Origin of the sequence: Streptomyces mutomycini, from assembly GCF_001700505.1 — a bacterium.
GTDB lineage: Bacteria > Actinomycetota > Actinomycetes > Streptomycetales > Streptomycetaceae > Streptomyces > Streptomyces mutomycini.
In genome coordinates, this window is the sequence record NZ_MAPV01000037.1 from 1 (window position 1) to 57,671 (window position 57,671).

A 57,671-nucleotide genomic window follows, 5' to 3' on the forward strand; every position below is an offset into this window, starting at 1 on the left:
CCCCGAGCTCCCCGCCACCGAGCCCCCCCGCTCCGGCCCCGGACGCGTCGGTCCCCTCGGGTCATACCAGCGGTCACGGAACCTCGTCGGCCCGACACTCTCCGTCCTCTTCACACGACCACCGGGCAAGGGCCACCGCCTGGGCGGGGGCGCGCGCTCTGGCCGAGCGTCTCGGCCGTGCCGCTCCCCTCGCCGCCCACCGGCTCCCTCTCGACCGGGCTCTCGGGCATGTCCTGTCCGAGGCCGTTGTCGCGCTCACTGATCTGCCGTCGTTCGACACCTCGGCGATGGACGGCTGGGCCGTCGCGGGGCCGGGCCCCTGGAGCGTGCGGGAGGGCGAAGGGCTGCTCGCCGGACGCGGAGCGGCAGAGCCGCTCCCGGACGGGCAGGCCCTCCGGATCGCCACCGGCGCACGTCTTCCGGCGGACGCCACTGCCGTCATCCGCAGCGAGCATGCACACTGCGACGAGGCCAAGGGGCTGCTGCACGCCACCCGCGAAGTCGTCCCTGGCCAGGACATCCGGCCCCGGGGGCAGGAATGCAGGTCCGGTGACGAGCTCCTTCCCGTCGGAACCGTGGTGACCCCGCCGGTTCTCGGCCTGGCGGCTGCCGCGGGTTACGACGCCCTTGTAGCCGTACCCCGACCCCGTGTGGACGTCTTCGTCCTCGGTGACGAGCTACTCACCGCGGGGCTCCCGCGGGACGGGCTGATCCGGGACGCGCTCGGCCCCATGCTGGCCCCTTGGCTCCGCTCTTTGGGGGCCGAGGTCGCCGAGCCCAGGCGCCTCGACGATGACGCCGAGGCGCTTCGTCATGCTCTCGTCTCGTCCGATGCCGATCTGATCCTCACCACGGGCGGGACAGCGTCCGGCCCGGTGGACCACGTCCACCCGGTCCTGGCCGACATCGGGGCCGAGCTACTGGTCGACGGAGTGGCTGTGCGTCCTGGCCATCCGATGCTGCTGGCGCGGCTCGCAGAGGGCGGCCCTTGCCTGGTGGGCCTGCCCGGCAACCCCCTCGCCGCGGTGTCCGGGCTGCTGACGCTGGCCGAGCCTCTGCTCCGGGCAATCGCAGGCAGGTCCGCTCCGGACCGCTACAGCGCACCCGTCCACGAAGAGGTGCACGGGCACCCGCATGACACCCGGCTGATCCCTGTGGTCCATCGCGACGAAAGCGTCGTGGCCCTCCATTACAACGGCCCCGCCATGCTCCGGGGGATCGCCGCCGCGGACGGGCTGGCCGTGGTGCCGCCCGGCGGGGTACGGTCCGGCACCGAGGTGGAGATCCTCGATCTACCGTGGGCCTCGGCGTCGCCGTGGACGGAAGGGTGTTTCACGTGAAACTTCCCGGCCACGACGCAATGGCCAGGCGCGCAGACGAACATGTCGTCCCGACCCGGGTGCTTCTGCCCCGGAGGGTGGTCGACAGGCCGCTGCGTCAGGTGGCGAAGCGACTGGCGATGGCTCTCACGGTGCTGGCCACCACGGTCTTCATCGTCTGGGCCGACCGTGACGGATACCACGACAACGCGGACGACAAGGTCGACTTCCTCGACGCCGTCTACTACGCGACAGTGACGCTGTCGACGACCGGCTACGGCGACATCGTCCCGTACAGCGACCCGGCCCGGCTCGTGAACGTGGTGCTGGTGACGCCGTTGCGCGTGCTCTTCCTGATCATCCTGGTCGGCACCACCCTTGAGGTCCTGACGGAACGGACCCGGGAGGACTTTCGCCTGAACCGTTGGAGAACCAACTTGCGTGAACACACAGTGGTCGTCGGCTTCGGCACGAAGGGCCGATCGGCGATCCAGACGCTCTGTGCCACCGGTCTCAAGAAGGACCAGATCGTCATTGTCGATCCGGCCGGAAAGGTGATCGAAGCCGCCAACGCCGAAGGCTTCGTCGGTGTGCTGGGCGATGCGACACGCAGCGATGTGCTGTTGCGAGCCGAACTTCAGAAGGCTCGTCAGATCATCATCGCCACCCAGCGCGATGACACCGCCGTACTGGTCGCCTTGACCGCGCGTCAGCTCAACCGGGGCGCCAAGATCGTGGCTGCTGTGCGCGAGGAGGAGAACGCGCCACTGCTCCGGCAGTCCGGCGCCGACGCCGTGATCACCAGCGCGAGCGCTGCGGGCCGTCTGCTCGGGCTGTCAGTCCTCAGTCCCAGCGCGGGCACGGTGATGGAGGATCTGATCCAGCAGGGCAGCGGGCTCGATCTGGTCGAACGGCCGGTCATAAAGGCCGAGGTGGGCAAGAGCGTCCGGGAGACCGACGACCTGGTGGTCAGTGTCCTGCGTGGCCACCGGCTTCTCGGCTACGACGACCCGGCGGCCAGTCCGCTGCAGCTGACGGACCGGCTGATCACGATCGTGCGGGCCTCTCCGCTCCACACCTCGTCGGCGAACCATCCCCAGCAGCCCAACCAGCGGCCGTAGCGCGCAGGATCAGGGTGTGACGCCTCGGGATCCGGGCGCGACGCAGCCAGGTCCGCCCGCGTCCGGGACGCTGTACGGAGTAGCCTCGCGGCCATGCATGCGATCACGATCCCCGAACCCGGCGGCCCCGAAGCGCTCGTATGGGCCGAGGTCCCCGATCCCGTACCAGGCGAGGGCGAGGTACTCGTCGAGGTCGTGTCCAGCGCGGTCAACCGGGCCGACGTTCTGCAGCGGCAGGGTTTCTACAATCCTCCGCCCGGCGCCTCGCCCTACCCCGGCCTCGAGTGCGCGGGCCGCATCGCGGCACTCGGCCCCGGGGTGACCGGGTGGTCCGTGGGCGACGAGGTCTGCGGACTGCTCGCGGGCGGCGGATACGCGCAGAAGGTCGCCGTGCCGGCCGGGCAGCTGCTGCCCGTGCCCGACGGCGTGGACCTGACGCAGGCCGCCGCGCTGCCCGAGGTGGCGGCCACCGTCTGGTCCAACGTCTTCATGGTGGCCCACCTGCGCCCCGGTGAGACGCTTCTGGTGCACGGCGGGTCCAGCGGGATCGGCACTATGGCGATCCAGCTCGCAAAGGCAGTCGGCGCGCGCGTCGCGGTGACTGCGGGGAGTCCCGGGAAGCTGGCGCGTTGTCAGGAACTCGGCGCCGACATCCTCATCGACTACCGCGAGCAGGACTTCGTCGAGGAACTGCGCAAGGCGACGGACGGTGCGGGAGCGGATGTGATCCTCGACATCGTCGGGGCGAAGTATCTGGACCGGAACGTGCGGGCACTGGCGGTGAACGGCCGTCTCGCCATCATCGGCCTCCAGGGCGGAGCGAAGGGCGAGCTGAACCTCAGCGCCCTGCTGAGCAAGCGGGCCGCCGTCACGGCGACCTCGCTGCGCGCGCGGCCGCTCGCGGAGAAGGCCGCGATCATCGCGGCGGTACGCGAACATGTGTGGCCGCTGCTCGCCGATGGCGTCGTCCGGCCCGTCGTGGACCGCACGGTGCCGATGGCGGAGGCAGCGGAGGCACACCGGCTGATGGAGTCCAGCAGCCACGTCGGCAAGATCCTCCTCGCGGCGCCGGCGGTCTGACCGGCGCAGGCCTGACCGGCGCACGCCTGACGTCGAACGGCCCGAGGCGCGGAAACGCGACGCACCACGACGCCCACCACAGGCTGGCAAACGCCGGGGCCCGGCACACATCGCGACATCGCGAGTGCCGGGCCCCGGTGCGTACCGCGGTCGGTGGAGGACTGGTGCTACAGATAAGGGCCGGAGCGTGCCGGACCGTGCGGATCGACGCCGCCTTCCTCGTCCTCATGCCCGACACCCGGAGGAAGGGCACGGCGCATGGACTCCAGTTGCGCACGGGCCGCCATCTGCTGGGCGAACAGTGCCGTCTGAATACCGTGGAAGAGCCCCTCCAGCCACCCGACCAGCTGGGCCTGCGCGATCCGCAGCTCGGCTTCGGAAGGAACGGACTCCTCGGTGAACGGCAGCGAGAGGCGTTCCAGCTCCTCCACGAGCTCCGGCGCCAGACCGTCCTCGAGCTCCTTCACCGAGCTCGCGTGGATCTCCTTCAGCCTGACCCGGCTCGCCTCGTCGAGAGGAGCCGCCCTGACCTCCTCCAGAAGCTGCTTGATCATGCTGCCGATGCGCATGACCTTCGCGGGCTGCTCGACCATCTCCGTCACCGGTACCTCGCGCGACTCGTCGTCACCGCCACCGCCGCCGATGGCCATTCCGTCCTGCCCCACCACGAGGACTTGGGGGTGCTCCTGCGACCGTTCATTCCTCGGCATCTCCATGACGCCATTGTCTCGCACACAGACCTCGCACCATGGTGGTGCCCCCGGAAATGGATGATCACCCTCTTCCAGGGTGCCGGGGCACAGAGGGCGCCGGGACCCCTATGGCGCTGAGGCATCTATGACACTGAGGCACCTATGGCACCGAGGCGACCGAGGGTGCCGGCACCGAGGGCGTCGGCGCATCGAGCCATCCGCAGCGGGCAGGGTCAGTTCGCGCGGCGCATGCGGAACGCCAGGAACGCCAGCCCCAGCCCGACCAGTGCGATTCCGCTGCCCAGCGACACGTCTCGCACATGCGGCAGGGCGGGCTCGTCCAGTGCCTGCCGCTGCCGTGGCGACTCACCCGGCTGCGGGAACGCCTCGGGCGGCGGTGTGAACGCGGGTACGTCCACGGGGTCCGGATCCGGTGGCATCTCGTCCGCCGTGGCCTCGGAGTCCGCGGTCTCCATGGGAGAGAGCGACCGCCCGGGCCGAGCCCTGCCCTCCCCGGCCTGTCGGCCGGCCAGAGGCGGCTCCTCGGCGGAGGAGCTCACGGTGGGAGAAGGGGAGCCCGAGGGCTTCGCCGGTGCCAGGTGCCCCGGGCCGGCGGACGCCGTCGGTCCGTTGTCCCCGTATGCCCAGGCGGTGGGGCCGAGTGCCACGCAGACCACCGTCACCAGGCAGGCGACGCACCGTGACGACCGCGAAGCCGGGAGTCCTGGGGGCATGAGATCAGCGTCACATGCCTTGATGTCTCCAGCATCCCGGAGACGCCCGTAAGCCGCATCTCACCCGCGGGCCGGAACAGCCCGGCCGAAGGCGGCGGGAGCGGACGGTGGAGAAGGGAAGGGCCGGTCAGGCCGGGTCCCCCGTAGCGATCCGCAGTTCGAAGTGCGCGCCCCGCTCCGGCACGGCCGTGCCCGTGGTCGGGAACTGGTCGGTGACCTGGTCCTCGGCGTAGGTGTTGCCCTCCACCTCGATGACCTTGACCGTCCAGCCGGCCGCGTCCGCACAGGACCTTGCGGAGATGATGTCCTTGTAGACGAAGTTCGGGGCCTGGACCTTCGCCGGGTCGTTCGAGTCCTCGGTGGCGTCGGTGCAGTCCTCCTCGTCCATCGTCCGGTTCCGCTCCGGGGGCTTGTGCTCCCCGGCGGCGGTGGACTCGCTGGAACTCGGGTCGCCGCCCTTGGCGTTCTCCGATTCGCCGCCCATGTTCAGGTAGGCGACCAGGCCGCCGATCGCGACCAGGGCGACCACGATCGACCCCAGGACGACCGGCATGTTGCGCTTGGATCCGCTGCTGCCGCCGGAGCCGGTCGCCGTCTGCGGCGACATGGCGTGCGGGGGCGGGGAATGCTGTCCCAGGTGCGCCGGAGTCCCGTAAGGCTGAGCCGCCTGCGGGTAGCCGTAGCCCGGCGTGGGAGCGGGGGTCGGAACGCCGTAAGGACCCGGCTGGTGCTGCGGGTGGGTTTGCGGCTGGTACGGCGTCTGCACGCCCTGCGGCGGCGCGGTGGCCTGGTCGACGGGCGGGAAGACCGCCGAGCCGACGCCCGAGCCGCTGTTCGCCGGGGTGACGCCGCCGATGATCGCGGGGGCGCCCGCGGGGCCGTTCGCGCTCAGCACGCGCGCGACCTCGTCCTGCATCGCCGCGGCGCTCGGGAAGCGCTCGTTCGGGTTCTTCTTCAGCGCGCGGGCGACCAGGGCGTCCATCGCGGGGGTGACCGACCGGTTGATGCTCGACGGGGCGACCGGCTCCTCCTGCACATGCGCGTAAGCGATGGCGAGCGGGGAGTCCGCATCGAACGGGATGCGCCCCGTGAGCAGCTGGAAGAGCATGATGCCGACCGAGTAGAGGTCGGAGCGCGCGTCGACGCCGCGGCCGAGCGCCTGCTCGGGGGAGAGGTACTGAGGGGTGCCGACGACCATTCCGGTCTGCGTCATCGACGTGACGCCCGACTGCATGGCCCGGGCGATACCGAAGTCCATCACCTTGACGACGCCGCGCTTGGTCATCATGACGTTGCCGGGCTTGATGTCGCGGTGGACGAGGCCCATCTCGTGGCTGGTCTCCAGGGCGGCCAGCACATCGGCCGTCACCTTGAGCGCCTTGTCGGCGGGCATCGCGCCGTACTGCTGGATGTCCGACTGGAGCACGGAGCCGAGGGGCTGCCCCTCGACGTACTCCATGACGATGTACGGCATCAGTGCGCCGCCGAGCTCGTCCTCGCCCGTGTCGAACACCGAGACGATGTTGGTGTGCTGCAGCTTGGCGACGGCCTGCGCCTCGCGCCGGAACCGCTCGCGGAAGGACTGCTCGCGCCCCAGTTCCGTGTGCAGCGTCTTGATGGCGACCTGCCGGTCCAGTGCGGAGTCGTACGCGAGGTAGACGGACGCCATGCCGCCCTCGCCGAGAAGATCGCGCAGCTGGTAGCGGCCGCCGGCCACGGAACCGCCCGCGTAGCGCCCCTGTGCGCCGTCGTGGCTCATGACTTGCATCCCCCTCGGCGCCCGACGGACGCGATCATCCCTGTTACCGGCCAAGTCTGCCCGAGGGGTACGACACGTCAAGCCGGGTGCCCGTTCCGTGACCCTACGCACAAGAAGCGTCTCGGAAGCGTTACAGGAAGCGCATGGAATTTGCGCGGACGGCGCGCGAGCCGATTGGATGGCCCGTCACTCTGAAAACGGGTGGGTGGCACAGAGGCTGTAGCGTGACGTGGCAATGCAGCAAAGCACCGTGAGAACCCGCGGACGCGCGGACAGAAACGACGGCGAGGACTGATGGCACCCGATTCCGAAGCAAACGGCGGCGGAGTTTCGGATGGCACCGACTCCTGGGGTGTCGGCGGTGTGGTCGGAGACGGCCGTTACCGCATGACCCACCGGCTCGGCCGCGGCGGCATGGCCGAGGTCTACGCCGCGGAGGACGTCCGTCTGGGACGCACGGTGGCAGTGAAGCTGCTCCGTTCCGACCTCGCCGAGGACCCGGTCTCCAAGGCCCGCTTCACGCGTGAGGCGCAGTCGGTCGCGGGGCTCAACCACCACGCGATCGTCGCCGTGTACGACTCCGGCGAGGACGTCGTGGGCGGGGCGACCGTGCCCTACATCGTCATGGAGCTCGTCGAGGGCAACACCATCCGTGACCTGCTGCTTCAGGCCGAGGCCCCGCCGCCCGAGCAGGCACTGATCATCGTGTCGGGGGTCCTGGAAGCCCTGGCGTACTCCCACCAGCACGGCATCGTGCACCGTGACATCAAGCCGGCGAACGTGATCATCACGCACTCCGGCGCGGTCAAGGTGATGGACTTCGGTATCGCCCGCGCGCTGCACGGCGCCCAGTCGACGATGACCCAGACCGGCATGGTCATGGGCACGCCGCAGTACCTCTCCCCCGAGCAGGCGCTCGGCAAGGCGGTCGACCACCGCTCCGACCTGTACGCCACCGGCTGTCTGCTCTACGAGCTGCTGGCTCTGCGGCCCCCGTTCACGGGCGAGACCCCGCTCTCCGTCGTCTATCAGCACGTCCAGGACATGCCGGTCCCGCCCTCCCAGACCGAAGGCTCGGTCCCGCCGGAGCTGGACGGGCTCGTCATGCGCTCCCTCGCGAAGGATCCGGACGACCGGTTCCAGAGCGCCGAGGAGATGCGCGGCCTCGTCCAGTACAGCCTGCAGATGCTTCAGGTCCAGGGCGGTCACACGGGCACGTGGAACACCGGCCCGGTCAACGCGAACGACGGCGGTCACACCGCTGCGATGAACATGGGCGGCAGTACGGCGGCCATGGGGCGCCCGATGCACGGGGACACCTCGCAGGGCCCGATCCTGCCTCCCATGAACCCCGACGACGGGGCGTACGCCGGCGGTCATCACAACGGCGGTGGCCGCGGCAAGATGTGGCTGTTCGTCCTGCTCGCGCTGATCGCGATCGGTGCGGGTGTCGCCTTCGCGCTCCAGGCGGCCGGCGGTGGCGACACCAAGAAGCCCCCGGCCAAGCCCTCCACCTCGTCCTCCCCGTCGTCGACCCCGTCCTCTTCGGAGCCGACGGACGAGGAGACTGAGGAGACGGAGGAGACGGACGACTCCACCGGCGGCCAGTCGTGGCCCACCGAGGAGCCCACGTACACGCCGTCGGACGAACCGACCGAGCCGACGGAGGAGCCCTCGGAGACGCCCTCGTCGCCGGACCCGGCCACGGGCGGAACGTCCGACGGCGGTACGACGACGGACGGCGGCACCGGTGACGACGGTGGGACCACCGACGGCGGCACCGACGAGGGCACCACCGGCGACGACTCGGGAGGGACGACGGACGGATCCACGGCCGGCGGCACCCCGGCGGGCACCGCGGCAGGCGCCGCCGCGGGTGCCACGGGCACGACCACCGGGTAGTGACGCCGGGCGCCGCGGGCAGTGGGGGCGGAGGCCCTCACCCCGTGAAGGCCTCGCCGACCGCCTCGTAGTGGCGCGTCCACCACACCGCCAGGGCCGACACCGCAGGGAACTGCGGGTCGGCCCTGCGGTCGTTGAGGCGGTAACGCCAGCGCAGTATCCAGAAGTCGTTGAGGCGCTCCCACCAGACCCGGTGCACCGCGGCCGCCAGCTCGGCCGCTCCGGCGCCCGCCGACCGGCGGTAGGCGCGGGCGTACGCCCGCACCTTCTCCAGCGCCAGCTCCCCGTCCGGCCGGACGAAGAAGATCGCCGCAGCCCGTACGGCCTCCTCCGCGCGCGGCTGTACACCGAGGCGGTCCCAGTCCACGATCGCGACGGGGTCGGCGCCCCGGTAGAGCAGATTGAGCGGGTGGAAGTCGCCGTGCACCCATCCCCTCGCAGAGCTTTCGGGTGTGGGCGGGCGGCGGTGCGCGTGCTGCTCCAGCAGGGCTCGCCGTTCGACGAGACGATGCACGGCGAGCTCGTCGAACGCGTCCCGGGGGCCCAGCCGCCGCGCCGCCGTGAGCAGCTCGTCGATCAGTGTGAACGTATCGGCGGGGTCGGGACTGCGGCCTCGGGCCGGAGGTGGCGGGTCCGCTTCCATGACCTGCTCCAGACCTGTGTGCACGGCTCCGAGGAGGGCCCCGAGCCGGCGTGACTGGGCGGTCGTCAGCTGGGTGCCGTCCCGGTGGAGGCCGTCCACCCAGCGGTGGAGGGCGTAACGCTGCCCGTCGATCACCGTGACCGTGTCACCCTGCGTGTCCGCGAGGGGAGGGGCGACCGGCACACCGAGCGAGTGCAGCCGCTGGGTCGCCCTGTGCTGCCGGACGATCGTGGCGTGGTCACCGCTGGCATCGTCCAGGTGGTGCTTGTCGAGGTGGTGCTTGAGGAAGTACGAACCGCGGGTGGTGGACACGCGATAACCGTGGTTGAGCAGGCCCTTGCTGAGGGGTTCGCAGGCGAGGAGTTCGCCGGCGTCCGGGTGCCGGCGCAGGACCTCGCCGACCGGAGGGACAGGTGGGAAGGTCACAGATGAGCACAGCACTCGACACATGTTAGGTGACGCTACGTGTCTGCCCTTACGGGCTTGCGTCGAAAGCCAGAGTGTGCATATGGGCGAGGTGTGGATCGAGCCTCAGATACACGGGATCGAACAGTTCGCCGTTGACCTCGGTCGGACCGGTCCCGAAGCGTTCACGCTGGTCGGAGGGTGGATGCACGATCTCGACCGGGCCGGTGAACTGCACCGACCAGAGGTCTCCCGCGCCACCACCGGACGCGGGGAGGCTGAAGTTGTCCGCCCCGTACGCGACGACGCTTCCGTCGCAGGACTCGTGGAAGCCGACCCCTCTGTGCATCCGCAGCACCACACGGCCCTCGATCACCAGGTGCCTGGCCACCGCGAGGAACGGCAGGGCGCGCATGCTCATGGCCATACGGCCGTGACGGACGCTGCCGAGCAGCTCGACGGCGCGGAGCCTGTCCGTGACGGAGGTACCGGAGGAACCCGCAGTGCCGGACGAGCCGGAACCAGTCACGGTTCCGGCGGTGTCGGAAGGGCGGCAAGAAAACATGCCACCACTCTCCGGGACGGGTAGGAGCGGTGTAAGGGTCCGCGGCCCCGGCGGGCGGGGACCAAAGTCCCTGGCCGGGCCGGGGAGGTCCCTGGCGCCCCGGCGAGGCGGGGGCCAAGGTTCCGGCACCGTGTCCGCCCTCTCAGCGCTTCTCGGCCTGCAGCCTCGCCACGTACGCCGCCGCCTGGGACCGCCGCTCCATGCCCAGCTTGGAGAGCAGGCTGGAGACGTAGTTCTTGATGGTCTTCTCGGCCAGGTGCAGCCGCTCCCCGATCACCCGGTTCGTCAGCCCCTCGCCGATCAGGTCGAGAATCCGGCGCTCCTGGTCGGTGAGCCCGGCGAGCCGGTCGTCGGCCTTGCCGTCCTTGCCCTCGCGCAGCCGTTCCAGCACGCGTGCGGTGGCCGCCGGGTCCAGCAGGGATTTGCCGGCTGCCACGTCGCGCACGGCGCTGAGCAGCTCGTTGCCGCGGATGGCCTTCAGTACGTAACCCGAGGCGCCCGCCATGATCGCGTCGAAGAGGGCCTCGTCATCGGCGTACGAAGTGAGCATCAGGCACCTGATGTTCTCGTCCCGGGAGCGGACCTCGCGGCAGACCTCCACCCCGCTGCCGTCCGGCAGCCGCACGTCCAGGACGGCGACGTCGGGCCGGGTCGCGGGAATCCGGGCGAGCGCGTCCGCGGCTGTGCCGGCTTCGCCGACGACCTCGATGTCCTCCTCGGCGGTCAGCAGCTCATGGACGCCGCGCCGGACGACTTCGTGATCATCGAGCAGAAATACCCTGATTTTTCCTTCTTCGCGCACATTCGCAGTCTCACACACTCCCCTGCCGTTTGCTCTTCCCTGGGGCTGCCGGCCGGGATAACGTGCCGTTGTTCCGGCCGCCTGCCAGGGTGTTACCAGTGCTGTGACCAGCGAGAGTTCGCGGTTTTCGCGATTTACTTGGAAATCCAAGCAAAAACGCAGGTCACAAGGTGTTTCGCAGTTGTGCGGTGCACTGGGTAACGTGCTTATGACAGGCGCTCGCCGGGGCACCTGTCACGCCTGTTCCCGGCCGAGCGGCACCCACCCCGTGCACGGGCCCGGACCACAGGCGAGCCGCACTGGCTTCCCGGCCATCCCGGGGGCCGGACCGACGGAGGAGCACGCACGTGACCGTGGAGAGCACTGCCGCGCGCAAACCGCGACGCAGCAGCAAGCGGACCAGCGCCGCGAAGACGCCCGCGAAGACGCCGGAGGGTTCCGGCCCCCAGCTGGTACAGCTCCTGACGCCCGAGGGCGAGCGGGTCGAGCACCCGGACTTCGAGATCGACCTGAGCGCGGACGAGCTCCGCGGTCTTTACCGGGACATGGTCCTGACCCGGCGCTTCGACGCCGAGGCCACGGCGCTGCAGCGCCAGGGCGAGCTGGGCCTGTGGGCCTCGCTGCTGGGCCAGGAGGCCGCGCAGATCGGCTCCGGCCGGGCGCTGCGCGACGACGACTACGTCTTCCCGACCTACCGGGAGCACGGCGTCGCCTGGTGCCGGGGCGTCGACCCCACCAATCTGCTCGGGATGTTCCGGGGTGTGAACCACGGTGGCTGGGACCCGACCACCAACAACTTCCACCTGTACACGATCGTCATCGGCTCGCAGACGCTGCACGCCACCGGCTACGCCATGGGCGTCGCCAAGGACGGCGCGGACTCCGCCGTGATCGCGTACTTCGGTGACGGCGCCTCCAGCCAGGGCGATGTCGCGGAGGCGTTCACCTTCTCCGCCGTCTACAACGCCCCCGTCGTCTTCTTCTGCCAGAACAACCAGTGGGCGATCTCCGAGCCCACCGAGAAGCAGATGCGTGTGCCGCTCTACCAGCGCGCGCAGGGCTTCGGTTTCCCCGGCGTCCGGGTCGACGGCAACGACGTACTGGCGTGCCTGGCCGTCACCAGGTCGGCGCTGGAGCGTGCGCGACGGGGTGAGGGACCGACCCTCGTCGAGGCGTTCACCTACCGGATGGGCGCCCACACCACCTCCGACGACCCGACCAAGTACCGGGCGGACGAGGAGCGGGCGGCCTGGGAGGCGAAGGACCCGATCCTGCGGCTGCGCACCTACATGGAGAAGCAGGACCTCGCCGACGCGGCGTACTTCACCGCGCTGGAGGAGGAGAGCGTGGCCCTCGGCAAGCGGGTGCGCGAAGTGGTGCGGGCCATGCCCGAACCGGACCGGCTGGCGATCTTCGACCACACCTATGCCGACGGCAATCCGCTCGTCGACGAGGAGCGCGCCCAGTTCGCCGCCTACCAGGCATCGTTCGCCGAGGAGGGCAACTAGCCATGGCCGCTGAGAAGATGTCCATCGCGAAGGCGCTCAACGAGTCGCTGCGCAAGGCTCTCGAGACCGACCCCAAGGTCCTCATCATGGGTGAGGACGTCGGCAAGCTCGGCGGGGTCTTCCGGATCACGGACGGGCTGCAGAAGGACTTCGGCGAGGACCGGGTCATCGACACCCCGCTCGCAGAGTCCGGCATCGTCGGCACGGCGATCGGCCTGGCCCTGCGCGGCTACCGCCCGGTGGTCGAGATCCAGTTCGACGGCTTCGTGTTTCCCGCGTACGACCAGATCGTCACGCAGCTCGCCAAGATGCACGCCCGTTCGCTCGGCAAGATCAAGCTGCCGGTCGTCGTCCGCATCCCGTACGGAGGCGGCATCGGTGCCGTCGAGCACCACAGTGAGTCGCCCGAAGCGCTGTTCGCACACGTGGCGGGCCTGAAGGTCGTCTCGCCGTCGAACGCGAGCGACGCCTACTGGATGATGCAGCAGGCCGTCCAGAGTGACGATCCGATCATCTTCTTCGAGCCCAAGCGGCGGTACTGGGACAAGAGCGAGATCGACACCGAGTCCATCCCCGGCCCGCTCCACAAGGCCGCCGTGGCCCGGGAGGGCAGCGACCTCACGCTCGTCGCTTACGGCCCCATGGTGAAGGTCTGCCTGGAGGCGGCCGCCGCCGCGCAGGAGGAGGGCAAGTCGATCGAGGTCCTGGACCTGCGGTCGATGTCCCCGATCGACTTCGACGCCGTGCAGACCTCGGTCGAGAAGACGGGCCGGCTCGTGGTGGTCCACGAGGCGCCGGTGTTCTACGGCTCGGGGGCCGAGATCGCGGCCCGCATCACGGAGCGCTGCTTCTATCATCTCGAAGCGCCGGTGCTGAGGGTCGGCGGCTATCACGCCCCCTATCCGCCGGCCAGGCTCGAGGACGAGTACCTTCCGGGTCTCGACCGGGTGCTCGACGCCGTCGACCGCTCGCTGGCGTACTGAGGAGAGGGGTCGTGACGACGATGACCGAAACGTCTGCTCGTTTCCGCGAGTTCAAGATGCCCGATGTGGGCGAAGGGCTGACCGAGGCGGAAATCCTCAAGTGGTTCGTCCAGCCCGGCGACACCGTCACCGACGGCCAGGTGGTGTGCGAGGTCGAGACGGCCAAGGCCGCTGTGGAACTGCCGATCCCGTTCGACGGGGTGGTGCACGAGCTGCGCTTCCCCGAGGGCACGACCGTCGACGTCGGCGAGGTGATCATCGCGGTGGACGTGGCACCGGGCAGTGATGACGCCCCGGCCGCGGAGACCGCCCCGGCAGTGGTCCAGCAGCCCGTGGAGGAGGCCGAGCCGGAGGCACCCAAGGGCCGCCAGCCGGTACTCGTCGGCTACGGCGTGGCCGAGTCCTCCACCAAGCGCCGTGCCCGCAGGGGCGCCGGGGTCCCGGGCCCGGCCGCCGCCGCGGTCCAGGCCGAGATCAACGGCCACGGTGCGAAGGCCGCGGAGAGCCGTCCGCTCGCCAAGCCGCCGGTACGCAAGCTGGCGAAGGACCTCGGCATCGACCTGGCGACGGTGACCCCGACCGGCGAGGGCGGCGTCATCACGCGCGAGGACGTGCACGCGGCCGCCGCGCCGGCTCCCGCCGAGGCCCCTGTACGGACCGAGGTGAGCGCCGAGGTCCCCGCGCCGGCGGTGGCTTCTTCACCGGCCCCGGCGGGCCGGGAGACCCGCATCCCGGTCAAGGGCGTGCGCAAGGCCATCGCGCAGGCCATGGTCGGCAGCGCCTTCACCGCGCCGCACGTCACCGAGTTCGTGACCGTCGACGTGACGCGCACGATGAAGCTCGTGGCGGAGCTCAAGGAAGACAAGGACATGGCGGGAGTCCGGGTCAATCCGCTCCTGATCATCGCCAAGGCGCTCCTGGTCGCGATCAGGCGCAACCCGGCGGTCAACGCCGCCTGGGACGAGGCCAGCCAGGAGATCGTCCAGAAGCACTACGTCAATCTGGGCATCGCCGCCGCGACCCCGCGTGGTCTGATCGTGCCGAACATCAAGGACGCCCACGACATGACCCTGCCCCAGCTGGGCGAGGCGCTGGGTGAGCTGGTCTCCACGGCGCGCGAGGGCAGGACGTCCCCGGCGGCCATGGCGGGCGGCACGGTGACCATCACCAACGTCGGCGTCTTCGGCGTCGACACGGGTACGCCGATCCTCAACTCGGGCGAGTCCGCGATCCTCGCGATCGGGACGATCAAGCCCCAGCCCTGGGTCCACAAGGGCAAGGTGAAGCCCCGTCAGGTGACCACGCTGGCGCTCTCCTTCGACCACCGGCTGGTCGACGGCGAGCTCGGTTCCAAGGTGCTCGCGGACGTCGCGGCGATCCTGGAGCAGCCGAAGCGGCTGATCACCTGGGGCTAGGAAGCCACGCAGAGGGGCCCGCCGCGCGGATGCGGCGGGCCCCTCTGCGTGTGTGCGTTCCCGCTTGCGCGATTTCGCCTGCGTGTCTCAGCCCGGGCGGGCCGGGTTACTTCTTGAAGCCGTAGTCCAGGAGCTTCTTCGCGTCGGCCGTCCGGGTGGTCGCCGACGTCGAGGTGAGGACGGTCCCGATGACCGTCTTTCCACTGCGGGTCGCGGCGAAGACCAGGCAGTACTTGGCCGTCGGGCCCGAGCCGGTCTTCACACCGATCATGCCGGTGTAGCTGCCCAGCATGGCGTTGGAGTTGGACCACGACATGTAGCGGTAGCCACCGGACTTGGTCGTGACCTTCTGCTTCGTCGACTTCGTCTTCACGATCGTGCGGAACGTGGAGTTCTTCATCGCGCTACTGGCGATCTTCGTGAGGTCGCGCGGCGTGGAGTAGTTCGAGCCACTGCCGATGCCGTCGAACGAGTCGAAGTGGGTGTTCTTCAGGCCCAGGCTCTGCGCCGAGGCGTTCATCTTGCCGATGAAGGACTTCACCCGGGCGGCACGCGTGGAACCGGAGCCGAACTTGTCGGCGAGTGCGTACGCGGCGTCACAGCCCGACGGCAGCATCAGGCCGTACAGGAGCTGGCGGACCGTGACCTTGTCTCCGACGATCAGCCGGGCGGACGAGGCGGTCTTCGAGACGATGTAGTCGCTGTACGCCTTCTGGACGGTGACCTTGGCGTCGAGGTTCAGGTTCTTCTGCGCCAGCACCACCTTGGCGGTCATGATCTTCGTCGTCGAGCCGGTGGAGCGGCGGGTGTCCGCGGCTTTCCCGTAGAGCGTCTTCGCGGTGCCGTTGTTCATCACGAAGCCGCCCTTGGCGGTGATCGTGGGTGTCGGCGGTGTCGCCGCCTGCGCCGAGGAGGCGAACGCGCTGCCCGCGAGGACCGCACCCGCGGTGAGAGCCACGGTTGCCGCAACGGTGGTGCGGTTCATTGCCTTAAGGCCGATGTTCAAGTCGAACGCTCCAAATACACCCGGAATGCGGCCACATGGGGTGCCGCTCGGTGGTGAGACTCGCGAGGTGGCCGGATGGATGTACTCCCGTACGGGTGAATCATTTCCGGGCGGACGGATCATACGAAGCGGAGCCGGGGCCGGGGTGCGGCGGGGTGCCGGAAGGTGCACGGGCCCGCGCCGCGGGGCTGTCCGCATCGCGCACCGGCGCGGGTCGCGGGGGGCCGGGCCGCGCCCCGGTCCGGATCGCGGACGCGAGGGCGGACGTACCCATCTTGTATCTATGCTGTGTGCATGCCCGTCGCCCCCATCGCGTCACCCCCTGCCCCTGCCCGCAAGGCGGACCCGAAGCCGCCGCCGGCGGCGGAGCGCGTCTACACCCACATCAAGGAAGCGGTCCTCGACCGCCGCTACGAGGGCGGTACGTTCCTCACGGAGGGCGACCTGGCCGAGACCGTGGGCGTGTCCCGGACCCCGGTGCGGGAGGCGCTGCTGCGCCTTGAGGTCGAAGGGCTGATCAGGCTCTACCCGAAGAAGGGCGCGCTGGTGCTCGCGGTCTCCGCGCAGGAGATCTCCGACGTGGTGGAGACCCGGCTGCTCGTGGAGGAGTTCGCCGCACGCAAGGCCGTGCCCGCACCGCCACAGCTGATAGCCAGGCTCGAACAGCTACTGGAGGAGCAGCGGGAGCTCGCCGAGGCGGGCGATCTGGCCGCCGTGTCCGTCAAGGACCGCTGCTTCCACGCCGAGATCGTGAAGAACGCGGGAAACGAGATCCTCTCGCGTCTCTACGACCAGCTCAGGGACCGGCAGTTGCGGATGGGCGTCGCCGTGATGGAGGCGCACCCCGGCCGGATCGCCGCCAACATCACCGAGCACGCCGAACTGCTGGAGGCCATCAGGGCCGGAGATGCCGAGGGCGCCGCACAGGTCGTACGGCGCCACGTCGGCCGCGTCAGGGTGCTGGTCCGGGGTGAGGACCGATGACCTCCGCGGCCCCCACCCTCTCCCTGCCGGGTGACCCGCCCGGCGGCCGGCGTGCCGCCTGGGTCTGGGGTATCGGCGTCGCGGTCTACTTCGTCGCCATCATCTTCCGGACGAGTCTGGGCGTGGCCGGACTCGACGCCGCCGACCGCTTCGACGTCAACGCCTCGGCCCTGTCGACGTTCTCCATCCTTCAGCTCCTCGTCTATGCCGGCATGCAGATACCCGTGGGTCTCATGGTCGACCGGCTCGGCACCAAGAAGGTCCTCACCATCGGGGTGGTGCTCTTCACCCTCGGGCAGCTGGGCTTCGCGCTCTCCCCCTCGTACGGCATGGCGCTCGCCTCCCGCGCGCTGCTCGGCTGCGGTGACGCGATGACGTTCATCAGCGTGCTGCGGCTCGGCGCCCGGTGGTTCCCGGCCCGCCGCGGGCCGCTGATCGGGCAGGTGGCCGCCCTCTTCGGGATGGCGGGCAACCTCGTCTCGACCCTCTTCATCGCCCGCGCGCTGCACGGGTTCGGGTGGACCGCGACCTTCGTCGGCAGCTCGCTGGCGGGCGTGCTGGTGCTGGGCCTGCTGCTGCTCTTCCTCAAGGACCACCCCGAGGGCCACGAGCCGCCCCCCGCCGAGCACGCCGGAGCGGCGTACGTGCGGAAGCAGATCGCCGCTTCCTGGCGGGAGCCCGGCACCCGCCTGGGCATGTGGGTGCACTTCACCACGCAGTTCCCCGCCATGGTCTTCCTGCTGCTGTGGGGCATGCCGTTCCTGGTCGAGGCGCAGGGGCTCAGCAGGGGTACCGCCGGTGAGCTGCTCACCCTGGTGGTGCTCTCCAACATGGTGGTGGGGCTCGTCTACGGGCAGATCATCGCCCGCCACCACGCGGCGCGCGCCCCGCTGGCCCTGGGTACGGTCGCGATGACCGCGCTGCTCTGGGCGTCCACGATCTTCTATCCCGGCGGCCACGCGCCGATGTGGTTGCTGATCACCCTGTGCGTGGTGCTCGGATCGTGCGGCCCGGCCTCGATGATCGGCTTCGACTTCGGCCGGCCGGCCAATCCGCCGGAACGCCAGGGCACCGCTTCGGGCATCGTCAACATGGGCGGATTCATCGCCTCGATGACGACGCTGTTCGCTGTCGGTGTACTGCTGGACGCGACCGGCGACAACTACCGCGTCGCGTTCGCCTCGGTCTTCGTCCTGGAGGCACTCGGAGTCGTGCAGATCCTGCGGCTGCACGCCCGCGCCACGTACAGGGAGCGCGACCACCACGTCGTCAGCCGGGTCGAAGCCGTACACGTGCCCGTCTGACGGTGTCCCGGCGGCGCGCCCGTCCCGGTCCGCCGGCGGGACGGGCGCGCCGGGTCCCCGTTACGGGGTCACGGCGAAGTGGCGCAGGATCTCGGCAGCCAGGTCCTGGTCGCCGTCGATCTTGATCCGGTCCTCCACGGCCTGCGCCCGTACGCGGCCGCAGGCCAGCCGGTAGTACGTCTCCCAGTCCATCGCCAGGGTCGCCGCGGGGCCCAGGGACGGCGCACCGTCGACCGTGCCGCGGCCCTCGCCGTCGACCCTGACCGTCCGCAGGAACTCCAGCGGGCCGTGCACGTCGAAGACGACGGCCGAATTGGGAGGCGCGCCCGCGTCCTTGGCGACCACCTTCGCCAGGCCGATGAGCAGCGTGTCCCGGACGATCAGGGCGCCGGGGGAATCCAGATTGCCGGGCTGTCCCAGCGTCGTGCGCAGGTCCTGCTCGTGCACCCAGACGTCGAAGGCCCGCATGCGCAGTGCCAGTTCCAGCGTCTGCTCGGCGCCGAGCGGTGCCCGCACCATCGTCTCGGGGGCGCGTGACTCGTTGCGCAGCTGACGCATGCGCCGGATGAGCGTGTACTCCAGCTCCGAGGTCATCTCCGGCGCGGTGTGGTGGCGCCGTACGTCGACCTGCATCTCCATGTAGCGCTGGTTGTCGTTCTGCACGTGGTACAGATCCCGCGGCAGCGTGTGGATCGGGCGGGGGTCGCCGAGCTGTTCGCACTCCATGCCGATGACGTGCGAGACGATGTCGCGCACCGACCACCCCGGGCAGGGCGTCCGACGGTTCCACTCCGCCTCGGCGAGCGGCTTGACAAGCTCGGATATCGACTCGACGGAGTGGGTCCAGGCATCGGCGTAGGTCTGGAGGCTGGGATGGACGGTCACGGGACCCCTCGTGCGGTTCTGCGGTGCATGGGCTGGAGAGCAGGGAGTGCCGACGGGGGCCGGCACCGACGGTGCTGTCTGCGGGCTGCGTGGGAGGTTCGCTCGCTAAGTTACGCTGCGAGCAGGCACCCCGGCAGTGCTTTCGTGTGACGATCGTAGGCCCGCGTTGACGGCTTCCATGCCAGGACGGTGGTAGTGTGCACGCCTCCCTCATCCAGATAGCAGTAAACCCGGACGAATCGATCAATTCCCGTAGAGAGCACGCGGCTTCGCTGGTCGTCGCACAGCGGGGTGCGGACCTCGTGGTCCTCCCGGAGCTCTGGCCGGTCGGTGCGTTCGCCTATACCGCGTTCGCCGACGAGGCCGAACCGCTGCACGGACCCACGCACGACATCATGGCGAAGGCGGCGGCGGAGGCCGGGGTCTGGCTGCACGCCGGATCGTTCGTCGAGCGCGCCGAGGACGGCGTCCTCTACAACACCTCGCTGGTGTTCTCGCCCGAGGGTGAGCGGGCCGCCGCGTACCGCAAGATTCACCGCTTCGGCTTCGACAAGGGCGAGGCCGTGCTGATGGGGGCCGGCGACGAACTCGTCACCGTCGCCCTGCCGGAGACCTGCCTCGGCCTCGCCACCTGCTACGACCTGCGCTTCCCCGAGCAGTTCCGGGGCCTCGTCGACGCGGGGGCCGAAACCCTGGTCGTCTCGGCCGGCTGGCCAGAGCGCCGTCGTTCGCACTGGACGCTGCTGGCGCAGGCCCGCGCCGTCGAGAACCAGGCGTACGTCCTGGCGGTCGGGTCGGCGGGCACCAACGGGGGCGTCGAGCAGGCGGGTCACAGCATCGTCGTCGACCCGTGGGGCGAGGTGCTCGCCGAGGCCGGGGCGGGCGAGGAGGTGCTCACCGTGGAATTCGACCCGGCGAGGGTCGGTACCACCCGCGAGCAGTTCCCGGCTCTCAAGGACCGCCGCCTGGGCCTTGCACGGCGCCGCCTGTCCTGAGCCGCACGGACGCGTCCCGGTGGCCCGGTTTCACGTGAAACCGGGCCACCGGCCTGTCCGGTCCGTTCTCAGTCGTCGTCGCGTTCCTTGTCCGCGAGGACGATCACGCACACTGCCACCGCGAGGAGCAGGGGCACGTCGGCGTCCTCGCGCACGATGTCGACGCCGTAGGTGTCGCGAACGGTCAGCCAGCGCCGCGAAACCTGGGCGAGCAGCTCACCGTCGTAGTCGATGGCGAATTCCCGGTCCAGGATCTTGCCGCTGACGTCCAGTTCGGTGCCGTCCAACAGGGTGACCCGGTAGTGGTTGCGCAGCAGCGAGAGGCGCTTCCGCTTGATCTTGGCGAGCTCGTCGCCGTCCCGTTCGATGAGCATGGTGTCGCGGAGGCTGATCAGCTTCTGGCGGATCTCCACCAGGACGCGGCCGTTCGTGTCCTTCAGCTCGAAGGTGTCACGGAGCCGCATGGCCTTGCCGTCGACGAGGAAGAGCTTCCGCCCGTCCGCGTCCTCGATCCAGTAGTCGTCGCCGACGCCGAACAGTCGCTCACGTACGAGAAGTCTCATGGATCACAGGTTCCCCGACGCCCTGCCGGAATGCGCGCAGGCCACGGTGCTGTTGACTGTTGTCATGACAGCACGTGCACGTGTCCGCGCCCCCGAACTGATCGGCAAGGGCGGCTGGCTCAATACAGGCGACCGGCAGTACACCCTTGCTGACCTGCGAGGACGCATTGTCATTCTGGATTTCTGGACATTCTGCTGCGTGAACTGTCTGCATGTGCTCGACGAGCTGCGCGAGCTGGAGGAGAAGCACCGCGACACCGTGGTGATCATCGGTGTCCACTCCCCGAAGTTCGTGCATGAGGCGGAACACCAGGCCGTGGTCGACGCCGTCGAGCGGTACGAGGTGCACCACCCCGTCCTCGACGACCCCGAACTCGCCACCTGGAAGCAGTACGCCGTCCGGGCCTGGCCCACGCTCGTCGTCGTGGACCCCGAGGGCTACGTCGTGGCCCAGCACGCCGGCGAGGGGCACGCGCACGCCATCGAGAAGCTCGTCGAGGAGCTGGAGGCCGAGCACGCCGCGAAGGGCACGCTGCGCCGCGGTGACGGCCCGTACGTCGCTCCGGAGCCGGTCGCCACACACCTGCGGTTCCCCGGCAAGGCGCTCGCCCTCCCCGACGGAGGCTTCCTGGTCACGGACACCACACGGCACCGCCTGGTCGAGCTGGACGCCGACGGCGAGACCGTACGGGGTCACTTCGGCGCCGGTGAGCGCGGGTTCGCGGACGGCGGCCGCGACGGGGCCCGGTTCAGCGAACCGCAGGGTCTCGCCGTCCTGCCCGACGGCCGGATCGCCGTCGCGGACACGGTCAACCACGCGATCAGGGCGCTCGACCTGGCGACGGGCGAGACGACCACACTCGCCGGGACGGGGCGCCAGTGGTGGCAGGGCTCGGCCACCAGCGGCCCGGCCACGGAGGTGGACCTGTCGTCGCCGTGGGACATCGCCTGGTTCGGCGGCCGGCTGTGGATCGCGATGGCCGGGGTGCACCAGCTGTGGACATACGACCCCGATCGGGGAACGGTGCGGGTCGCCGCGGGGACGACCAACGAGGGCCTGGTCGACGGGCCCGGGGACGAGGCGTGGTTCGCGCAGCCGTCCGGTCTGGCCGCCGCGGGCGACCGGCTCTGGGTCGCCGACTCCGAGACCTCCGCACTGCGCTACGTGGATCTGGAGGGCGCGGTCCACACGGTCGTCGGTACCGGTCTCTTCGACTTCGGCCACCGCGACGGCCCCGCCGGCCAGGCGCTCCTCCAGCATCCGCTGGGCGTCACCGCGCTTCCGGACGGCTCCGTCGCCGTGAGCGACACCTACAACCACGCGCTGCGGCGCTACGACCCGGAGAGCGGCCAGGTCACCACGCTGGCCACGGACCTGCGGGAGCCCAGCGACGCGGTGCTGGCGGACGGCGATCTGGTCGTCGTCGAGTCCGCACGCCACCGGCTGACCAGGCTCCGGCTTCCCGAGGAGGCCGTGCGGGTGGCGGACCGGGCCCACCGCACCCGGCGGGCGGCCACCGAGGTCGCCGCCGGCACCCTGCGACTGGACGTGGTCTTCCAGGCGCCGGCCGGTCAGAAGCTGGACACCCGGTACGGCCCCTCGACCCGGCTGCTCGTCTCCTCGACCCCGCCGGAGCTGCTGGCCGGGGGATCGGGGCCGGGCACGGACCTGAGCCGTGACCTGGTCCTGGCGGACGACGTCACCGAGGGCGTCCTGCACGTGTCCGCGATGGCGGCCTCCTGCGACGACGACCCGGCGAACGAGTACCCGGCCTGCCATGTGCACCAGCAGGACTGGGGCGTCCCCGTCAGCGTCACCGCCGGAGGGGCTTCCAGGCTCCCGCTGGTGCTGGCCGGGATGGACGAGCAGGGCTGACGAAGCAGGGCCCGCCGGCGCCGTTCGCGCCGGCCGGGCGGCTGCCCGTCAGGTCACTGGTAGCGGCGCTCGTCCTCCGTTACGACGGTGGTTGTGGGCGGCACGACCATGCGGCGGCGACGCGCGATGCTCACGTAGACGAAGACCCCGACGAGGCCGACGAGCATCATGATCCAGCCGACCAGGTCGACGTTGACGGTATCCATCTCCCAGTCGGTGGCGAAAGCCAGAATCGCCCCGGCACCTATCAGGAGAATGCATCCTCCGAGTCCCATGATTTCCGCCTCCTCGACGGCCCGGTGACTCCGGGCCGGTGTACGGGTCGCGTACCCGGCCCGGCAACAACCATGTCCGTGCGGGCGGCCGGGACGGTGCGGGGGTCAGCCGGCGAGGAACGCCACGAGCGCGTTGGCCAGGAGATACGGGTCGTCGGCGCCGCAGAGTTCGCGTGCGCTGTGCATCGAAAGGATCGCCACACCGATGTCGACGGTCCGGATACCGTGCCGTGCCGCGGTGATCGGGCCGATCGTCGTGCCGCACGGCATCGAGTTGTTGGAGACGAACGTCTGCCAGGGGACGCCCGCCTTCTCGCAGGCCTCGGCGAACACGGCGCGGCCGCCGCCGTCGGTCGCGTAGCGCATGTTGACGTTGACCTTGAGGATCGGCCCTCCGTTGGCCACCGGGTGGTGCGTCGGGTCGTGCCGCTCGGCGTAGTTGGGGTGGACGGCGTGGCCGGTGTCCGAGGAGAGGCAGACGGTCCCGGCGAAGGCCCGGGCGCGGTCCTCGTACGAACCGCCACGGGCGAAGACGGAACGCTCCAGGACCGTGCCGAGCAGCGGGCCGTCGGCGCCGGTGTCGGACTGGGAGCCGTTCTCCTCGTGGTCGAAGGCGGCCAGCACGGGGATGTAGGGGATCTCGGCGTCCGGCTGCGTGGTCACGGCTGCGAGAGCGGCCGTCGCGGCGTGCACGGAGAGCAGGTTGTCCATGCGCGGTCCCGCGAGCAGCTCACGGTCGCGGCCCAGGTAGGCGGGCGGCTCGACGGGGTGCGGCATGAGGTCCCAGCCGGTGATCTCCGCGGGGTCGACACCCGCCTCCCCGGCGACGAAGCGGATGAGGTCGCCCTCCTCGACCTCACCGAGCCCCCAGATCGGCTGCATGTGCTTCTGACGGTCGAGCTTCAGGCCGTCGGGGTTTGCGGACCGGTCCAGGTGCACGGCCAGCTGGGGAACCCTCAGCAGCGGCCGGTCGATGTCGACCAGCCGGTGGGTGCCGTCACGCAGGGACAGGCGGCCTGCGAGACCGAGGTCCCGGTCCAGCCAGGTGTTCAGGAGCGTCCCGCCGTAGATCTCGACGGCGATCTGGCGCCAGCCGTACGCGCCCGTGTCGGGCAGCGGCTTGACCCGCAGGTTGGGGGAGTCGGTGTGGGCACCCACGATCCGGAACGGGGTGTGGGCGCCGGCACCCTCCGGCACGTACCAGGCCACGATCGCACCGCCCCGCAGGACGTACTTCCCGCCCGTGGACCCGTCCCACGCATCCGTCTCCTCGACCTGCCGGAATCCGGCCTTCTCCAGGCGCGCGGCTGCTGCGGCGACGGCGTGGTACGGGGAAGGGGAGGCCATCAGGAAGGCCATCAGATCGTCGGTGTGCCCGCGGTCGAAGCGGAGGGGAGAGCTCATGTTCCTCACTGTAACGACGGCCCACAGAGGCGGTTCACTGCGTACGGCGGCTGCCATCGGTCCGTGTCCGAAAGTTGACCCCGAACACGACGACGCCGCCGTCCGGTGGAATCGGGACGGCGGCGTCGTCGTGCTCGGGCCGGGAGGGGCTAGAACGCGGCCTCGTCCAGCTCCATCAGCGAGTTGTCGACGTTCTCGGCCAGAGCGCGCTCGCCGGAGACACCCGGCAGGATGTTCGTGGCGAAGAACTTCGCCGCGGCGATCTTGCCCCGGTAGAAGGCGGCGTCCTTGGCGGAGGCGTTGCGCAGCTTCTCGGAGGCCACGACCGCGCCCTTGAGCAGCAGGTAGCCGACGACGACATCGCCGGAGACCATCAGGAGGCGGGTGGTGTTGAGGCCCACCTTGTAGATGTTCTTGACGTCCTCGCCGGTCGCGGTGAGGTCGGTGATCATCGTGCCGACGATCGCCTCCAGGTCCACCGCGGCCTTGGCGAGGTTGTCCAGCGGGCCGGACAGCTCCTCGTTGCCCTGGGCGCCCGCGAGGAACTTCTTGATCTCCTCGGAGAGGGCGTTCAGCGAGGCGCCCTGGTCACGGACGATCTTCCGGAAGAAGAAGTCCTGCCCCTGGATCGCCGTCGTGCCCTCGTAAAGGGTGTCGATCTTGGCGTCACGGATGTACTGCTCGACCGGGTACTCCTGGAGGTACCCGGAGCCGCCGAAGGTCTGGAGCGACTGCGCGAGCTGCTCGTAGGACTTCTCGGAGCCGTAGCCCTTCACGATGGGGAGCAGCAGGTCGTTGAGGCCGTTGAGCGCCTTGGCGTCCCCGCCCGCGGCCTCCTCCGCCTGGATCGCGTCCTGGACCGAGGCCGTGTACAGCACGAGCGAGCGCATGCCCTCGGCGTACGCCTTCTGCGTCATGAGGGAGCGGCGGACGTCGGGGTGGTGCGTGATGGTGACCTTGGGGGCCGTCTTGTCCATGAACTGCGACAGGTCGGTGCCCTGGACGCGCTCCTTGGCGTACTCCAGCGCGTTGAGGTAGCCCGTGGACAGGGCCGCGATGGCCTTCGTGCCGACCATCATGCGGGCGAACTCGATGATGCGGAACATCTGGCGGATGCCGTCGTGCTTGTCGCCGATGAGCCAGCCCTTGGCGGGGTGCTGGTCGCCGAAGGTCATCTCGCAGGTGTTCGACGCCTTGAGGCCCATCTTGTGCTCGACGTTCGTCGCGTACACGCCGTTGCGCTCGGCGAGCTCGCCCGTGGTCCAGTCGAAGTGGAACTTCGGGACCATGAAGAGCGAGAGGCCCTTCGTGCCGGGTCCGGCCCCCTCGGGGCGGGCCAGCACGTAGTGGATGATGTTCTCGGACATGTCGTGCTCGCCCGAGGTGATGAAGCGCTTCACACCCTCGATGTGCCAGGAGCCGTCCTCCTGCTCGACCGCCTTCGTGCGGCCGGCGCCGACGTCCGAACCGGCGTCCGGCTCGGTCAGCACCATGGTCGAGCCCCACTGCTTCTCGACGGCGATCTCGGCGATCTTCTTCTGCGCCTCGTTGCCCTCGTCGAAGAGGATGCCGGCGAAGGCCGGGCCGGAGGAGTACATCCAGACGGCCGGGTTGGCGCCCAGCAGAAGCTCCGCGTAGCCCCAGATCAGGGAGCGCGGGGAGGTCGTGCCGCCGATCTCCTCGGGGAGGCCCAGGCGCCAGTACTCGGAGTCCATGAACGCCTGGTACGACTTCTTGAAGGAAGCCGGGACCGGCGCGGTGTTGGTCTCGGGGTCGAAGACCGGCGGGTTGCGGTCGGCGTCGGCGTACGAGTCGGCGAGCTCGTTCTCCGCGAGGCGGGTGACCTCGTCGAGGATGCTCTTCGCGGTCTCGACGTCCATCTCCGCGAACGGACCGGTGCCGTACAGCTTGTCGCGCCCGAGGACCTCGAAGAGGTTGAACTCGATGTCGCGGAGATTCGACTTGTAGTGCCCCATGGGAAGGCTCCGTAATCAATAGCAGCGGCGCGCAGCGCCCCGTGGAGGAGTGAGGTTCGGGCGGCGGACGGCCTGGCGTGGGTATATCACCTGACCCCTCCGATGATGCTACCCGTCAGTAATAAGACGCAACCCCTCAAGGCACAGATGTGTCCGATTACTCTTTGCCGCATGTATGGCTACGACCAGCACCAGGGTGCACAGCAGCAGATGGGCGGCGGCTACGGCGAGCAGCCGTTGTACCCCGAGCCCTCGCCGCCGTCCCTGGCCGACGCGGTACGGGCCTTCACGACCGGTTCGCTGTCCGCGGAGGACTTCCAGCAGATCTTCGCCACGGCCAAGGTCTACTGCCCGCGCGGCGACAATCCCGGCTTCCTGGCCCTCCACAACACCCAGCAGCCGGTGATCCCCATGTTCACGACGCTCAAGGAGCTCCGGAGCTACGCGGGCAAGGAGTCCAAGTACTTCGTGATCACCGGCGCCGAGGTGATCGACCTGCTGCCGACCGGCTACGGGTTCGTCCTGGACATGGAGGGCGACCACCGCGTGGTCTTCGACGCCAAGGCGGTGGAGCAGATGGTGGACTTCGCGATGCGCCGCATGTACGGCTGAGCGTCCGCGTCCCCAGGTGGCCCGAGGGCCCGCACCGTTCCGGTGCGGGCCCTCGTTGCTGTCCGGGGGCAGCGGGAATGGATGCCGCCTTGCAAGATGTTCACTGTTCAACTAAATTGGGATCAGAAGACTCCCGGAGGTGGCTCCCATGCCCGCAGTGACCGTCGAAAACCCGCTGACCCTTCCGAAGGTCGCGGCCCAGGCCGAGGCCGTGGCCCGCCCCGTACTGACCGTCACGACCGCACCGAGCGGTTTCGAGGGCGAGGGGTTCCCGGTGCGGCGCGCCTTCGCCGGGATCAACTACCGGCACCTCGACCCGTTCATCATGATGGACCAGATGGGCGAGGTGGAGTACGCCGCGGGCGAGCCGAAGGGGACTCCCTGGCACCCGCACCGCGGCTTCGAGACCGTCACGTACATCATCGACGGGAGCTTCATCCACCAGGACAGCAACGGTGGCGGCGGTTCCATCGAGAACGGTGACACCCAGTGGATGACGGCCGGCTCCGGCCTCCTCCACATCGAGACGCCGCCGGAGGCCCTCGTCATGTCCGGCGGCCTCTTCCACGGCCTCCAGCTCTGGGTGAACCTGCCGAAGTCCGACAAGATGATGGCGCCGCGCTACCAGGACATCCGTGGCGGCCAGGTCCAGCTCCTCGCCTCCCCGGACGGCGGTGCGCTGCTCCGTGTCATCGCCGGTGAGCTCGACGGCCACGAGGGCCCGGGCATCACGCACACCCCGATCACCATGGTCCACGCGACGGTCCGGCCGGGCGCCGAGGTCACGCTGCCCTGGCGCGAGGAGTTCAACGGCCTCGCGTACGTCCTCGCCGGGCGCGGCAGCGTCGGCATGGAGCGCCGCCCCGTCCACACCGGACAGACCGCGGTCTTCGGCAAGGGGTCCTCGCTGACCGTCCGCGCCGACGAGGCGCAGGACGGCAACTCGCCCGACCTGGAGGTGGTGCTGCTCGGCGGGCGCCCGATCCGTGAGCCCATGGCGCACTACGGGCCGTTCGTCATGAACACCCAGGACGAGCTCAAGCAGGCCTTCGAGGACTTCCAGAAGGGCCGGCTGGGCACCGTTCCCGCCGTACACGGGATGTAGCGCAACCGCACGGCTCCGCAAGGGCATCGGGCGCGGTGACGAACTGCCGGGACCGGACCTGCGTCCTGCGCCCGCGTCCGGTGCCCGCACCGCGGACTCCCCCGGGGTGCGGGCATCGTCGGAGGGCGGGGCGCATCCTCCCTGCGGACCACGGCATGTGACGTGGCGTCCGGCGGACGACGTCACCCGTACGCCCGCGCGGAAGGGCCACCGCTCCCGGCCCGTGATCGGGTGGGAGGGTGCCTACCCGCAAGCCCCTCCTGCCCGACGTCGCGCGGCGTACGGCCGCCTGGTGCGGTGTCCTGCTCCTGGCCGCCGGCGTCGCGGCAGTGGCCATCTGGCTCTGTGTAGCGCTCAAGACCGCGGTCACCCCGGTCCTGCTGGCCCTGCTCGGCACGGCGCTGCTGGGCCCCGTCCAGCGCTGGCTGACGGCTCACAGGGTGAACCGTTCGGTGGCGGCCGGACTGACCTGCGCCGCGCTCGTAGCGGTGGTCGGGGGCGCCGGCTACATCGTCGTCACCGCACTCGTCAACAGCGGCGAACAGATCGTGGACTCGCTGAAGGACACCGCGCAGTGGGTCATCGACCACTTCGACATCGAGGGCGTGGCCGATGTGGACGATCTCGCGGACAACGCCAAGGAACTCGTCGGGAAGTTCGGCGCCAGCGCGGCGGGCGGACTGCTCAGCGGGATCAGCCTCATCGGGTCGCTCGTCGCCACGAGCGTCCTGGCGCTGCTGCTGACCTTCTTCTTCCTCCGCGACTCCGACCGTGCCGCGAGCCTCGCCCACAGCATCGCCCCGCGCGGCACGGGCGCCCTCGTGGAGGCCATGGGGCGCAGGGCCTTCGAGGCCGTCGAGGGGTTCATGCGCGGAACCACCTTCATCGCCCTGATCGACGCGCTGTGCATCACGGTGGGCCTGCTGATCCTGCGGGTGCCGGGTGCGGCGGGGCTCGGAGCGCTGGTGTTCGTCGGCGCCTACATCCCGTACCTGGGGGCGTTCCTCTCCGGCGCAGTCGCCGTGCTCGTCGCCCTCGCGGACCGGGGCTTCGTCATCGCGCTCTGGGTGCTGGGGGTGGTGCTCGCCGTCCAGGTGCTGGAGGGCCATGTGCTCCAGCCCGTCATCCAGAGCCGTACCGTCCAGATGCACCCCGCCATGATCATGGTCGCGCTGACCGCGGGCGCGAGCGTCGCGGGGCTGCTGGGCATGCTGCTGGCGGTGCCCCTGTGCGCCGCGGCCTCCGGGGTGATCGGCGAACTCCGCAAGGGGTACGAGGCCGGCGGCGACCAGCCCGCGGTGCCCGGGAGCTCATGAGCCGACGAAAACGCTCGGCTCCGCCGACTCGTACAGCTCGAACCAGATCGACTTCCCCTCGCCCCTCGGGTCCACCCCCCACGCGGCGGCGAGCATCTCCATCAGCATCAGCCCGCGGCCGCTGGACGCCATCTCCCCCGGCCGCCGCTTGTGCGGAAGCTCGTCGCTGGCGTCGGCCACCTCGACACGCAGCCGCCGCTCGCCCCGCTCTCCCGTCACCTCCGCCACGAGCAGCGCGTCCCCGTCCGTGTGCATGAGCACGTTCGTGGACATCTCGGAGACCATCAGCTCCGCGGAGTCGACCTGCTCCGCGTCCGCCCAGTCGTGCAGCAGCTCCCGCACCTGCTGCCGGGCGGCCGCGACGCGCTCGGGCTCCGCCTGGGCGATGGTCATGGCCGAGCGCCGCCCCGGGGCCCTGCGCGTACGCAGTCCGTCGCGGCGCAGCAGCAGGACCGCGATGTCATCCTCACGGCGGTCCACCAGCGGTCCGGTCGTGTAGTGCGAGTCGGGGCCGTGCACTGCCTGTACGAGGGCGTCCGCGAGCTCCTCCAGGTCCTTGACGGGCTTCTCCAGGACCGGCCTGAGCCTGGTCCATCCGGTGGCCATGTCGTGTCCGCCGGTCTCGATGAGCCCGTCCGTGCACAGCATGATCGTCTCGCCGGGCCCCAGGACGACGCGGGTCGTCGGGTAGTCGGCGTCCTTCTCGACGCCCAGGGGCAGCCCTCCGGCCGTCTGCCGGATCACCGCGGTGCCGTCGATGCTGATCACCACGGGGTCCGGGTGGCCCGCCCGTGCGACGTCGAGGGTCCCGGTCTCGGGGTCGGCCTCCGCGTACAGGCAGGTCGCGAAGCGCGTCGCGTCGGACGGCTCCTCCCCGTCCGCCAGGTCGTACGCCTCCGTCAGCCCTGACAGGAAGCGGGAGGCGCGGGAGAGCACGGCATCGGGGCGGTGTCCCTCGGAGGCGTACGCGCGCAGTGCGATCCGCAGCTGGCCCATCAGGCCCGCCGCCCGCACGTCGTGGCCCTGGACGTCGCCGATCACGAGGGCGATACGGCCGTTGGGGAGCGGGATCGTGTCGTACCAGTCGCCGCCGACCTGGAGTCCGCCTCCCGTCGGGATGTAGCGGGCCGCGACCACCAGCCCGGGCACGCCGGGGCCGAGGGACGGCTTCATCGCCCTCTGCAGGCCCAGCGACAGCTCGCGCTCGGTCTCGGCCGCACCGGCGCGGGTCAGGGCCTGGGCGAGCATCCTGGCCACCGTCGTCAGCACGGAGCGCTCGTCCGGCGAGAAGGCCACGCTGTGGCGGAACCCGGCCATCCAGGCGCCCATGGTGATCCCCGACGAGATCAGCGGCAGGAAGGCCCAGGAGCGGCGCCCGAAATCACGGGCGAGGGGCCAGGCCGCCGGGAAGCGCTCCCGGTACTCCTCGGGAGAAGCCAGATAGATGGCCTGCCCGGTGCGCACGACCTCGGCGGCCGGATAGTCCGTCTGCAGGGGCATGTCGGTGAACGGCTTCTCGTCGCCGACGTTGTGCCCGTGGTGCCCGACGACCGTCAGCCGCTCACCCGAGACCCCGAAGACGGCGAGCCCGTCCGGCGAGAAGCCGGGCATGGAGAGCGAACCGGCGACCCGCAGGACCTCCTCGGTGGACCCCGCCTCGGCCAGCGCCCGCCCGGCGTCCAGCAGGAACGCTTCCCGCGACCGTCGCCAGTCGCCCGTGAGCGGGGTCTGCGCCGCGGATGCCTCCGGGGGCTGGGCGACCTCCTGGAGAATGCCCATCAGTACGTACTGGTGACGGCCGGGCGAGTCGACCGGGACCGGCTTCGACCGGCTGCGCACCGTCCGTACCACCGCGCCGTGCTCGTCCACGATCCGCAGCCGGGCCTCGGCGACGGTGTCCTCGGCGATCGCGAAGTTCACCACGCCGTCGATCTCGTTCCAGTCGGCGGGGTGGAAGCGCGGGCGCACCTCCTCGCCGGGGCGCACGACGGGCTCGGCGGGCAGGCCCAGGAGTCTTGCCGCCTCGGCGTCGAGCGATACCGTGCCCGCGGAGCTGTCCCAGCTCCACATGCCCGTTCCGATCGCAGCCAGGATCTCCTCGGTACGCATTGCCCCACTTTAGGAAGATGTTCTGCGCGGTCGCCACCGAGGGACCGCCTCCGGCGGCCGCCCTCCGGGGGCCGTCGGGTGCGTCTCGGACAGCCGTGCGGCGACAATGCCAATGAAGCGGTGTGTCCACGGGCGGTAGCCTGGGGTGTCAATCCACCCCGAACCGCGAAGACTGGATGAACGACGATGCATCGGTACAGGTCCCACACCTGCGGCGAGCTCCGCGCCTCTGACGTCGGCTCCGACGTCCGGCTGAGCGGCTGGCTGCACAATCGCCGAGACCTGGGTGGCATCCTCTTCATCGATCTGCGCGACCACTACGGTCTGGTGCAGCTCGTCGCCCGCCCGGGCACCCCCGGCAACGACGCCCTGTCGAAGCTGACCAAGGAGACCGTCGTCCGGATCGACGGCAAGGTCTCCGCGCGCGGCGCCGACAACGTCAACCCGGAGCTCCCGACCGGTGAGATCGAGATCGAGGTCACCGAGGTCGAGGTGCTGGGCGAGGCCGCCCCGCTGCCCTTCACGATCAACGCCGAGGACGGGGTCAACGAGGAGCGGCGCCTGGAGTACCGCTTCCTCGACCTGCGCCGCGAGCGCATGCACCGCAACATCATGCTGCGCTCGTCCGTCATCGCCTCGATCCGCTCCAAGATGGTGGCCCTCGGCTTCAACGAGATGGCGACCCCGATCCTCGCCGCGACGTCCCCCGAGGGCGCCCGCGACTTCGTGGTCCCGTCCCGTCTGAACCCGGGCAAGTTCTACGCCCTTCCGCAGGCCCCGCAGCAGTTCAAGCAGCTGCTGATGATCTCCGGCTTCGACCGCTACTTCCAGATCGCGCCGTGCTTCCGCGACGAGGACGCACGCGCCGACCGGTCGCCCGGCGAGTTCTACCAGCTCGACGTCGAGATGTCGTTCGTCGAGCAGGAGGACGTCTTCCAGCCGATCGAGAAGCTCATGACCGAGCTCTTCGAGGAGTTCGGCAACGGCCGCCACGTGACCTCGCCGTTCCCGCGCATCCCCTTCCGTGAGTCGATGCTGAAGTACGGCAACGACAAGCCGGACCTGCGGGCCCAGCTGGAACTCGTCGACATCTCCGACATCTTCGCGGACTCGGAGTTCAAGGCCTTCGCCGGCAAGCACGTCCGCGCCCTTCCGGTACCGGACACCGCGGGCCAGTCCCGGAAGTTCTTCGACGGTCTCGGCGCGTACGCGGTCGAGCACGGCGCCAAGGGCCTCGCCTGGGTGCGCGTCGGCGAGGACGGCACCCTGGCGGGCCCGATCGCCAAGTTCCTCACCGAGACGGACATCAAGACCCTCACCGAGCGTCTCTCCCTCGTGCCCGGACACGCCGTCTTCTTCGGTGCGGGCGAGTTCGACGAGGTCTCCAAGATCATGTCCGTCGTCCGCGTCGAGGCCGCCAAGCGCGCCGGTCACTTCGAGGAGGGCGTCTTCCGCTTCTGCTGGATCGTCGACTTCCCGATGTACGAGAAGGACGAGGACACCGGCAGGATCGACTTCTCGCACAACCCGTTCTCCATGCCCCAGGGCGGCATGAAGGACCTGGAGGAGAAGGACCCGCTCGACATCCTGGCGTGGCAGTACGACATCGTCTGCAACGGCATCGAGCTGTCCTCCGGTGCCATCCGTAACCACGAGCCCGAGGTCATGCTGAAGGCCTTCGCGATCGCCGGTTACGAGGCGGAGACCGTCGAGAGGGAGTTCGCGGGCATGCTGCGCGCGTTCCGTCTCGGCGCCCCGCCGCACGGTGGCATCGCCCCGGGCGTCGACCGCATTGTGATGCTGCTCGCCGACGAGCCCAACATCCGCGAGACGATCGCCTTCCCGCTCAACGGCAACGCCCAGGACCTGATGATGGGTGCTCCGTCCGTGCTGGACGAGGCCCGGCTGCGCGAGCTGAACATCCAGCTCCGTAAGCCCGCCGCGCCGGCGAAGGACAAGGCCGAGGCCAAGGACTCGGTGGCGAGGGACACCGGCGCGAAGTAGGCGTCGGCGATTCCGCTCCGGTTCCACGTGAAACAGTCCCCGGCCACCGGCCGGGGACTGTTTCACGTTTCGGTGCTGCCGGTGGGGACCCGCACACAAGAAGGACCTGACCCGCCGCCGGGTGATCCTCGCCGGTGGAGCGGTCCACGGTTCCGGGCTCTCTTCCTGCGTACGGGTGGACCATGCGGGACTTTGCGGACCTCGGGTGCCCGGACCGGGTACATCCCGATGGCCCTCGGTTCCGGTTCGGCGCCGTCGGGCCCGGCACGGACTGGCACGGGAAGTGCTCGTCCGCCCTCACCGAGGAGTTCCGCACCGTGTCCGTCCCGCGTCGCCCGTACGTCATGCTCGTCGCCCTGTGCCTGCTGGTCATCGGCTGTTCCGCCGGGGCGGTGCAGACCTTCGACCCGTCTGGACCCCGCGATGCGGCCGGTCCCGGACCGGCAGCCGCGGAAGCCCGTTCCGTGGAGCCCCTCCGCCGCCCTGGGGAGATTCCGGATCTGGGTCCGCGGACCCGGGCGCAGATCCCCGCAGAGACCCGGCAGGTCGTCGTGGTGACCGGCCAGGGTCCGGATTCGAACCGATCCGCGGTGGTGCTCCACAACCTCGACGACCCCGCTCTCGGCTGGAGACCCGGGGCGGGCCCCTGGCCCGCCCACAACGGCAGGGAGGGCTGGACGGACCACCATCTCGCTGGCGACCTCCGGTCCCCCGTCGGGGTCTTCGGCCTCACCGACGCGGGCGGGCGGCTGCCGGACCCCGGCTCCCTGCTTCCGTACGACGAGCAGTCCCGTTTCGCGGTGAGTGGCGAGGGCTTCCTGGGGGAGCCGCTCGAAGGCTCCTTCGACTACGTCGTCGCCATCAACTACAACCGCACCCCCGGCACGAGTCCGCTGGACCGCACCCGGCCGCTCGGCGGGGAACGGGGCGGCGGCATCTGGGTCCACGTGGACCACGGTGGCCCCACCCAGGGCTGCGTCTCACTGACCGAGGACCGGATGCGAGAGCTCCTGCTCACCCTGGACCCCGCGAAGTACCCCGTGATCGTGATGGGGGACGCCGCGTCGCTGGCCCGGTGAGACGAGGAACGGCTCGTACGCAGGAGCCCGGGCCCCGATGTCTCCGGGGGCCCGGGCTCCTGCGGCGCGTATGCCGCTTACGCGGGCTTCTCCTCCAGACGCGGGAACAGCACCGCGCCCTTCGTCACCGTCGAGCCGACGGGCAGCCGGCCCCAGTCGCCCGCGTCCCCCACCCGCTGGTCGGCCAGGGCGCCGAGGGACGCCTCCGCGCCCAGGGACTCCCACAGCTTCTGCGAGGTGTCCGGCATCACGGCGTTCAGCAGGACCGCGACACCGCGCAGCGACTCGGCCGCCGTGTACAGGATGGTCGCCAGCCGGGCCTGGCCCTCCGGCGACTCGTCCTTGGCGACCTTCCACGGCTCCTGCTCCGTGATGTAGCCGTTGACCTGCTTCACGAAGTCGAAGACCGCCAGGATGCCGCCCTGGAAGTCCAGCTCCTCGCCGATCTTCAGGTCCGCCGCGGCGACGGCCCGCGCGAGGCCCTCCTGGACCGCCCGCTCGGCGTCACCGGATGCCGTGGCCTCCGGGAGCGCGCCGCCGAAGTACTTGCCGACCATGGCCGCGACGCGCGAGGCGAGGTTGCCGTAGTCGTTGGCGAGCTCCGAGGTGTAGCGGGCGCTGAAGTCCTCCCAGGAGAACGAGCCGTCGCTGCCGTACGCGATGGCCCGCAGGAAGTACCAGCGGTACGCGTCCACGCCGAAGTGCGAGGTCAGGTCCTGCGGCTTGATGCCCGTCAGGTTCGACTTGGACATCTTCTCGCCGCCGACCATCAGCCAGCCGTTGGCGACGACCTTGCCGGGGACCGGCAGGCCCTGCGCCATCAGCATCGCCGGCCAGATGACCGAGTGGAAGCGCAGGATGTCCTTGCCGATCAGGTGCACGTCCGCCGGGAAGGTGCCGTCGAACTTCTCCTGGTTGGCGCCGTAGCCGACCGCCGTCGCGTAGTTGAGCAGGGCGTCGATCCACACGTAGATGACGTGCTTCGGGTCCCACGGCACCGGGACGCCCCAGTCGAACGTGGAGCGGGAGATCGACAGGTCCTGCAGGCCCTGCTTGACGAAGTTCACGATCTCGTTGCGGGCGGACTCGGGCTGGATGAAGCCCGGGTTGGCCGCGTAGAACTCCATGAGCTTCGGGCCGTACTCGCTCAGCTTGAAGAAGTAGTTCTCCTCCTTGAGGAGCTCCACCGGCTTCTTGTGGATCGGGCACAGTTTCGTGCCGTCCTCGGACTCGATCAGGTCGCCGGGGAGTTTGTACTCCTCGCAGCCCACGCAGTACGGGCCTTCGTACCCGCCCTTGTAGATCTGGTCCTTGTCGAACAGGTCCTGCACGAACTCCTGCACACGGTCCGTGTGCCGCTTCTCCGTCGTACGGATGAAGTCGTCGTTCGCGATGTTCAGGTGCTCCCAGAGGGGCTTCCATGCCTCCTCGACGAGCTTGTCGCACCAGGCCTGGGGCGTGACGTCGTTCGCCTCGGCCGTGCGCATGATCTTCTGACCGTGCTCGTCCGTGCCGGTGAGGTACCACACCTTCTCGCCGCGCTGGCGGTGCCAGCGGGTGAGCACGTCGCCTGCGACGGTCGTATAGGCGTGGCCCAGGTGAGGAGCGTCGTTGACGTAGTAGATGGGGGTCGATACGTAGAAACTCTTCACGCCGTCGCCCCCTTGCTTCTCGGATCCAGTGGCCGCCATGGTCGAAATCCTAACGGTCCGTGGAAGATCCACTCACATCGATAAGGGGTACCCGGCCGCGGAGAGCTTCGTGAACCTCGACGACCCGTCGCCGGAGGACCTCGCACGGACCCGGCAGACGCTGCTGGACGACAACCGGCGCAGAGCGGGCGCACGGCGGGCGACCTGGCGCAGGTGGCCGCGGAGGAGGCCGCGCGGCCCCTGGCGGCGGTGGAGCGGTCGCCCTCGTCCCTCCCGCAGATCGCGGTCGCGGCCGATCCCTGCCTCGTCCTCCCACGGCGGTACGGCCACGGCGGTACCCGGCCCGGAGGGCGGGATCGCCGTGACCGTACGGCTGTCGGTGGATCAGTCCTCCGCGACGAACCCTCGGGCGGTGGCCCAGGCGGGGAGCGCGGCGAGTACCTTGCGGTAGAGCGTCGCGTCCGGCACCTCGCGCGGGGCTGGGCCCGCGTGGAAGAAGCCGGCGTTCTCGACGTCCAGCCTGCGCAGGAAGTCGAAGCCCTTCGCGTCCTCGTCGCCGAACGCGACGAACTGGAAGAACAGCGGCAGCCGTGCCGCGTCCGCCAGGGCCTGCTTGGCCGCCACCTTGGCGTCCGGGGCGCCGTCCGTCTGGAAGACCACAAGGGCCGGGCCCGTGGCGCCGGACTTCTCGTAGTGTGCGACGACCTCCTCGACGGCCCGGTGGTAGTTCGTACGGCCCAGGCGGCCGAGGCCCGCGTTCAGCTCGTCGATCCGGCCCTCGTGGGCGGTGAGGTCGATCGCCCCCGTGCCGTCGATGTCGGTCGAGAAGAAGACGACGGGCACGGTGGCGTCCGCGTCGAGGTGCGCGGCGAGCGCCAGGGTGCGGTCGCCCAGGTGCTGGGCGCTGCCGTCCTTGTAGAACGGCCGCATGGATCCGGACCGGTCGAGCACCAGATAGACGGTGGCCCGCAGCCCGGTCAGGCCGTGGGCCTTGAGCCCGGCCTGCGCGGCCTTGTACGGCTCGACGAGCCCGGGCGCCGCGGCCTTGACCCGGGCGAGGGAGACGGCGGGCTTGCCGCCGGCGCCGGCGGGTGCGGTCTCGGGTGCTGCCTCGGCCTCGGGGGCGGCCTCGGATGCGGCGGCGGGCTCGACCTCGACGGCCTCCGGCTCGGGCACGACGACCGGTTCGGCGACGGGCTCGGCGACGGCGGCAGGTTCGGGCGCGGCCACCGGCTCGGCGACGGCGGGCTCCGGCTCGGCCTCCTGCTCGGCCTTCGGCGCTGCGGGTTCGGGTGCGGCCTCGGGCTCGGGCTCGGCGACGGGCTCCTGCTCGGCCACCGGCGCTTCGGGCTCGGCGACGGCGGGCTCCGGCTCGGCCTCCTGCTCGGCCTTCGGCGCTGCGGGTTCGGGTGCGGCCTCGGGCTCGGCGACGGGCTCGACGGTGGCGACGGGCTCGGCGGCCGGTTCGTCGACGGCCTCGGTCTTCGGCTCGGTGGCCACCTCGGCAGCAGAAGTCGCGGCAGCAGGAGTCTCAGCAGCAGGCGCTTCGGCAGCGGCGGCCTCGGTAACGGGCGCTTCAGTAACTGCGGCCTCGGCAGCGGGCGCTTCAGCAGCGGGCGACTCGGCGGCGGAGGTGGAAGAAGGCTCCTCGACCGCAGGTGACGCCGCGACAGGCTCGGCCGCTTCGGCCACCGCCTCGGGCGCGACGTCGGATTCGGGAGCGGTCCCGGCCGCGGCCTCCGGCTCCGGATCCATGTCGATCGTGATCGGGGCCGCGGCAACCGGCGCGGGCTCGGCGTCCGTGGCGTCCGCAGCCGCCTCCGGGGCGGACCCCTGGGCCGGGACCCTCGGCGCGGGCGTGGCCGTCGACGTGGCCGCGGAGTTGGCTGCCGCCTTGTCGAACGCCGCCGCCACCAGGTCCGACGCCTTGCCGCTGTCGCTGTCGCTGTCGCTGTCGTGCTCGGCACCGGCTGACCGGTCCGAGGGGGAGGCCGGGGCCGGTACCGAGGCCTTCGCGGGCTCGGCCGCCGAAGTGGCGGTCTCCGGCTCCGTCTCCGTGGGCTGGGTGCGCTCGGCCTGGGGCGGGACGGTGGCCGTGGTCGGCTCGTCCTGCTCCGTCCGGCCGAACACCTTGCGCAGCAAGCTCCGAATGCCCATGGGCGAGGCCTTTCGCATGAGTTGATGAGGTGGGTGCGATAAACGTCCGTACTGCGGGAATTTGATCCCTGGCCAGGGCGGATACGTAAGGTTAGCGGCCGGATCCGGCCGTTCGGCGGCGCGGCCCGCCCCTGAGCCAACCGAGCTCCAACCGAGTCGTCACCGAGTCCTGGACGGGCGCCCGGACGGCCGGGAGGGCATCGGTGTCCCGGACTTCACCCTCTGTTCACCGGCAGTCCCACGTACGGCGCGGATACGCACCTACCGTCACGCATGACACACAGACGGAGGGACGAAAAACGTGCGCAATCTGCTGCCGCTCATCGGCTCGCACCCGGGCGGGCGCTCTGCGCTGACCTGCCGCTACCGCTGCGGGGACGCCTGCTTCCAGGAGATCCCCAACACCAGCGACAACGAGTACGCCGGCGACATCATCGCCGGTGCCCTGTCACGCCGGTCGATGATGCGCGCCGCAGCCGTGGTGACCGTGGCCGCCGCAGCGGGAACGGCCGCGCTCGCCGGTCCGGCGGCCACGGACGCCGAGGCCGCGCCGCTCGCGGGCCGTCCGGGCGGCAAGCCGAAGCCCACTCCTTCGGGGGCCCGGGGCCTGCGCTTCGCGGCGGTCGCGCCCAACAAGGACGACAAGGTCACGATCCCTGACGGCTACGGCCAGAACGTCGTGATCCGCTGGGGCGAACCGATTCTGCGCGGTGCTCCCGCCTTCGACCCGGACAAGCAGTCCGCGAAGGCGCAGTCGGGCCAGTTCGGTTACAACAACGACTTCCTCTCCCTTCTCCCGCTCCGCGGTGAGCGGGGCCGTCAGGTCATGGTCGCCAACCACGAGTACACGGACGAGATCCTGATGTTCCGTGGATACGATCCGGCCAGTCCCACCCGTGAGCAGGTCGAGATCGCCTGGGCCGCGCACGGACTCTCCGTGGTCGTCGTGCAGGAGGAGAACCGCACCGGCAGGCTCGCGCCGGTCAACCGCCACCCGCTGAACCGCCGTCTCACCGCGACCAGCGAATTCCAGGTCACCGGCCCGGCCGCGGGCAGCCCGTTGCTCCGTACCTCCGCCGACCGCACAGGCCGCAAGGTGCTCGGCACCCTGAACAACTGCGCGGGCGGCACCACCCCTTGGGGCACCACGCTGCACGGCGAGGAGAACTTCAACCAGTACTTCGCCAACGGCTCCAGCGACACCGACAAGCGGTACGGCATCGGCACGGCCGCGACCGAGCGCAAGTGGGAGCGGTTCGACAAGCGCTTCGACCTGGCGCAGGAGCCCAACGAGGCACACCGCTTCGGATGGGTCGTCGAGCTCGACCCGTACGACCCCGACTCCACGCCCCGCAAGCGGACCGCGCTCGGCCGGTTCAAGCACGAGGCCGCGCAGCCCCGGCTCACCGCCGACGGGCGTCCGGTGGTCTACATGGGCGACGACGAACGGTTCGACTACTTCTACAAGTTCGTCTCCAGCAAGCAGATGAGGAAGGGGAACTCGCGGGCGGCCAGGGAGCACAACCTCACGCTGCTGGACGAGGGAACCCTCTACGTCGCCAAGCTGACCGGCGACTCCCCGGCCGCGGAGTTCGACGGCACGGGCAAGCTCCCCTCGGACGGCGAGTTCGACGGCAGCGGCGTCTGGATCCCGCTCGCCACGGGCACCACCTCACACGTCCCGGGCATGACCGCCGAGGAGGTGTACGTCTTTACCCGGCTGGCCGGTGACAAGGTCGGCGCGACGAAGATGGACCGCCCCGAGGACGTCGAGCCCTCGCCGCGCACCGGCCGCGTCTATGTCGCCCTGACGAACAACACCGACCGCGGCAAGGCGGGCAAGGCCGGCGCGGACGAGGCCAACCCGCGCAATGCCAACAAGCACGGACAGATCCTGGAGCTCGCGGAGCACTGGGACGACCCTGCGGGTGACGGGTTCGCCTGGCGGCTCTTCCTCGTCGCGGGTGATCCGGAGGACCCGGCGACGTACTTCTCCGGTTTCCCCAAGGAGGGGGTCAGCCCCATCTCCTGTCCGGACAACGTGGCCTTCGACGACCACGGCAATCTGTGGATCTCCACGGACGGCAACCAGCTCGGCTCGCACGACGGACTGTTCGGCGTGGCGACTCAGGGCGAACGGCGGGGTGAGCTGCGGCAGTTCCTGACCGTGCCGACCGGTGCGGAGACCTGTGGCCCGGTGATCCAGGACCGGCGTGTCCTCGTCGCCGTGCAGCACCCGGGCGAGGTCGACGGCGCCTCCGTCGAGAAGCCGGCGAGTACCTGGCCGGACGGGCCGGGCCGGATCGTCCGCCCCTCGGTCGTCGCCGTCTGGCGCAAGGACGGCAGCGACATCGGCGTCTGAACCGGAAGCCCTCCTGCGTCCTGTGTCCGCTGTCCGCGCGGTGCGTGCCCGAGGGGCGTCCGATCGCGCGTCGCTCGGATGTGCCCCAGGGGGACCGCGGTGCGGCGCCGGCGTGACCGGCCGGTGTGCCTGATGGCGATCAGGCACACCGGCCGGTCCGTTCGCGCGGGCCGGCGGACGAGGCGTACGCCGGTCCCTCGGAAGACCGTCCGGTGCGGGTGCCGGGCGGTCTAGAGTCGTACCCATGGTTTCCGGTGAGGCGCCGCAGGCGGAGGGAAGCGTCCGGACCGACGCCTGGGTCTGGGCGGTCCGGCTGACGAAGACCCGGTCGGAGGCGGCTGCCGCCTGCCGGGCGGGACACGTGCGGGTCAACGGCGAGCGCGCGAAGCCCGCCCAGGCCCTGCGTACGGGCGACGAGGTGCGGCTGCGGCACGCGGGCCGGGACCGGATCGTGGTCGTCTCCAAGATCGTGAAGAAGCGGGTGGGCCCGCCGGTGGCGGCCGAGTGCTTCGTCGACAACAGCCCGCCCCCTCCGCCGCGCGATACGGCGGTCCAGATCCCGGTCCGCGACCGGGGCACGGGCCGCCCGACCAAGCGGGACCGCCGCGAGATGGAACGCCTCCAGGGCCCGCGGGCCCAGCCCGGCCAGGACGGCAGGACCTGAGGGCCTGTCCTTCAGACGGCGAAGACGGTCTTGCCGCGAGCCCCGCCGGCGCGGTTCTGGGCGAGCGCCTGCGGAGCCTTCTCCAGGGGGAGCTCCATGTCGATGGGCACGGCCAGCTCCCCACGTGCCACCGCCGAGGCGAGCTCGTCCAGCACTGCGGCGGTCGGGGCGAGCCGGAAGTCGGCCCAGGCGATGCCCGGAGGTGCCGCGACGCCCCTGGTGGTGACGGCGACGCCGCCTTCGCGCACCAGGGCGGCGTACGAGGCGAACGAGGCGGTGTCCGTCGAGACGAGGTCGACGAGCGCGTCGACGCCGCCCGGGTACAGGTCGCGCACCGCGGCTTCGAGCGCCTCGGGGCCGGAGGTCGTGTCGACGGTGGCGGTGGCGCCGAGTGCCTTCATCCGCCGCCCTTCGTCGCCCCGCACGGCGGCGACGACCGCTGTCCCGCGGGCCGCCGCAAGCTGGGTCAGGAAGCTGCCGACGCCGCCCGTAGCCCCGATGACCAGCAGGCTCAGCCCGCTGCGTACAGCCGTGCTCGTCAGGATCTGGGTGGCCGTCGCACCGGCCGAGGGGAGCGCCGCGGCGACCTGGAGCGGCACACCGGGAGGGACCAGGGCGATCGGGGAGTCCTGCGGTACGCACACGTACTCGCCGTACGCCCCGCACCGCCCGAGGGGAGGTGCGGTCACCCGGCCGAACACCGGGTCGCCGACCCGGAAGGTGTTGTCGCCACTGCCGATCATGTCCACCCGGCCCGCGAAATCCGTGCCCAGGACGAGTGGGAACACATGCGGGACGGCCTCACCCGGAGCTCCGTCCGCGGTCTGCCAGTCCAGCGGGTTGAGAGCCGCGTACTCGACCTTCACCCGTACCTCGCCAGCCCCGGGGCCGGGCTTCGGCACCTCGACGAGACAGGGCTCCGCACGGAACGCGCTGACGGCGATGGCTCGCATCGGCAGACCTCTCACTCGCCCCCTGCTCTCACGCATCCCACTCTCGCCCGGCACACCCGCCCGCGCACGTCGGATCCCAGGTACGGATCAGCCGTGGTGGGCGAGCCCGGCCGGGCTGCGCCGGGCCGCCAGGACCCGGCCCACCAGGCCGCCGACCACCAGGACCGCCCCCACGAGGAGCACGATCCACACCGTCGTCCGCAGGGAGGCGGTCAGCGCGTCGTAGACCGCGGCGGCCGCGTCCCGGTCGGTTCCGGGCACCTGGCCGAGGACCCGGGCGCGGCCTACGGCGACGGCGATCCGCAGCAGCGCCGCGCCGAGCACCAGCCCGGCGCCGGCCACGGCCGCGGTCGTCAGGCAGGCCCGCGTGCCACCGCGCAGAAGCACGAGAGCGAGCACGAGGACGAGCAGCACCACCGTCCCGGCCGCAGGCCGGACACCGAGGTACCGCAACCACCTGAACGAATGCCGCAGTTCGTCGGCGCGGTCGGCGGACAGCACGGTGATCGAGGTCTCCTGGACCGGGATCCGGTCGGCGAACGGCACCCCGTCGCTGACCAGCTCCCTCTTGACCTCCTCGATCACCGGCGCCAGATCGATGGTCACCGCCTGTCCGTCGTCCCCGTGCAGTGCGGCGGTCACCTCCCGGTGCGCCGCCCGGTTCGCGCTGTCCCAGGCGCGTCGGAAGGCGTCGGTCGTGGTGAACGACAGCGCGGTCTCCCGCAGGAACTGCCCGACGGTCTCCTGGAGCGGACCGACGTCGATGTTCTTCATCGCCTCGTCCGTGACCAGCGTGGCCACGGTGCTCTGTACATCCGCGTCGGAGGCCAGGGGGGATACGGCGGCGAGATAGCGGTCCGTGTCGTCGAGTTCGAGATCGACCCAGGCCGAGAGGGCGCTCACCGGGACCAGCACGGTGAGCAGGACGAGCAGTACCGCCGACAGAGCCGCTGAGAGATAGGTCCGCACGGACACCAGCCAATCCCGGGCGCCGTCCGGGCGCTCCGGGCCGTAGGCCGTTCGAGTTGCCGGGCGGCCCGGCCGGGTGTGCGCTGGAGGAACACGGGGACGGGGGCGACGGAAGGAGCTGTGCGCCATGGTCACACACGCAACGATGCCGACGCGCCGCCGTGCGCATGCGCGCACCCCTGCCCGGCGGGGGCACACCGCGCTGTCCTGGGCCATGCCCCTCGCTCTGGGCGTGATCGTCGGCTTCTGGGCCTTCTTCATCAAACGCGACGGCGCGGCGACCACCGGCGGTCAGATCTGGCTCGGTGTCGTCTCCGGGGTGGTCTTCGCCGCGCTCTGCTACGCCCTCGTGCGGATCAGGTGGTCCTTGCCCCGCGAACTGCGCGCCGGGGCGTTCGGCGCGCTGACCGGCGGCACGATCGGCTTCCTCTCCAGCCTGAACGGCAACAGCGTGCTGACGTCGTCCGTGCTCGGGCTGGTACTGGCCGCGGGGATGGCCGCCACGATGTTCTACGTGTACTACACCCGCGAGGGCTGACCCGGCGGTCCTTCGGGAACGAAGGGGTGCGGCCGCCGGGACACGTTCCGGCGGCCGCACCCCTGCGTCGTGGTCCGGCTCGAACCCGCTACCGAGGCGCACCGTGTCATCGTGGCCCGTATCCGTCCTCGGGCCGGGCGGCTGCCGGGCCGAGCGGCACGGTGGTTGACCTTCCCCGCCGGGTAAGCCCCAGCATCGGCGGGGCCGGGCGCATCCGTCCGGCGCGAGGAGGCCGTGGTGGGAGACGAAGGCGGGGCGTCGGGGCGCGCGGGGCTGGTGACGATCGGGGAGTTCGCCCGGCTGTCCAGGCTCTCGGCGAAGGCCCTGCGCCGCTACGACGAGCTGGGGCTGCTCCGCCCCGCACTGGTGGATCCGGTGAGCGGCTACCGCTACTACGACCGGACGCAGGCGGAGGCGGCACGACTGGTGGCGTGGCTGCGCCGGATCGGGATGCCGCTCGCCCGGATCGCCGAGGTGGTGGCGCTCGACGACGGCGCGGCCGCCGCGGAGGTCCGCGCCTTCTGGGCGGGCGTGGAGGCCGAGACGGCCGCCCGCCGGGAGCTCGCGGTCTTCCTCGCGGACCATCTGTCAGCGAAGGAGAACGCCATCATGCCGAACGGCAACGAAACGGGCCGTGGGCCGGTCCCCCTGGGAATCCGCTACGCGGCACTGGCCCACCCCGGTGCGGTGCGCACCTCTCAGCAGGACACGGCGTACGCGGGCGCACGGCTCCTCGCCGTGGCCGACGGCTTCGGGGCGGGCGGTGCGGGGGCGAGCGCGGCCGCGGTCGACGCGCTGAAGCCGGCGGCGCGCGGCGCGGTGAACGCCTCGGACCTGCTCGGCGCGCTGCACGACGCCGCGGAATCCGCCGCACGGGCGGTACGCGACGCCGTGGGTGGTGACGCGGCCCCGGCCGAGTCCGGGACCACGCTCACGGCACTGGTGTGGACCGGTGAGCGGCTTGGCGTCGTGCACATCGGGGACTCCCGGGCCTATGTGCTCCGCGGTGGCGAGCTCTTCCGGATCACGCACGACCACACCCTGGTGCAGTCGATGATCGACGACGGCTCGCTGACCGAGGAGGAGGCGGCCTCGCACCCGCAGCGCGCGATGCTGCTCAGGGCCCTGGCGGGCGGTCCGGAGGGGCAGCCGGCCCGCCCGGACGTCCGGCTGCACGACACGCTGCCGGGGGACCGCTATCTGCTCTGCTCGGACGGGCTGTCGGCGGTCGTGGACGAGGCCGACGTGACCCGCACGGTCATCGCGGCGGACGGCCCGGACGCGGCCGTAGACGCTCTGGTCGCCCTGCCGGTGACGCGGGCGGCCCGGACAACGTGTCCTGTGTCGTCGCCGACGTCGTCGCCCTCTGACATCGCGCCGCGCCGGAGCCGGGCCGGGACTGGAGGGGGACGGAGACAGGCTGGGGCGCGGACATGGGCCCGGCGTCGAGGGCCTCCCCGACGACATGTGCCCCTGCCCGCACCGGGGCTGCATGCTCAAGGGGCGGCTCGAGCTGCGGACCGGCGCGGACTCGCAGGTGTACGAGGCGGGCCAGGCGTTCTACTGGCCTCCCGGGCACGTCCCGGAGGCCCTGGAGGACTGCGAGTTCGTGGACTTCTCGCCCACGGTGGAGCTGGACCGGGTGATCAGCCGCATCACGTCCCAGGGCTGCATGCCACGAACGGGCGGGCCCCGCGATCACCGGGGCCCGCCCGTTCGCGGGCGGCGGACAGGCGGTTCCGGCCGGCTCAGTCGCGTACGACGGTGACCGGGCAGGTGGCGTGCTGGGTGACATGGAGGCTGACCGAGCCGAGGAGAGTCGCCTTGAAGCCGCTGTAGCCCCGGGCGCCGACCACCAGCAGGTTCGCGCCCCTGGAGCGTTCGAGCAGGGACAGGGCGGGATTACCGATCACGACGACCTTCTCCACCGCCGCCGCGCCCTCGGCGCCGAGGGCCTCCTCCAGCGCCTCGGTGAGCGCGGCCGTGGCCACCTCCTGCGGGTCGAAGTCCTCCGGCAGGCCGGGCATCAGGGATCCCCAGCTGGTCGCGGGGTACTCCCAGCTGTTGACCGCCTCGACGGTGTCGCCGGTCAGCTCGGCCTGGCGTACGGCCCAGCGCAGCGCCTTGATCGACGCGTCCGATCCGTCGACGCCCACGACGATCCTGCCCATGTCTGCCTCCAGTGTGCTCGACCATGTACGGCATACAGGGAGTAACTGTATCCAGATGGGGCATCGGGGGCCGGGTGGCCCCCGATGCCGTGGTCAGCCGGTCCGGAGACCCGCGAGCTGCTGCGCGAAGGGGACGACGGCGTCCTCGCCGTCGTCGAGGGTGGGGACCCGGGTGGCGCCGGACACCGTCCGCCCCGTGACGGCGGAGGCGAGTTCGCCCCCCGCGCGCCGGATCCGGGAGGGCAGCCCTTCGGTGTACTCGTCCCCCTGCGATCCCCAGTCCTCCGACGCCGCGTACACGGACGTCGGCAGAACGACGGCCCGCAGGTAGGCGAAGAGCGGGCGCATGGCGTGCTCCAGGACCAGCGAGTGCCTGGGCGTGCCGCCGGTCGCCGCGATCACGACGGGCTTGCCGGTCAGCGCGGTGTTGTCGACCAGGTCGAAGAAGGACTTGAACAGCCCGCTGTACGAGGCGGTGAAGACGGGCGTCACCGCGATCAGGCCGTCCGCCCCGGTCACCGCGTCGAGCGCCTTCCTCAGGCCGGCCGAGGGGAAGCCGGTGACCAGGTGGTTGGCGATGTCGACGGCGAGGTCGCGCAGCTCGACGACCTCGACCTCGACGCGTCGGTCCTGGCCGGCCGCCAGCCTCTCGCGGGCGGCCCCGGCGAGCCGGTCGGCCAGCAGCCGGGTGGACGAGGGGCTGCTGAGCCCTGCCGCTACGGCCACGATCTTCAGGGGGGTGGTCTCGAACACGGTACTCAGACCTCCTTCGGGGCGGCGGCGGCGCGGGCGGCGGCGACCGCGGGGTGGACGGGCGCGTCCGGCACTCCGGCCGGGCGCAGGCGGGCGAACTCCTTGCGCAGCACGGGCACGACCTCCTCGCCCAGGATGTCGAGCTGCTCCAGGACCGTCTTCAGCGGCAGTCCCGCGTGGTCCATCAGGAACAGCTGACGCTGGTAGTCGCCCACGTCCTCGCGGAAGGACAGGGTCCGCTCGATGACCTCCTGCGGAGAGCCGACGGTCAGTGGGGTCTGCTGGGTGAAGTCCTCCAGCGAGGGCCCGTGGCCGTAGACCGGCGCGTTGTCGAAGTACGGGCGGAACTCCCTTACCGCGTCCTGGGAGTTCCTGGCCATGAACACCTGGCCGCCGAGGCCGACGACGGCCTGCTCGGCGGTGCCGTGCCCGTAGTGGGCGTAACGGCGCCGGTAGAGGTCGACCATCTTCCTGGTGTGCTCCATGGGCCAGAAGATGTTGTTGTGGAAGAACCCGTCGCCGTAGTAGGCGGCCTGCTCGGCGATCTCCGGGGAGCGGATGGAGCCGTGCCAGACGAACGGCGGGACGCCGTCCAGCGGGCGGGGGGTCGCGGTGAAGGACTGCAGCGGGGTGCGGAACTTCCCCTCCCAGTCGACGACGTCCTCGCGCCACAGCTTGTGCAGCAGCGCGTAGTTCTCGATCGCGAGCGGGATGCCCTGGCGGATGTCCTTGCCGAACCAGGGGTAGACCGGCCCGGTGTTGCCGCGGCCCATCATCAGGTCGACGCGGCCGTCGGCCAGGTGCTGGAGCGTGGCGTAGTCCTCGGCGATCTTCACCGGGTCGTTGGTGGTGATCAGCGTGGTGGAGGTGGAGAGGATCAGTTTCTCGGTGCGGGCGGCGATGTAGCCGAGCGTGGTCGTCGGCGAGGACGGGACGAACGGCGGGTTGTGGTGCTCACCGGTCGCGAAGACGTCGAGGCCCACTTCCTCCGCCTTGAGCGCGATCGCGAGGGTCGCCTTGATCCGCTCGTTCTCGCTCGGTGTCGTACCGGTCGTGGGGTCGGTGGTGACGTCCCCGACCGTGAAGATCCCGAACTGCATGGCGCCCGCCTCCGTGATTTTGGTTGAACGTTGAACTATGTGAACACACCCTACAACGGAGCACCCCCCTTCCCTATTCCGCCCGCTCCGCAGGATCGGTGCGCGTTACACTCGCTGCCATGACCTCCGTACCGTGCCGGACCTGGTGGCGCTCCTTTTAGGAGCGGCCACCTTCATCTGCACGGAACCAGGGCCGTTCGATCTTCGGACGGCCCTCATCTGTGCCCCGGTGCTCCGCGACGGGCCGTCCTCCACGCATACACCTCAGCGAGGAGACCCCCGTGACCCTGACCACCGGCCTGCCCGTCGGTCCCGCCGCGCGCCGCAGCGCCGAACTGGAGCAGCAGCTCGCCCTGGACCCGGGCCGCTTCCGCGTCCTCACCGGGGACCGGCCCACCGGGGCCCTGCACCTCGGGCACTACTTCGGCACCCTCCACAACCGGGTGCGCCTGCAGGACCTCGGCGTGGACGTCTTCGTGCTCATCGCCGACTACCAGGTCCTCACCGACCGGGACGTCGCCGAGCGCCTCACCGAACACGTGGAGGGGCTGCTCCTGGACTACCTCGCCATCGGGATCGACCCCGCCCGTACGACGGTCTTCAACCACAGCGCGGTCCCCGCGCTCAACCAGCTGCTGCTGCCCTTCCTGTCCCTCGTCTCCGTCGCCGAACTGGGCCGCAACCCCACCGTGAAGGACGAGATCGCCCACTCCCGGCAGTCCGCCGTCAGCGGGCTCATGTACACCTACCCGGTGCACCAGGCCGCCGACATCCTGTTCTGCAAGGGCAACCTCGTGCCCGTCGGCCAGGACCAGCTGCCGCACCTTGAGGTCACCCGCACCGTCGCCCGGCGCTTCAACGAGCGGTACGGCGACGTCTTCCCCGAACCCGACGCGCTGCTCTCCGCCGCGCCCCTGCTGCTCGGCACGGACGCCACCAAGATGAGCAAGAGCCGCGGCAACTCCATCGCCCTGGGTGCCGACGCCGACGAGACCGCCCGGCTGATCAAGGGCGCCACCACCGACGCCGAGCGGCACATCACCTACGACCCCGGGCTGCGGCCCGGGGTGTCCAGCCTGGTGCTGCTGGCCGCGCTCTGCCTCGGCCGCGACCCGTACGAGGTCGCCGAGGAGATCGGGAACAGCGGTGCGGCCGGTCTGAAACGGACCGTGACGGAGGCGGTCAACGCCGCGATGGCCCCGATCCGCGCCAGGCGCGCGGAGTTGGCCCAGGACATGGGATACGTACGTGACGTGCTGCGCGCCGGCAACGAGCGGGCGAACGCCGTGGCCGAGGCGACCCTTCAGGAGGTGCGGGAAGCCATGGGGATGTTCAGCTAGCGGCACGGGCCGGTGACGCGCACCGCGGCCCCGGCCCGCAGTACGCACCGCGCCCCCGGCCCGCAGTACGCGCGCCACGCGCCGTGGCTCAGTGGTGGGCCGCCGACCGCTGCCTGCGCAGCAGCTCCGCCAGGCCGCGCCGGGTCGCGGCGATCACCACCCGGTCGTCCCGCCGCAGCACATACCCCGGGTGAAGGTCCCAGACCAGCCCGGAGGGCCGGTCCGGGGTTCCCGGCCCCTCGGGGTCGAGGGGGTCGTACGGCGGTGCGGCGGCCAGGTCCGGGAGGCGGTCGCCCGGCGGTGTGGCGTCCAGGGCCAGGACCCGCCACGCGCCCGCCCGGAAGGCCTGGTCGACGGTCCGTCCCTCCAGCTGGGGGTGCCCCGCCACCTCCAGGGCCGCGAAGAGCATCACCTTGCGCTCCACCGGGACCGCGCCCAGGATCTGCCGGCCCATCATGGCGACCGCGAACGCCGGTGCCGCCAGATGGGACACGGAACGGGAGCGGGTCAGGGCGTCCGGGTGGGCCGTGCGCAGGGTGCGGTAGACGGCGGTGGCGAATTCGTCGTCGTAGAGGCGCAGCGCCACCCGCAGGTCGGGCTTCACCGAGCGGGCGTACAGCGCGGCTTCGAGGTTCGTCGTGTCGATGCTCGTCAGGGCGAGCAGTGCCCGGGCACGGCGGATCTTGGCCGCTTCCAGGACGCCCTCCTGGGTCACGTCGCCCAGGACCGTCGGCACGTGCAGACTGCGTGCCAGCGGGATGCCGCGGGCCTCCGGGTCCTCCTCGACGACCACCACGGGGATGTCCAGCTCGCGGAGCCGCACCAGGACCCTGGTGCCGATCTTGCCGAGCCCCAGCAGGACCACGTGGCCGGACAGGCCGCGCGGCGGGCGGCGCAGCGAGGAGGCGGTGCGCAGCGTGCCGAACGCCTCCAGGACGGCGGCGACCAGCAGGGGCAGCAGCAGGAGTCCGGCCAGGCCGGACAGCAGCTGGATGACCTGGCGGGAATCCGAGTCGGTGTCCTCGACCGCCGGGTCGCCCATCGCCAGCAGGTCCAGCATGGTCAGGTAGGCGGCGTGCAGCGGGCTGTCGCCCGTGGTGATCACCGAGGCGACGGCCAGGGCGACGACGGCGGCCGCGACGCCCAGCGCCGACCAGCGCAGCCGCCGCGAGAAGACCTGGCCGAGCGGTGCTCCCCTGCCTCCCATGCGGGTGGGCGCCCGGTCGGGCCCGGCCTGGCTGATGGCCTCCAGGACGACCGTGCCCCGGCCCGTGGCGGCGTTCACGGTCGCCAGGTCGGGCAGGAGCTGGGGGCCCTCGTCGCCACTGCTGTCCGAGCCCTCGGTGCCGGCCGGGTCCTGGCTGGTGGAGGAGAGCAGAGCCAGGGTGCACAGCCCGGGGTCGGCGAGTTCGCCGGGCCGGGGCGGGGTGCGTTCGACGGCGCGCAGGAGCAGGCCCTCGGCCTGGATGACCTTGCTGCTGCCGGTCAGCGCGGTGGCGGCCAGGGCGGGGGCCGCGGTGTCGGCGTCGGACAGGACGGTGGTGGAGGCGTCCGTCGCGGCGGCGTCGAGACCGGGCATGGAGACGGCGGCCGCCTGGTCGAGCAGCGTCTCCAGGTGCTGTCCGAGCTTGCGGTTGTAGAGCCGGATGACGAGGCGCAGGCGCGGATTGAGACGGCGGGCCGTCAGGGCGGCACGGATGTTGAGCTCGTCGTCGTCGTAGACGAGCGCGAGCGCGGCGGCCCGGTCGACGCCCGCCTCCGCCAGTACGTCGTCGGAGGGCTCGCGGGCCTCCATGATGCGGACGGCCTCGACCCCGGCGTTCGTGTCGCCGTCACCGCCCCCGTTGCCCGCCCCGTTGCGGCTCATCGCCGCCGACATCCGGCCGAACAGGGCCCCGGCCCGCGCGCGTTGGGTCAGCGGCAGGTCGGGCTCGGTGGTGCCGGGGCCCGGTGGGACCAGGAGGGTGACCCGCTCCCCGTACACGTAGCGCAGTTCCACTGCGAGCCGGCGGGCGAGGGTGTCGTCGCCGCAGACCACCATGTGACCGTTGCTCGGGGGACGTTGGGGCTGTTGAGGAAGTGATGACACGTAACTCAGCATGCCTTGCTCCTTCCGGTTCAGCCGGGCGTGTCGGTGATCATCGCGTGACGGGGGTGCGGACCCGCCTCCGGGCGGCTGGGGCCTGCGGCCCGTTCGATGGCCGCCTCGACCGCCGCGAGCCGGTCCGCCAGCAGACCCAGCGCCCCGACCGCGCGGGAGGCCGGGTCGCCCTCCGGTCCGCCGAGGGCCTGCGCGCGCACGTAGGAGGCGTTGACCGCGGCCCGGCGCTCCGCCTGTGCCGGGGTGAGCGTGCCCCGCAGGGCGGCCAGCTTCAGCAGGTTCGACTCGGCTCCCGTGGTGAGCGTCTGGGCCTCGCCCGCGTAGTGGTCGTCGATGACGGCGGCGAGCTCGGCGTCGTTCATGACGGGCACGATCCGCTCCGCGATCTTGTTCATGTCGCGGTAGGAGCCCTGGAGGCGGAACGGCGGTTCGGTGCGCGCCGAGTCCGTCTGCGCGGCCGACGCGATGTACGCCGCGTTCACCGCGAGGACGGTGTCCCGGGCGGTCAGCAGATGGCGCAGGACGCCGACGATCCGGTCGAGTTCGGCGGGAGCACAGGGGTGTTCCAGGCGGTCGGCGGGGGCGGGGGGACCCGTGCCCGAGGCGAGGCGCACGAGCAGGTCGAGGTCGCTCCGGGGGCGGGCCGCGAGCGGGGCCAGCACCGGGTTGGCGGCCAGGGCGTTCTCGACGAAGCTCAGGGCGAATACCTCGTCCCGGCCGCTCAGGACCTCGCCGAGGTTCCAGACGTCCGCCCGGTTGGCGAGCATGTCCGGAATACGGAAGCGGGCGCCGGACTCCGTGTACGGATTGCCCGCCATCACCACGGCGAACCGCTTCCCCCGCAGGTCGTAGCTGCGCGGCTCGCCGTCGCGCACGCCCTCGACCCGTCGGGTGGCATCGCAGAGCGGAATGAACTTCTGGAGCAGCTCGGGTGAGGTGTGCTGGATGTCGTCCAGATACAGAACGGTGTTGTTGCCCGACTCCAGCGCGAAGTTGATCTTCTCGACCTCCCGGCGCGCGGTCGCGCCGCGGGCCTGCGCGGGGTCGAGGGACGTCACGTCATGGCCGAGGTTCGGCCCGCTGACCTTGACGAGGACCATCCCGAGCCGTTCGGCGACGTACTCCATGAGCGTCGTCTTGCCGTAGCCGGGCGGCGACACGAGGAGCAGCAGCCCCTGCGAGTCGGTGCGCCGGCCCGCATCGGCCGTGCCGAGCTGTTTGGCGAGGCTGTCGCCGATGAGGGGCAGGTACACCTCGTCGAGCAGCCGGTTGCGGACGAACGCCGGCATGACGCGCGGCCGGTGGTCGTCCAGCCGCAGCCGGGTGCGTTCCGCGGCGACCAGGGAGGTGCGCAGCCGCTGGTACGCACGGAAGCCGGGGACGGTTTCGGTCCGGAACGCGGCCGTACGGGCGAGGAGTTCGTCCAGCCGCACCGTCAGCTTTCCCCCGGCGGTGCGCGGGTGGTCGCCGAGCAGGCCCTCGACCGTCGCGGTGAGCGGGGCCTCGCAGCCGTACCGCTCCAGCTCCGGGCACAGCTCCACGGCGACGGCCTCCGCGAGGTCCCCGTCGTCCGCGTCCGAGCCGCTCGCGGCGGCGTAGGAGGTGAGCCAGCCCTCAACCAGCCGGCGCCGGGCCGGGAGGTCTCCGGAGAGGGCGGCCAGGTCCTCGTCGTACGCCGAAGTGCCCACCGCGCGGCGGAACTTGTCCAGGAGCGTGCGGACCGGGGCGCTCGTGACGAACCCGGCGGGACCGCTGGTCAGCTCCTCGAAGAGGTACTCGGCGACACTGTCCCGCACCTCCATCGCCGCGGCCCACTCCCCCTGGAGCACGGCGACGGCGGGGGCGAGCCCGAAGGTGTCGCGGGCGCGTGCCAGCGAGGCGGCCTGACGCCGCCAGGACGTGCGCAGGGCGTCGTCGGCCCCGTGCGCCCAGAAGAGCTGCGCCGCCGCGCGCACCGAGGGCGGGAAGCGCAGCAGGCCCGCGCGGGACCGGAGCCGCAGCAGGACGGTCAGGATCGCGGTGGCGTCCTCGTCGTGCACACCGCGCCGGTAGCCCTCGTCGTATGCGGACGCCGCCGCTTCCCGTACGAGCGCGGCGAGGTCCGGCACGTCGGCCAGGGCGTCTGCGCCGTGCTCGTCGAGCAGCCGGGCGGCCAGGTGCTCGGCGCGGTAGACGGCCGCCGTCTCGGAGGGCAGCAGCTGGTCCCAGTAGGGCCGGGTCGCCGCGAACTCCGGGTCGGTGACCGGGGCCCGGTAGTCCGTGCCGGTCAGTGCGAAGGCGAGCCGGTCGCCGGACGGGACCAGGGTCAGGTCGAACGGCTGGGTGTTCACCGCGAACCGGTGCCGGCCAAGCCGGATCACCGACCCGCCGTCCGCGTACAGCTCGCCCCGGTCGCGCAGAGCGCGCCCCGCCTCCTGCCGGGCCGCCTTCAGCCGTCCCTCCAGCTCCTCGGCGCGGACGGGGTCGCCGAGCGTACGGAGTTCGCCGGCGGTGCGACGGACCTTGGCGACCATGGGGTCGGAGGCGAAGTACGTGTGGACGGCGTCCTGGTCCTCCAGGCCCGCCAGCCGCCTGGAGACCGTCTCCATGACCCGGGACGCGGAGTCCGCGAGCCGCTCCGCACGCCGGGCGCGGGCATCCTGAAGCATCTCCTTACGGCCCGAGAACGCCTCGTACACCTCCGTACGCCGCTCGGCCAGCCTGGCCAGGAAGTCGTCGGACTCAGCGAAGCGGGACTCCAGGTCCTCCAGCCGGAGCATCACCCCGGCCAGCTGCTCGTCGCAGGCCCCGGGGGAGTCCGCCGAGGCGAGCGCCCCCGTGACGGCCTGCCCGAGCAGGGCGAACTCGGCGGCGAACTCGGCCCGCCCCTCCCGGGCCACCAGCTCCCTGCGCCTGGCGCCCAGGGCCGCGCGGGCGCGGTTGGCGTCGCCCAGGACCCCGGCGATCCGCTCCAGGACCGACGTACGCACGGTGGCGTCGCCCATGTCCAGGCCGGTGACGACGTCCGTGACCGTCCCGAGGCCGTCCGTGATCTCCGTCAGCCGGTCCCCGGCTGCGGAGGCGTCGGCGACGGTGTCCAGTCCTGCGGCGTCGTCGGTGATCCGGGCGAGGTCCTCGTGGTAACCGGCGAACGCGTCCTCGCGGGCGAGGAAGGCGACCGCCCGCTGAGCGGCCGATGCCATATCCCGTTCGGTCTCCTCGCGGAGCGCGGCGATGCGGTCCGTGTCGGCGTACCGCATCTCGGCGAGGGTGGCCAGATGGCCGTGTGCGCGGCGCAGTTCGGTGAGCCGGCCGACCCAGGCGGCGGCCGAGCGCGGGGCCTCGCCGCGGATGCGACGGACCAGGGCCGTGAGTCCGGCGGCCGCCTCGTCGAGCGCCTCGGCGGCCTGCCCGGTCAGCTCCTGGACCGCTCCGAACTCGGCCAGCACCCGCACCGCGGTGGCCCGCAGCTCCTCCAGCGGCTCGGCGAGCGCGCCCAGCCCGGGGTCGGTGAGCCAGTGGTAGCGGTCGCCGGCCCGGCCGCAGTCGGCGACGAGCCGGTCGTACACGGCGGCGGTCGGCGGCATGTCCCGTACGCCGTGCGCAAGGGCCAGACAGTCGGAGATCCCCCGCACCAGGTCGGCGTTGCCGGTCCGGGCGAGCGGGCCCGTGCCGGCGGGCCGGGAGGCGGCGAAGGTGTCGGAGACGAAGGGGGTCGCCCAGCGCTGCAGCGGGTGGACCCGCCCCGGCCCGTCGGCACCGTCCTTGAGCAGGACCAGGGTGCCGTCGTCGAGGAGGGCGTGGCCCCGGCCGGTCAGCGGGGTGGCGACCTCCTGGCGGATCAGGTTGTAGGGGAGGAGCAGGGCGCGGCTGCCGTCCCGGGACCGGAAGACGTACAGCACGTCCTCGCCGTTCGGCGAGGGGACCGCGTCCTCGAAGACGGGGTCGCCGAGCTCCCCGGCCGTGTCGAAGGTCCTGGCGGTGCCGGTGGCGAGGTAGTAGCCGCCGGGGAAGATGATCCCCTGGTCCTCGGGCAGCAGGCGGCAGGACGGTCCGATCCCGTCGAGGCGCAGCACGGTCGACAGCAGTGTGTTGAAGACCAGGTGCCGCCAGGCCTCCTCCTTGTACGGGCGGACCCGCAGCAGGATCAGCGGCCCGGCCACCGCGTACTCGACGGCGGCGTCCGCCAGGGACTGCAGCGGCTCGTCGACGGGCTCCTCGTAGATCCCCTCGGGGGACTCGGTGCCGCCGGTGGTCCTGACGGTGAGAGTGCCGCCCAGCGTGTCCACGAAGACCTTGTCCAGGACCGCGATGTACGGGTGCCGGCCGGGCACATGGGCGTCGCGCCCCACGGGGGTCCAGTCGAAGTCGTGCGACGGCGGGAAGACGTGGTCACGGTCGCCGCGGGCGTCGAGGAACGCTCCGGGCCCACCGTCGGCGCCCAGCGCCCAGCGCAGGACACGGATGTCCTCGGCGGTCTCCCCGGTACGGAAGACGGCGAGCAGCCGGCCGTTGACGCGCCGCAGCCGGAGCAGCCGGGCGTCGCGGTAGTAGCGGTGCAGGCCGGCGAACTCCCGTACGAAGGCCTCGTCGTCCAGGAGCCCGGCCTGCGACTCCTCCAGGCCGGGTTCGCGGAGGGCGAGCACGTCACCGACCCCGGCGTCGGCCCGCGCGCCCGGACCGCGCTCGAAGCCGAACAGCAGGCGCCCGCCCACGGCGACCAGATCGCGGGCCACCGAGGCGTGCCCCGTGTGCACCTGTTCGGTGGCGAGCAGGCGCAGCCCCGAGGACCCGAACTCCTCGGTCCGGCGGCCGTTGAGCGCCTCGGCCCGCCGGATCAGCTCGCCGGCCTGCTCGCGGAGCCGTCGCCGGAGCACCTCGTAGGCATCCGCATCGGCATCGGTGAGGGTGATGTCGCGGTCCATGCGTGAAGCTCCCTACGAGATGACGTCCGACAACCCGGGCCGCCCGCCGTCGCGGCCCCTTTCCCACAGCCGTGCCCCGGCCCGGCAGATCCTTCGGCGGCCGCCGTGGGCCGCCCGCCGGTGGCGGCCCCTTCTCCGGCCAGCGACCGGCCCGGTCGTGCAGCCCCGGCGACGCACGGGCGCCCGGGCCCGAAGGGCGGAGGACCCCGCCCTTCGGTACGACGGCCTACTGGACGAAGGCCGTCCCGTTCGGCGAGGCCGTCCCGTTCGCCGAGGCCGTCCCGTTCGCGGCGGACGCTGCCGAGCCCGACCCGTTCGTCGAAGTCGCTCCCGGGCCCGCCCCGCCCGGTGACGGCGCTCCCGAGGCCGCTCCCGTCAGGGACGAGACCGTCATCCCCGCCAGCCCCAGCTCCTCCGCCGCGGCGAGCAGCTGCTTCACCTGCCCCGAGGCCGCACCCGGCGACCGCATCAGCCGCGTCAGGAGCGCCGACACCGTCAGGTTCCGCACGTCGCCCGTGGACACGGAGCCCAGCACCCGCGTCAGGTCCTCCGTGAACGACCCCCGTCCGTCCAGCCACGGCCCGGCCAGCGCCTGCGCGGTCCTCGAGTTCTCCACGAACCCGTCCACGCTCCGACCCAGCGAGACTGACGACACCAGCCGGTCGAAGAAGACGGAGTCGCCCCCGACGATGTCGATGTCCGCGTTCTCCAGCCCCGTCGCCAGCACCCTCGCCTGGGCCTCGGCGACCTGCCGCTGGACATCGAACTCCGCGAGCCGGATCTCCTTCTCGGCGTCCAGCCGCAGCCGGTACTCCTCGTGCCCGCGCGACGCGTCGTCGAGCGCCGCCATCGCCGCGGCCTTCTGTGTGAGCCCGCCGGCCTCGGCCTTCAGCCTCTCGCCGATCACCGCCGCGTCCGCGGACGCCTGCGCCTGAGTCCCCTCCGCGACCGCCAGGGCCTTGAGACGGGCCCCCTCCGCCTCGGCCATGAGCCGGGCCTGAGTGGCCTGGGCCTCCGCGCGGCCCGCCTTCTCCGTGACCTCGGCCTCCGCGTCCCGGACCCGCACCTGTGCGAGGCCCTCCGCGGCGCTCTCCGCCCGGACGCCCTCCGCGAGCCGAAGCTTCGCCTGCGCGTCGAGGTCGGCGGTCTTCAGCCGGGCCTCCGCGAGCGTCAGCTGCTCGGCCGCCAGGTGGACCGCCGCGGATTCCGCGGCCTCCGCCGCCTTGATGTCCTTGACCAGCTTCTCCTGGGCCTCCGCCTCCGCCGCGATGATCACGGACCTGCGGGTGCGCTCCGACTCCTCGACGGCCCGCAGCGTCAGGATCGACTCCTCCTGCTCGGCGACCGTGCGGTCCACGGCGATCCGCTCCCGGATCACGTCCGCGACCTCACGGCGCTCGGCCTCGACCTCCTTCGTCGCGGCGATCCGGTTGAGCTCGGTCTCCCGCTCGCGCCCGATGACCTCCAGCAGCCGGTCCTTCTCGATGCGCTCGTTCTCCACCGCGATGACCCGCTCACGGTTCTTCTGTGCGACGGCGACCTCGCGGGCCTGGTTCTCCCGCTGGATGCCGAGCTGCTCCTCGGTA

The 57,671-nt window shown here is 71.2% G+C and carries 44 protein-coding genes and 1 pseudogene (1 of these 45 running past the window's edge); 22 read left to right on the forward strand and 23 right to left on the reverse strand.

From position 1 onward, the window contains the following. The 3 genes from BFF76_RS05630 to BFF76_RS05640 form a co-directional block, all read left to right on the forward strand. Nucleotides 1-1,340, forward strand: a 1,340-nt coding sequence (locus tag BFF76_RS05630; RefSeq protein ID WP_244167230.1) for a molybdopterin molybdotransferase MoeA, incomplete at its 5' end; no start/stop codon positions are given. Continuing rightward, nucleotides 1,298-2,440 (forward strand): potassium channel family protein, encoded by a 1,143-nt coding sequence (locus BFF76_RS05635; RefSeq protein WP_031090500.1) that lies wholly within the window; start codon nt 1,298-1,300, stop codon nt 2,438-2,440. The genes BFF76_RS05630 and BFF76_RS05635, both read left to right, overlap by 43 nt. 93 nt (nt 2,441-2,533) lie before the next feature. After that, nucleotides 2,534-3,520, forward strand: a complete 987-nt coding sequence (locus BFF76_RS05640; protein ID WP_053929532.1) for an NAD(P)H-quinone oxidoreductase — start codon at nt 2,534-2,536, stop codon at nt 3,518-3,520. A 167-nt stretch (nt 3,521-3,687) separates the two neighbouring features. On the opposite strand, the gene BFF76_RS05645 is transcribed toward BFF76_RS05640, so the two are convergent. The 3 genes from BFF76_RS05645 to BFF76_RS05655 all read right to left on the reverse strand — a co-directional run bounded on the left by BFF76_RS05645 (nt 3,688) and on the right by BFF76_RS05655 (nt 6,705). Then, nucleotides 3,688-4,236 carry a bacterial proteasome activator family protein gene (locus BFF76_RS05645; RefSeq protein WP_078850494.1) on the reverse strand — a complete coding sequence of 183 codons (549 nt, stop codon included), beginning with the start codon at nt 4,234-4,236 and terminating at the stop codon, nt 3,688-3,690. Nucleotides 4,237-4,445: 209 nt separating this feature from the next. Further along, nucleotides 4,446-4,688 carry a hypothetical protein gene (locus BFF76_RS05650; protein WP_053929531.1) on the reverse strand — a complete coding sequence of 81 codons (243 nt, stop codon included), beginning with the start codon at nt 4,686-4,688 and terminating at the stop codon, nt 4,446-4,448. 385 nt (nt 4,689-5,073) lie between these two features. Beyond that, entirely contained in the window at nt 5,074-6,705 is a 1,632-nt protein-coding gene (locus tag BFF76_RS05655; RefSeq protein WP_065847453.1) for a protein kinase domain-containing protein, read from the reverse strand. A 294-nt stretch (nt 6,706-6,999) separates the two neighbouring features. On the opposite strand from BFF76_RS05655, the gene BFF76_RS05660 reads away from it, so the two are divergent. Next, entirely contained in the window at nt 7,000-8,607 is a 1,608-nt protein-coding gene (locus BFF76_RS05660) for a protein kinase domain-containing protein (protein WP_031090511.1), read from the forward strand. 37 nt (nt 8,608-8,644) lie between these two features. On the opposite strand, the gene BFF76_RS05665 is transcribed toward BFF76_RS05660, so the two are convergent. The 3 genes from BFF76_RS05665 to BFF76_RS05675 all read right to left on the reverse strand — a co-directional run bounded on the left by BFF76_RS05665 (nt 8,645) and on the right by BFF76_RS05675 (nt 11,022). After that, nucleotides 8,645-9,700 carry a phosphotransferase gene (locus BFF76_RS05665; protein ID WP_053929529.1) on the reverse strand — a complete coding sequence of 352 codons (1,056 nt, stop codon included), beginning with the start codon at nt 9,698-9,700 and terminating at the stop codon, nt 8,645-8,647. 25 nt (nt 9,701-9,725) lie between these two features. Further along, nucleotides 9,726-10,082 (reverse strand): pyridoxamine 5'-phosphate oxidase family protein, encoded by a 357-nt coding sequence (locus BFF76_RS05670; RefSeq protein WP_051834507.1) that lies wholly within the window; start codon nt 10,080-10,082, stop codon nt 9,726-9,728. Between the two features lie 280 nt (nt 10,083-10,362). After that, on the reverse strand, nt 10,363-11,022 hold the full coding sequence (locus tag BFF76_RS05675) for a response regulator (RefSeq protein ID WP_031090519.1): 660 nt from the start codon (nt 11,020-11,022) through the stop codon (nt 10,363-10,365). A gap of 347 nt (nt 11,023-11,369) precedes the next feature. Here BFF76_RS05675 and pdhA point away from each other — a divergent pair, with 347 nt between their 5' ends. The 3 genes from pdhA to BFF76_RS05690 are packed head-to-tail and all read left to right on the forward strand — an operon-like array spanning nt 11,370 to nt 14,928. After that, nucleotides 11,370-12,530 (forward strand): pyruvate dehydrogenase (acetyl-transferring) E1 component subunit alpha, encoded by a 1,161-nt coding sequence (gene pdhA / locus BFF76_RS05680; RefSeq protein WP_031090520.1) that lies wholly within the window; start codon nt 11,370-11,372, stop codon nt 12,528-12,530. 2 nt (nt 12,531-12,532) lie between these two features. Beyond that, nucleotides 12,533-13,513 carry an alpha-ketoacid dehydrogenase subunit beta gene (locus tag BFF76_RS05685; RefSeq protein ID WP_031090523.1) on the forward strand — a complete coding sequence of 327 codons (981 nt, stop codon included), beginning with the start codon at nt 12,533-12,535 and terminating at the stop codon, nt 13,511-13,513. 11 nt (nt 13,514-13,524) lie between these two features. After that, complete coding sequence (locus BFF76_RS05690; RefSeq protein ID WP_031090525.1) at nt 13,525-14,928, forward strand: dihydrolipoamide acetyltransferase family protein; 1,404 nt, start codon at nt 13,525-13,527, stop codon at nt 14,926-14,928. A gap of 106 nt (nt 14,929-15,034) precedes the next feature. Here the strand turns inward: BFF76_RS05690 and BFF76_RS05695 are convergent, their stop codons facing one another. Then, on the reverse strand, nt 15,035-15,913 hold the full coding sequence (locus BFF76_RS05695) for a D-alanyl-D-alanine carboxypeptidase family protein (RefSeq protein WP_053929527.1): 879 nt from the start codon (nt 15,911-15,913) through the stop codon (nt 15,035-15,037). 315 nt (nt 15,914-16,228) lie between these two features. On the opposite strand from BFF76_RS05695, the gene BFF76_RS05700 reads away from it, so the two are divergent. Together BFF76_RS05700 and BFF76_RS05705 are read left to right on the forward strand one after the other, a co-directional pair. Continuing rightward, the gene (locus BFF76_RS05700) at nt 16,229-16,918 is read left to right on the forward strand and encodes a GntR family transcriptional regulator (protein WP_031090528.1); all 690 of its coding nucleotides are present in this window, start codon (nt 16,229-16,231) and stop codon (nt 16,916-16,918) included. Then, nucleotides 16,915-18,222, forward strand: a complete 1,308-nt coding sequence (locus tag BFF76_RS05705; protein ID WP_065847454.1) for an MFS transporter — start codon at nt 16,915-16,917, stop codon at nt 18,220-18,222. The genes BFF76_RS05700 and BFF76_RS05705 overlap by 4 nt, the downstream gene beginning before the upstream one ends. Before the next feature lie 60 nt (nt 18,223-18,282). On the opposite strand, the gene BFF76_RS05710 is transcribed toward BFF76_RS05705, so the two are convergent. Then, a complete protein-coding gene (locus BFF76_RS05710; RefSeq protein ID WP_031090531.1) occupies nt 18,283-19,107 on the reverse strand; it encodes a maleylpyruvate isomerase family mycothiol-dependent enzyme in 825 nt (274 codons plus the stop codon). A gap of 197 nt (nt 19,108-19,304) precedes the next feature. Between BFF76_RS05710 and BFF76_RS05715 the strand changes: the two genes are divergently transcribed. Beyond that, a complete protein-coding gene (locus BFF76_RS05715) occupies nt 19,305-20,102 on the forward strand; it encodes a carbon-nitrogen family hydrolase (RefSeq protein WP_065847456.1) in 798 nt (265 codons plus the stop codon). 68 nt (nt 20,103-20,170) lie between these two features. Here BFF76_RS05715 and BFF76_RS05720 read toward each other — a convergent pair whose 3' ends face one another. Next, nucleotides 20,171-20,665, reverse strand: a complete 495-nt coding sequence (locus BFF76_RS05720) for an LURP-one-related/scramblase family protein (protein ID WP_065847458.1) — start codon at nt 20,663-20,665, stop codon at nt 20,171-20,173. A 64-nt stretch (nt 20,666-20,729) separates the two neighbouring features. Between BFF76_RS05720 and BFF76_RS05725 the strand changes: the two genes are divergently transcribed. Beyond that, nucleotides 20,730-22,541 (forward strand): NHL domain-containing thioredoxin family protein, encoded by a 1,812-nt coding sequence (locus BFF76_RS05725; protein ID WP_053929525.1) that lies wholly within the window; start codon nt 20,730-20,732, stop codon nt 22,539-22,541. A gap of 53 nt (nt 22,542-22,594) precedes the next feature. Here BFF76_RS05725 and BFF76_RS05730 read toward each other — a convergent pair whose 3' ends face one another. The 3 genes from BFF76_RS05730 to BFF76_RS05740 form a co-directional block, all read right to left on the reverse strand. Further along, nucleotides 22,595-22,816: a DUF6458 family protein gene (locus BFF76_RS05730; RefSeq protein ID WP_031090542.1), complete on the reverse strand. Its 222-nt coding sequence runs from the start codon at nt 22,814-22,816 to the stop codon at nt 22,595-22,597. A gap of 105 nt (nt 22,817-22,921) precedes the next feature. Then, nucleotides 22,922-24,220: a M18 family aminopeptidase gene (locus BFF76_RS05735; RefSeq protein WP_065847460.1), complete on the reverse strand. Its 1,299-nt coding sequence runs from the start codon at nt 24,218-24,220 to the stop codon at nt 22,922-22,924. A 149-nt stretch (nt 24,221-24,369) separates the two neighbouring features. Next, on the reverse strand, nt 24,370-26,196 hold the full coding sequence (locus tag BFF76_RS05740; protein WP_031090546.1) for an acyl-CoA dehydrogenase: 1,827 nt from the start codon (nt 26,194-26,196) through the stop codon (nt 24,370-24,372). Nucleotides 26,197-26,367: 171 nt separating this feature from the next. Here BFF76_RS05740 and BFF76_RS05745 point away from each other — a divergent pair, with 171 nt between their 5' ends. From BFF76_RS05745 to BFF76_RS05755, 3 genes are all read left to right on the forward strand, one after another. Continuing rightward, the gene (locus BFF76_RS05745; RefSeq protein WP_031090548.1) at nt 26,368-26,808 is read left to right on the forward strand and encodes an SseB family protein; all 441 of its coding nucleotides are present in this window, start codon (nt 26,368-26,370) and stop codon (nt 26,806-26,808) included. Between the two features lie 148 nt (nt 26,809-26,956). Beyond that, a complete protein-coding gene (locus BFF76_RS05750) occupies nt 26,957-27,913 on the forward strand; it encodes a pirin family protein (protein ID WP_031090550.1) in 957 nt (318 codons plus the stop codon). A 239-nt stretch (nt 27,914-28,152) separates the two neighbouring features. Beyond that, complete coding sequence (locus BFF76_RS05755; RefSeq protein ID WP_031090552.1) at nt 28,153-29,229, forward strand: AI-2E family transporter; 1,077 nt, start codon at nt 28,153-28,155, stop codon at nt 29,227-29,229. On the opposite strand, the gene BFF76_RS05760 is transcribed toward BFF76_RS05755, so the two are convergent. Then, entirely contained in the window at nt 29,224-31,338 is a 2,115-nt protein-coding gene (locus BFF76_RS05760) for an ATP-binding SpoIIE family protein phosphatase (RefSeq protein ID WP_065847462.1), read from the reverse strand. The genes BFF76_RS05755 and BFF76_RS05760 overlap by 6 nt on opposite strands. Nucleotides 31,339-31,524: 186 nt before the next feature. On the opposite strand from BFF76_RS05760, the gene aspS reads away from it, so the two are divergent. Then, nucleotides 31,525-33,342, forward strand: coding sequence for an aspartate--tRNA ligase (gene aspS / locus BFF76_RS05765; RefSeq protein WP_031090560.1), 1,818 nt, complete (start codon nt 31,525-31,527; stop codon nt 33,340-33,342). Between the two features lie 317 nt (nt 33,343-33,659). Further along, nucleotides 33,660-34,421: a lipoprotein gene (locus tag BFF76_RS05770; protein WP_031090562.1), complete on the forward strand. Its 762-nt coding sequence runs from the start codon at nt 33,660-33,662 to the stop codon at nt 34,419-34,421. Nucleotides 34,422-34,498: 77 nt separating this feature from the next. Here the strand turns inward: BFF76_RS05770 and metG are convergent, their stop codons facing one another. Further along, a complete protein-coding gene (gene metG, locus BFF76_RS05775; RefSeq protein ID WP_053929524.1) occupies nt 34,499-36,112 on the reverse strand; it encodes a methionine--tRNA ligase in 1,614 nt (537 codons plus the stop codon). A gap of 345 nt (nt 36,113-36,457) precedes the next feature. After that, nucleotides 36,458-38,230, reverse strand: a complete 1,773-nt coding sequence (locus tag BFF76_RS05780; protein WP_079122321.1) for a VWA domain-containing protein — start codon at nt 38,228-38,230, stop codon at nt 36,458-36,460. A 301-nt stretch (nt 38,231-38,531) separates the two neighbouring features. Between BFF76_RS05780 and BFF76_RS05785 the strand changes: the two genes are divergently transcribed. Beyond that, nucleotides 38,532-40,592, forward strand: a complete 2,061-nt coding sequence (locus tag BFF76_RS05785; protein WP_031090569.1) for a PhoX family protein — start codon at nt 38,532-38,534, stop codon at nt 40,590-40,592. 244 nt (nt 40,593-40,836) lie between these two features. Beyond that, a complete protein-coding gene (locus tag BFF76_RS05790) occupies nt 40,837-41,256 on the forward strand; it encodes an RNA-binding S4 domain-containing protein (protein WP_031090571.1) in 420 nt (139 codons plus the stop codon). An 11-nt stretch (nt 41,257-41,267) separates the two neighbouring features. On the opposite strand, the gene BFF76_RS05795 is transcribed toward BFF76_RS05790, so the two are convergent. Together BFF76_RS05795 and BFF76_RS05800 are read right to left on the reverse strand one after the other, a co-directional pair. Beyond that, the gene (locus BFF76_RS05795) at nt 41,268-42,209 is read right to left on the reverse strand and encodes an NADP-dependent oxidoreductase (RefSeq protein WP_065847466.1); all 942 of its coding nucleotides are present in this window, start codon (nt 42,207-42,209) and stop codon (nt 41,268-41,270) included. Between the two features lie 87 nt (nt 42,210-42,296). Beyond that, a complete protein-coding gene (locus tag BFF76_RS05800) occupies nt 42,297-43,178 on the reverse strand; it encodes a hypothetical protein (protein WP_053929644.1) in 882 nt (293 codons plus the stop codon). A gap of 127 nt (nt 43,179-43,305) precedes the next feature. Here BFF76_RS05800 and BFF76_RS05805 point away from each other — a divergent pair, with 127 nt between their 5' ends. The 3 genes and pseudogenes from BFF76_RS05805 to BFF76_RS32875 all read left to right on the forward strand — a co-directional run bounded on the left by BFF76_RS05805 (nt 43,306) and on the right by BFF76_RS32875 (nt 45,484). Beyond that, nucleotides 43,306-43,716, forward strand: a complete 411-nt coding sequence (locus BFF76_RS05805; protein ID WP_031090577.1) for a hypothetical protein — start codon at nt 43,306-43,308, stop codon at nt 43,714-43,716. 234 nt (nt 43,717-43,950) lie between these two features. Further along, nucleotides 43,951-45,086: pseudogene (locus tag BFF76_RS05810) on the forward strand (MerR family transcriptional regulator). Nucleotides 45,087-45,208: 122 nt separating this feature from the next. After that, complete coding sequence (locus tag BFF76_RS32875; protein WP_065847468.1) at nt 45,209-45,484, forward strand: cupin domain-containing protein; 276 nt, start codon at nt 45,209-45,211, stop codon at nt 45,482-45,484. Here the strand turns inward: BFF76_RS32875 and BFF76_RS05820 are convergent. From BFF76_RS05820 to BFF76_RS05830, 3 genes are all read right to left on the reverse strand, one after another. Next, on the reverse strand, nt 45,465-45,887 hold the full coding sequence (locus BFF76_RS05820; protein WP_031090581.1) for a universal stress protein: 423 nt from the start codon (nt 45,885-45,887) through the stop codon (nt 45,465-45,467). The two genes, BFF76_RS32875 and BFF76_RS05820, sit on opposite strands and share 20 nt — an antisense overlap. Before the next feature lie 93 nt (nt 45,888-45,980). Further along, on the reverse strand, nt 45,981-46,640 hold the full coding sequence (locus tag BFF76_RS05825; RefSeq protein WP_065847470.1) for an FMN reductase: 660 nt from the start codon (nt 46,638-46,640) through the stop codon (nt 45,981-45,983). A gap of 5 nt (nt 46,641-46,645) precedes the next feature. Continuing rightward, the gene (locus BFF76_RS05830; RefSeq protein WP_031090583.1) at nt 46,646-47,740 is read right to left on the reverse strand and encodes an LLM class flavin-dependent oxidoreductase; all 1,095 of its coding nucleotides are present in this window, start codon (nt 47,738-47,740) and stop codon (nt 46,646-46,648) included. 281 nt (nt 47,741-48,021) lie between these two features. Here BFF76_RS05830 and trpS point away from each other — a divergent pair, with 281 nt between their 5' ends. Then, nucleotides 48,022-49,080 (forward strand): tryptophan--tRNA ligase, encoded by a 1,059-nt coding sequence (gene trpS / locus BFF76_RS05835; protein WP_065847472.1) that lies wholly within the window; start codon nt 48,022-48,024, stop codon nt 49,078-49,080. A gap of 88 nt (nt 49,081-49,168) precedes the next feature. Here the strand turns inward: trpS and BFF76_RS05840 are convergent, their stop codons facing one another. The 3 genes from BFF76_RS05840 to BFF76_RS05850 form a co-directional block, all read right to left on the reverse strand. Further along, complete coding sequence (locus BFF76_RS05840; protein ID WP_065847474.1) at nt 49,169-51,181, reverse strand: NAD-binding protein; 2,013 nt, start codon at nt 51,179-51,181, stop codon at nt 49,169-49,171. 17 nt (nt 51,182-51,198) lie between these two features. Further along, the gene (locus tag BFF76_RS05845) at nt 51,199-56,085 is read right to left on the reverse strand and encodes a DNA repair ATPase (RefSeq protein WP_065847476.1); all 4,887 of its coding nucleotides are present in this window, start codon (nt 56,083-56,085) and stop codon (nt 51,199-51,201) included. Between the two features lie 226 nt (nt 56,086-56,311). Continuing rightward, on the reverse strand, nt 56,312-57,671 hold the 3' portion of the coding sequence (locus tag BFF76_RS05850) for a flotillin family protein (protein WP_065847478.1). It continues 848 nt past the right edge of the window; 1,360 of the gene's 2,208 nt are visible here — the last part of the coding sequence; the start codon falls outside the window, past its right edge — the gene reads right to left on this strand; its stop codon occupies nt 56,312-56,314.

Excerpts from the sequence above, each read along its gene's own strand:
- BFF76_RS05640 (WP_053929532.1), top strand. The coding sequence starts at position 2,534 with ATGCATGCGATCACGATCCCCGAACCCGGCGGCCCCGAAGCGCTCGTA.
- BFF76_RS05645 (WP_078850494.1), bottom strand. The coding sequence starts at position 4,236 with ATGGAGATGCCGAGGAATGAACGGTCGCAGGAGCACCCCCAAGTCCTC.
- BFF76_RS05650 (WP_053929531.1), bottom strand. The coding sequence starts at position 4,688 with ATGGAGACCGCGGACTCCGAGGCCACGGCGGACGAGATGCCACCGGAT.
- BFF76_RS05655 (WP_065847453.1), bottom strand. The coding sequence starts at position 6,705 with ATGAGCCACGACGGCGCACAGGGGCGCTACGCGGGCGGTTCCGTGGCC.
- BFF76_RS05660 (WP_031090511.1), top strand. The coding sequence starts at position 7,000 with ATGGCACCCGATTCCGAAGCAAACGGCGGCGGAGTTTCGGATGGCACC.
- BFF76_RS05665 (WP_053929529.1), bottom strand. The coding sequence starts at position 9,700 with ATGTGTCGAGTGCTGTGCTCATCTGTGACCTTCCCACCTGTCCCTCCG.
- BFF76_RS05670 (WP_051834507.1), bottom strand. The coding sequence starts at position 10,082 with ATGGCCATGAGCATGCGCGCCCTGCCGTTCCTCGCGGTGGCCAGGCAC.
- BFF76_RS05685 (WP_031090523.1), top strand. The coding sequence starts at position 12,533 with ATGGCCGCTGAGAAGATGTCCATCGCGAAGGCGCTCAACGAGTCGCTG.
- BFF76_RS05695 (WP_053929527.1), bottom strand. The coding sequence starts at position 15,913 with ATGAACCGCACCACCGTTGCGGCAACCGTGGCTCTCACCGCGGGTGCG.
- BFF76_RS05700 (WP_031090528.1), top strand. The coding sequence starts at position 16,229 with ATGCCCGTCGCCCCCATCGCGTCACCCCCTGCCCCTGCCCGCAAGGCG.
- BFF76_RS05705 (WP_065847454.1), top strand. The coding sequence starts at position 16,915 with ATGACCTCCGCGGCCCCCACCCTCTCCCTGCCGGGTGACCCGCCCGGC.
- BFF76_RS05720 (WP_065847458.1), bottom strand. The coding sequence starts at position 20,665 with ATGAGACTTCTCGTACGTGAGCGACTGTTCGGCGTCGGCGACGACTAC.
- BFF76_RS05725 (WP_053929525.1), top strand. The coding sequence starts at position 20,730 with ATGACAGCACGTGCACGTGTCCGCGCCCCCGAACTGATCGGCAAGGGC.
- BFF76_RS05730 (WP_031090542.1), bottom strand. The coding sequence starts at position 22,816 with ATGGGACTCGGAGGATGCATTCTCCTGATAGGTGCCGGGGCGATTCTG.
- BFF76_RS05735 (WP_065847460.1), bottom strand. The coding sequence starts at position 24,220 with ATGAGCTCTCCCCTCCGCTTCGACCGCGGGCACACCGACGATCTGATG.
- BFF76_RS05740 (WP_031090546.1), bottom strand. The coding sequence starts at position 26,196 with ATGGGGCACTACAAGTCGAATCTCCGCGACATCGAGTTCAACCTCTTC.
- BFF76_RS05745 (WP_031090548.1), top strand. The coding sequence starts at position 26,368 with ATGTATGGCTACGACCAGCACCAGGGTGCACAGCAGCAGATGGGCGGC.
- BFF76_RS05750 (WP_031090550.1), top strand. The coding sequence starts at position 26,957 with ATGCCCGCAGTGACCGTCGAAAACCCGCTGACCCTTCCGAAGGTCGCG.
- BFF76_RS05760 (WP_065847462.1), bottom strand. The coding sequence starts at position 31,338 with ATGCGTACCGAGGAGATCCTGGCTGCGATCGGAACGGGCATGTGGAGC.
- aspS (WP_031090560.1), top strand. The coding sequence starts at position 31,525 with ATGCATCGGTACAGGTCCCACACCTGCGGCGAGCTCCGCGCCTCTGAC.
- metG (WP_053929524.1), bottom strand. The coding sequence starts at position 36,112 with ATGGCGGCCACTGGATCCGAGAAGCAAGGGGGCGACGGCGTGAAGAGT.
- BFF76_RS05780 (WP_079122321.1), bottom strand. The coding sequence starts at position 38,230 with ATGGGCATTCGGAGCTTGCTGCGCAAGGTGTTCGGCCGGACGGAGCAG.
- BFF76_RS05790 (WP_031090571.1), top strand. The coding sequence starts at position 40,837 with ATGGTTTCCGGTGAGGCGCCGCAGGCGGAGGGAAGCGTCCGGACCGAC.
- BFF76_RS05795 (WP_065847466.1), bottom strand. The coding sequence starts at position 42,209 with ATGCGAGCCATCGCCGTCAGCGCGTTCCGTGCGGAGCCCTGTCTCGTC.
- BFF76_RS05805 (WP_031090577.1), top strand. The coding sequence starts at position 43,306 with ATGGTCACACACGCAACGATGCCGACGCGCCGCCGTGCGCATGCGCGC.
- BFF76_RS32875 (WP_065847468.1), top strand. The coding sequence starts at position 45,209 with ATGCTCAAGGGGCGGCTCGAGCTGCGGACCGGCGCGGACTCGCAGGTG.
- BFF76_RS05820 (WP_031090581.1), bottom strand. The coding sequence starts at position 45,887 with ATGGGCAGGATCGTCGTGGGCGTCGACGGATCGGACGCGTCGATCAAG.
- BFF76_RS05830 (WP_031090583.1), bottom strand. The coding sequence starts at position 47,740 with ATGCAGTTCGGGATCTTCACGGTCGGGGACGTCACCACCGACCCCACG.
- BFF76_RS05840 (WP_065847474.1), bottom strand. The coding sequence starts at position 51,181 with ATGCTGAGTTACGTGTCATCACTTCCTCAACAGCCCCAACGTCCCCCG.
- BFF76_RS05845 (WP_065847476.1), bottom strand. The coding sequence starts at position 56,085 with ATGGACCGCGACATCACCCTCACCGATGCCGATGCGGATGCCTACGAG.